The organism is Pseudomonas sp. PA27(2017) (genome assembly GCF_001945445.1).
Taxonomy (GTDB): domain Bacteria; phylum Pseudomonadota; class Gammaproteobacteria; order Pseudomonadales; family Pseudomonadaceae; genus Aquipseudomonas.
This window is the reverse complement of the sequence record NZ_MSXW01000046.1, coordinates 57517-112615: the sequence shown is the minus strand read 5'-3', so window position 1 is coordinate 112615 and position 55099 is coordinate 57517. Positions and strand designations below refer to the sequence as shown.

The window sequence follows — 55099 nt, the reverse complement described above, 5'->3', positions numbered from 1 at the left end:
GGAGCGGAAGATGAAAAGTGTTGCAGGGCGTGCGCGGGGGCGGCCTGCCGACTCGGTCGTTTCTATACTTCGCGAAGCCGCACCATACGGCGCACCCGCGAAGCAGTGCGCCTAGTGTCGCAAATGGGGACTGTCCGCTGACGCTTCCGAGCCTGCCTTACGTCTTGGCGTTTCCGAGCCCGGTCACGTGCAGAGTCGCGTATGGAAATGCCCGCTGCCCGGCTTGAAGCGCGCGGTCATGATCATCAATAGCAGTGTGGCTGCGGCCATCATCAGCCAGCTCAGGCGCAGGTCGTTGGTGTACTGGCGCAGCAGGCCGGCGAGCAGTGGTGAGGTGGCGGCGATCAGGTAACCGCCGCCTTGTACGAAGGCCAGCAGGTCGCCGGTCTGGCGTGGGTCGTCGAGATGGTCCTGGGCGACTACCAGTGACAGCGGAAACAGCGCGCCGATACCAATGCCTATCAGCACGCAGATCACCGCCACCAGCGCCAAGGGTGCGACCACCAGGGCGATAAGCCCGAGCAGCAGGCACGTCAGCACGAAACCCAGCAGCACCCGGCGATCGGGGCAGCGTGCCAGCAGGCTCGAGGCCAACAGGCCGGCCGCCACTTCGCAGAGCGTCAGGGCGGCCAGCAGCAGGCCGCTGGATTCGGCGCTCCAGCCCAGCGAGGTGTAGTAGGGCGGTAGCCACGCGAGCACCAGCGTATAACCCGCGGTGCCGACCCCGAAAAACGTCATCAGCAGCCAGGCGCGCGGCGAGCGCCAGGGGTTGAGTGGTGCCCCCGAACTGTTCGCGTTTGGCTCGTCGGCCGGCGCGACGCGCTTCCACACAGCGCAGGCGACGATGGCCGGTGCTGCCCAGGCCGCCAGTGCCCAGGCCCAGCCCAGCCACTGCGCGAGCCAGGGCGTCAGCGCAGCACCGAAGGCCGCGCCGCCCATGATCGCGCAACTGTAGAAACCGATCAGTCGACCGGCATCATGACTGAAGCGCGCCTTGATCAAGCCTGGCAGCAACGCCTGTACGAAGGCGATGCCGGCGCCGGCCAGCAGCGCGCTGACCAACAGCGGCGTGGCGTTCGGCAGCAGGCCGCGGGCCAGGCAGGCGAGGGCGATCAGCAGGGTGCCGAGCAGAATGCCGCGTCGCTCGCCGAGCCATCCACGCAGAAAGGTCGCAGCCAGGGCGCCGAGGCCCATGATCACGATCGGCAGGCTGGTCAGCAGGCTGGCGCCCACATGCCCCAGGTGCGTGTCCAGCTGGATGCGGTCGAGCAGAGGGCCCACGGCCGCGAGTACCGGTCGCAGGTTCAGGCCCAGCAGAATGATCGCCAGGAGCAACAGGGGCTGCTTTTTCATTGTGCGGTCTCCTGAGCAGCACGCCAGGCCACCAGCAGTACGCCGACCACAATGCACAGCGCCGCCAGCGCGAGGCTCAGGCTGCCCTGCTCGCCGAGCAGGCCGATGGCCATGGCCGCGCCCGTGATTGCCGCCACCGAGCCGATCTGGCTGAGAAACACCGTACCCGCCAGCTTCTGCAGGATGAAGAACAGCGCATAGACCGCTGCGAACAACAGCATCTGCACCAGCATCAGGCCGACGGCCAAGGGGCTGTTCAGGTTGGGCGAGAAGTCCACGCCAAACAGCGCCGTAAGCCCCAACAGCAGCGCGCCGCCCAGCAGCATGCCGGGCGCCAGCGACAGCGGCGTGGCGCCGCTGGGCCAGTATCGGGCTCGGTAGATATTGCCCAGCGCCAGGAATACCGGCACGCACAGCGCCGCCACCACCCACAAAGCCGGGCTGTCGCCGCCGCGCAGTTTGCCCAGGGCCAGCAGCAGGCTGCCGGACAAGCCGATGCAGATGCCCAGCAAGCGGATGCGGCTGAGCGCTTCCATGCGCAGCGCCAGGGCCAGCAGGTAAGTGAACAGGGGCGGGAAGGCCAGGCACATCGAGGCGAAACCGGCGCCGACATGGCCGATGGAGCTGAACAGCAGGCCGTTCGGTACAGCGATGCTGAGCAGGCCCGAGGCCAGGTAGTAGCGTTGTTGCGACAGGCTCATGCCAGGTCGCTCGCCCCGCCACCAGGCGAACAGCAACAGCAGCAGGCCACCGCCCAGCAGGCCCCACAGCAGATAGGCCATCGGCTGCCAGCCAGCGCTGCCGGCCAGTTTGACCAGAATGCTGGTGAGCCCCATCAGCGTGCCGACGGTGAACAGCAGGGCCAGGGCTATAAAGGGTCGATGCTGCGTGCCTGCCATGCAGGTGCCTCCTTGGGCTGGATACGCTAGGATGCAAACATTCTTTTTGAAAAGTATCTTGATGGCAAGATAAATCGAGGGCGATATGCAGGATCGAGCACAACTGGCTGCCGAGCAGTGGCGTGAACAACGCCCGGATCTGGACGGCTTCGCCATGGCAGTGATGGGCAGGTTGGGCGAACTGACCCAGGTGCTTAGCCGCGATCACCTGCTGCCGTTTTTCGCCAGCCATGGCCTGCAGGCCGGCGAGTTCGACGTGCTGGCCACCCTGCGCCGCTCTGGTGAGCCCTATGCGCTGATGCCCACGGTGTTGTACGAAAGCGCGATGATTTCTTCCGGTGGCATGACCAGCCGCATCGACCGCCTTGAGAAAGCCGGGCTGATCGAGCGGCACAAGCACCCCACCGATCGCCGCGGCATACTGGTAGCGCTGACGCCCGCGGGCTTTGAACTGATCGACAACATGCTCACCGCCCATGTTGCTAACCTGCAACACCTACTCGCAGCCCTCAGTGACGAGGAAAAACAGCAGCTGCATGCGCTCACCGGCAAGTTGCTGGCCAACCTGCAACCGGGTGAATGAAAGGAATCGAACCCATGTCCCTCACGACATTGATCATTGGCGTATTCGCCCAACTGTTCTTCGCCGGCCTGCAAGGCCTGATCGTGGTCTTCTCGGGCGCCGCCATTGCCAACAACAGCGAGCTGACACCTTTCCAGGATCGCCTGCTGGCGACCCTGATGCTGCTGCTCCCCAGCATCTCGCTGGCCACCGCCGGCCTGCTGGTGGTCGGCTACCTGAGCTCGGCGCCCTGGCTGTCCAATCTCTGGCATCTGGTGCCAGTCGTGGGGTTCGGGCTTTATTTGCTGTTCGTGCTGTGCCTGAATCGGTGAGTGGGCAGGGCATCATGGATGAGGTTGTGAACTACCTTGGCGGATTAGTCGAGCGCGGCTTCCGGCTATTCGGATTATGGATATTGAAGCTACTGACAGGTGGTCGTTACAAGGACACCAACAGCTACCTGTATTTCCTGCCGACTTTCATCGGCTTCGTGATCTTCACTGTCCTGTCGATCACCATCCTTTGCATCTTTTTGCTCGCCTAGCATCTAGGGTAAGCAGCGTTTGACCCATCGACCACTGCGAAACCGCAACGGCGAACAAGCAGCGCATTGTCTGCCGCACGACAGTCACCTACAGCTGGTGATGCTCGATCAGAAAATCCACGAACAGCCGCACCCGCGCCGGCATGGTCGGGCCGCCGACGAACACGGCGTGGATCGGTTCCCGTTCGCCGGGGTTGTACGTTTCGAGCAGCGGTATCAGGTCGCCGCGGCCGATGTCCTCGTTGACCGTGAAGGCGCCGATGCGGGCGATGCCGGCGCCGACCCGGGCCAGTTGTGCCAGGGCCTCACCGCTGCTGCATTCGATGTTGCCGCACACCTTCAGGGAGAACACCTCGGCTTCACGCACGAAGGGCCAGTTGGGTTCGGCGCGGCGGAAGTTGAAGCGCAGGCAGTTGTGCTGCAGTAAATCTTCCGGCACCTGGGGCGTGCCGTGGCGTGCCAGGTAATCGGGCGAGGCCACCACCACCTGGCCGGTGTCGCCGATCTTGCGGGCGGTCAACGGGCTGTCCGGCAGCGGGCCGAAGCGCACCGCCACATCAGCCACGCCGCCGAGAATATCCACCACTTCGTCACCCAGGGTCAGGTCCACCACGATGTTCGAGTAGCGCGCGCTGAACGCTGCCACCAGCGGCACGATGGCCAGCCGGCCATGACCGAGCGCAGCGCTGACGCGGATGCGCCCCTTGGGCACGCTCTGGTCGGCGATGGCGTCCTCGACCTCCGCCAGGTCGGCGAGGATGCGCCGGGCGCCACGCAGGTAAGCCTCGCCTTCGGCCGTGAAAGTGATCGCCCGGGTGGTGCGCAGCAACAGGCGGGTGCCCAGGCGTTGTTCGGTGCGGGCGATGATGCGGCTGACCGCCGAAGGCGTCAGGCCCAGTGTGCGCGCCGCCGCCGACAGGCTGCCTTCCTGCGCCACGCGCACCAGCACCTCCATTTCGCCTGATCGGCCGCCTACGTCCACTTGTGCCTCCAAGGCAAAGGTGTTTGCCAGAAATGCGGCCTACCGCCATTGAGAGCGGGATCGTAGCATTTGCGGCATAGATAAGGAGCCTCTCATGCGTATCAATCCACCCCTCGTCGCGCTCGCCATCGGTGCTTTCGGCATCGGCGTTACCGAGTTCGCCCCCATGGGCATGTTGCCCGGCATCGCCAGCGATCTGGGCGTGTCGATTCCCGCTGCCGGCCTGCTGGTCAGCGCCTACGCCATCGGCGTACTGATCGGCGCGCCGCTGATGACCCTTACCACCGGCAAGATTCCCCGGCGCTACCTGCTGATCGGGCTGATGGCGATCTTCACCCTTGGCAACCTGATGTCCGCCCTGGCCACCGACTACACCAGCCTGCTGATCGCCCGGGTGGTCACCTCGCTCAACCACGGCGCCTTCTTCGGCGTCGGCTCGGTAGTCGCCGCCAGCCTGGTCGCACCGGACAAACGGGCTGGCGCAGTCGCTGCGATGTTCATGGGCCTGACCCTGGCGACCATCGGCGGTGTGCCGCTGGCTGCCTGGTTCGGCGAGCTGCTCGGCTGGCGCACGGCGTTCTGGGGCATTGCCGGCCTAGGCCTGATCACCATGCTCGCGCTGTGGTTCGCCCTGCCCAACGTCGAGCTGCCGAAGAGCGATGGCGTGCTCGCCGAAATCCGCGTGCTGGGTCGTGGCCCGGTACTCGCCGCACTGGCCCTGACCGTGGTCGGATCCAGTGCGATGTTCACCGTATTTACCTACATCGCGCCGATCCTCAGCACCCAGACCCATGCCTCCACCAGCTTCATCACCGCCATGCTGGTGCTCTACGGCGTGGGCCTGACGCTGGGCAACATGTGGGGCGGCAAGGCGGCCGATCGCTCCATCGACCGCACCCTGATCGCCTCGTTGGGCGCGCTTATCCTGGTGCTGCTGGCCTTCACGGTGCTGATGCGCTGGCCGCTTCCGGCCGCCGTCGCCATCCTCATCTGGGGTATCGCCAGTTTCGCCATCGTGCCGCCGCTGCAGATGCGCGTGATGGAAGCCGCCAAGGACGCCCCCAACCTGGCTTCGGCCGTGAACATCGGCGCCTTCAACCTCGGCAACGCCGTTGGTGCGGCCCTGGGTGGCGCGGTGATCAGCGCGGGTCTCGGTTACCCGGCAATTTCCCTGGCCGGCGCGGCGATGGCGGCGCTCGGGCTGCTGATGGTGTTGGGGTTTGCCTGGCGATCCAGGGCGGTGGCTGCGGCGATATGCCGTTGATTGGGGGCAGGGCGGCTAGAGCGTAGGGGCTAAGCAGTACGTCTTTTGCCTTGGCAGGCAGACCGTCCGCTGGCGCTCCTGAGTTCGCGCTGTTTTGGCTTGTGAGCCTAGTGTTCGGGAAACAACCGCCTGGCAACGCTATCCCGCGTTAAAAGCCTCGCCGCGTCGTGGCCTACGCCAGCCACGGTTATCTGCGGATGATGGATGGCGACGCCCCACTTTTGCGAGAGATACGCCTCGTAGCGCAGGTAATTGCGCTGGCGCTCCAGCCGATTGGGGCCTTGGAGCGCGGCGGCGCAGGAGCGATCCAGCACGCGGTGTTCGGGGTTGTCGTCACGCTCGCCGACCATGAAGGTCACATCGCGGGCAGCGTAGCGGCGAACCAACTGCTCGACACCCAGATGTTGGCGCGCCAGGTACGGCGGTGCTGCCTCCAGGCCATAGCGGTAGCGGTTGTAATCCGGGCAGTCGGCGACGGAAACGGGCCCGATATTGCCCGCCTGCATCCGGTCGCCGTCGAGATATAGGTACGACGAAGGGCTGGAAATCACATAGCGCACCGCAATGCCCTGGCGCCCCAGGCGTCCATCGCCTTCGCCAAGCACGGCGTAGCGCTGCATCAGCTGGCCGCCGGCCGAATGGCCGATCAGCACCACTTCCTTCAGCGCAGGGAAGCGCTTGCGATCCGCCAGGTACGCCAGCACGTCATCGAGCACCGCAAATGCCTCGATTCCCGGCCGACCTTGCTCCGACGCCGTGCCGTGCATCCATTTGTCCCGCGCCCACAGAGGCATGTCGTTACCTGCGCGGCGATCCTCGGCGGTCAGGAAGTTGAGCGACAGTAGAAGGTTGTCGCTGGCATCGAGGCCTGCGTTATTCAGCAGTTTGAGGCCCGTTTCGAAATAGTCGTCGGCGTTGCGCCGCACCCCGTGCACCAGCACCACGGCCCGTGAAGCGCGGCTGGCGCTCGTCACATCTGCATTGGCGTAAGTGAGAAAATCATAGGGCGCGTTCTGGCCCAGGCGCATTACATAGGGGGCAGCACTGCTGAGCCCGGCGTAAAGGGCCGTCGCCAGCAGCGTGAGGGTGAGTAACATCCGTTTGCAGCGGCCTGGCCAACGGCCGAGATTATTACGCGGCATATTTATCTCGGTTATGGCTAGCGCGTATGTACGGTGCGACAACGCGAAATACCAGATTCATGGGCTCTGACTCGTACCTTAATGCTGATCTGCACAATTCGCTACACAGCACAGCGCATCACTCATAAATCTTCCCGCAGTACAGAAAGACCGCGAACTGTTGCCACGGATTGGATGACGCTAGCCCTTGTTTCAAACCAAAGTCGCTGTCCTCGGCCCAGGCAATAGCGCTCTCAAGAAAGTCTTCTATCGAGATGTTCTGCCAGTCACCGTTATCGGCCCCTTTGTCTTTTACAAGGGCTTGCGCGAATTCCAGGAAGGTTACCGAGTCCCTGACTTCATCCAAGCGCTCATGAAGCTCCATTTTGTTTGCCATTCTCAAGTCTCTTTTTGCAGAAGCTAAGTGGTGTCGGCGCGCAAGCTGGCGCCGCCAACGACGCAAGCCTCCTACCAGGCGACGCAGATGATGCTTACATGATCGGCAAGCGTTGCCGCTTGAATCGAAAGATGGCCGGTTTTCTGCAAATCGGCCAGCTACACCCAGGCTGCGACGCCGACGACGATGGAGTATGGTGTCGACCACAGACGCCCGGATGCTCAACGCAGATGCCCCATGATCTTTTCATCGTCGCCGACGATCACCCGCTTTTTCGTGATGGGCTGGTGCGGTTGCTCGCGCAGGCGCGACCGGAGGCCATGATCAGGGAAGCGGCGACGCTGGACGAGGCTTTGCAACTGGCGCGAGCGCAGGCTCCGGCGGGCATCCTGCTGGATCTGATGTATTCGAGCGATAACGCGTGGGCATCCATTGCCGACTGGCGCCTGGAGTTTCCCGCCTCGTTGCTGGTGGTGGTATCGATGCGCGAAGACCCGCTGGTGGTCGAGCGCGTGATGAACCAGGGGGCCAGCGCCTTTATCGGCAAGTCGCTTCCCCCGAGCGAAGTCGCGGAGGCGCTTGCGGCCGCGCTGAATGGCGAGCCTGTGGTGCGCTGTGCGTCCCAGGGCAGTTTTACCGCGTACGAGCCGCCGGCTGCCGCCGATTGTTTCTCGTCGCTCACGGCGCGGCAATTCGAGGTGCTGCAGCTGATCACCGATGGCCTGAGCAACAAGGAGATCGCGCAGATTCTGCGCATCTCGCCCTTTACCGTGCGTATTCACGTGTCGGCGCTGCTCAGCGTTCTCAAACTGAGTTCGCGTTCGGCAGCCGCGGCGCTAGGCGCCCGACATGGGCTGGGCGCTGCAAGTCGCACTGCTCAGGTCAGTGAAGGGGAGCGCTGACCCGGCGCCCAGCCAATTCGGCGATGACCCGTTGCAGTTCGGCTGAGCGAACAGGTTTGGAGAGCAGCGGTATGCGTGGATCCGGTAGCGCCGAGCGGATTTTCTGCGGGTCGTGGCCCGTGAGAATCACGGCCGGTAACGGGCGGCCATGCCACTTCTCCAGTTGTGCCAGGCACTCGATGCCGGTGGCCTCGTGGCCCAGATCGAAATCCGTCACCACCACATCGCAAGGCAACGCTGCATTGGGTGGGCCGTCGATGGCGGTCACCTGGCAGCCCCAGGCGCGCAGTAGCTTGGCCATCGCCTCCAGCACGCTGCGGTCATCCTCGATGAGCAGCACGTGAATGCCTTGCAGATCGGCGACAGGCTCGGCTGACGGTAGTGCCTGGGCGGTCCGTTGGGGCGTGACTGCGGGCAGGCCTGCCAGGGTGATCGAGGTGCCGCGGCCGACTTTCGACGCGACACTGATCTGCAGGTCGAGCAGGGTGGCGATGCGCCGAACGATGCTCAGCCCCAGCCCGATGCCTTCCACGTCGCGGTCACGTTCCTGGCGTACGCGATAGAACTCTTCGAACAGGTGCGGCAGGTGCTCCTCGGCAATGCCCGGGCCGCGATCATGCAGTTGTACGGTGAGGGTCGAACCACGCCGGCGACAGGCGATGAGCAACGGTCTGCCTGGCGCGTACTTGATGGCGTTGGATATCAGATTCTGCAGCAGGGTGCCGAGCAGCGCGGGGTCGCTGTAGGTCAGGGTGGCGGCGCCGCGTAGGCGGATATCCACCCCGGCCCAGCGCGCGGCCTCGCCGTTCTGCTTCTTCAGGTCGACCAGCAGCCGATGCAGGTCCACCGTCTGTTTGCGCGGCATCACCTGCTGCTGGTCGAGCGTGTAGATGTCGAGCAGCGAGCGGAAGAGCTGCTCGACGCTGAGCAGGGAGCGGTCGACGCTGTCGATCAGCTGATGCTGCTCGGCATTGAGCGGAGTGCCGCGAAGGCAGGTGGTGAACAAGCCGATGGCGTGGATGGGTTGGCGCAGGTCGTGGCTGGCCTGCGCCAGAAAGCGCGACTTGTCCTGGTCAGCGCGCTTGGCAGCTGCCATGGCCTCCTGCAAACGCCCCAGCAGAAAATAGCTGAAGGTGGGCAGCACCAGCATGCTCAGCACCATCATCACCAGAACCGCCGGATGCTCCTGCAGGAAGGGCACGAAGAGCGCGATGAGGGTGAGGGACGCAAGGCCAAAGGTGGTGGCCAGAATCAGATAGGGCCGGCCGAAGCGTACGCCATTGCCGACCGTCATGCTCAAAAGCACGCAGAACGTGGGCAGCAGCGCCTCCTGGCCGAGGATCATCACCGCGCAGGCGCCCAGGTTGTCCAGCAGCATGGCGGCAACCCGTCGCCACACCATGGGCTGCGGCAGGAACCAGAGATGGGCGAGCAGCAGCACCGACAGCAGCGTGAATAGCGTGCCGGTAACCAGAACGGCCTTGAGCAGCTCGGCGTCGAGCAGCCCCAGTGGATACATGATCACGGCATAGAGCGATACGACGAAAACCACCACCAGGCGCAGTTGCGCCTGGCTGAACTCCAAATCCTCTAAGCGAAACAGCGACTTCATGAAGGGGCTTCCGAAACCTGATCGAGCGGACGACCTTAGCGGAATTCATTGCCGAGAGGGGCCACAGGTGGATTGGCAAGGCTGAAAACAGGGTTCTTGCGGGTGTTCCGCGAACCCTTCGAGCGCTCGCTTTGGCAGGTGCCCAACGGCGAAGCCAACAGTAAATGCCCCTGTGGGCTGCCCTGAAGGGCTGCATGGGATAAGCTTGCGCCTTTAATCAACCACCAAGCTGTGAACTGAACGATGGGTTTTGAGCAACTAGCTGATCTACGCGACCGCCTGCGAGCTGAAAAGAAAGAGCAGGTGAAGACCGAGAGTACCAAGCAGCGCAAGCGCCAGCCTGCCGCGCCACGCAAGCCTCAGGACCAGGATCCTGCCTTGGAGGCGATCTGGCGGTTGCAGAAGCACTTCCCGCTGGCCTTCCCGGTCAACCCTGCGCCGAAGGTGCCGCTCAAGGAAGGCATTCTCAAGGATGCCGAGCAGCATCTGGAGAAGCTGGGCATCACCCAGGAGCAGCTCAAGCTCGGCCTGGCATCCTGGTGCAGGGGCGGTCGCTACTGGGCCAGCATGGTCGAAGATGCTCCGCGCCTGGATCTGAACGGCCAGCCGGCTGGTACCGTGACCGCGGCCCAGGCGCTGCATGCCAAGCAGCAGGCCAGGCGGCAGCGCAGCCAGATGCGCCGCGCTCAGCAAAAGCCGAAAGAGTCGGCTGCAACCGCTGAGAGCGATGCCTGACAGCGCGGCCACCGCGCGCTCAGCTTTACCGCGTCAGCGAAACCCTGCGAACCGCTGCCAGGGCGAACGGCGTCAGCCTTTCGTTCAGGGCAGCGCCATGCCTTGCGAGGAGCCATCCTTCATGCTGCGTAAACTAGGCCTGTGTTTCGGCGCCTTGCTCCTGTCGCTGCTCACTGCATGCACCGGCAAGCCGGTGGAGCGCAAGGTGGTCTACGAGAACTCGGTGTATCACTGGCGCATCGAGCATGTGATCGTGCGTAACTTCCCGGCGAGCAGCCACCAGTACTTCGAAGTGTTCCTCGGGGATCGGCCGCTGGTATTGCCGGCGGCGGCCTTCAACGATGAGCGCGATATCGGGCAGTTCATCGCCGCCGGTGGCTTCGATGTCGGGCACTGGCGCAACAAGTCGATCGTGGTGGCGTTCGAAAACATTCAGAAGCGCGAAGGGCAAGAGGTGAGGCTGATCCGCTCGGTGATGATCACCCCGGATTTCAGCGACGGCGACGTGGTGCTGACGGACATGTACACCCAGCAGGAAGTGGTGGTGCAGCGGGTCGAACCAGGCGACCGCAGCGCCGTTGACTAGGCTTCGCGTTGCAGCAGCACGTTGGCCTCGCGGGCAATGGCCAGGATGTTGGCCTTGGATTGCCTGCACAGGTGCGCTTCGATGGCACGAATGATTTCGTCGGTGATGGTCGAGTTCTGTGCAGCCACCAGGGCTTCCAGGCGCGGAGCCATGCCCATGGGCAAACATTTGAGGATGTCGGCGGAAAGATCCTGGACGGGGTGTTCGCTCAGATTCATTGTTTTGTCTTCCGTGAAAGTGGCTGCAGGCACAGAAAGTGTGAACGCGATCTAAATCCGAGATGGGCTGTTGCAAATGGTTCCGGTTTTATTTTGCATATCGCCAGAACATGAACCACTCTGCAATAACGCCGCGAAACAGTGGCGGCCTTGCCTTCTTGTGTGCCTGTCGAAATCCATGGAAAGGGTTATCTATGAGCGCCAAACCTACCAATCGCCAACTCGCCGATTATCTGGGCCTCTCGGAAGAGGACGTCGGCAGCTACCGACTCGACTCCATTCGTGAGGGCAGCCACTGGCGCATCGCCTTCGCCGTGGAAATGCCCGCGCGCCTGCGCGGCAAACTACCCGCCTGCCTGATGGTGGTGGTGCCGGGCAGCAGCCAGCCGAGCATCTCGCTTCACCCTCGCTGATCGCCTAGCTGCAGGTCGCTGTGGCTAGCCGCGCTGCGCTTGCAGGAACAGGGCGAACAGCTCCGACTGCGATTTGATTCCCAGCTTGCTGTACAGGTGCTTGCGGTGCACCTTCACGGTCTCCGAGGAGATGGCCAGCTTGCGGGCGACCTCCTTGCTGGAATGGCCGGCGAGCATCAGGCGCACCACTTCCAGCTCGCGGCCGGTCAGCACCGTTTCCACCTGATGTGCCATCTGCTCCAGGCGCTCCTGCCAGGGTGGTGCGGCGGTGGGCTCGCTGGGTTCGGGCTCGAAGCCCAGACGCTGGCGCATCAGCGCTGCCACCCAGGGTTGCAGCAGGGAGAGCAGGGCGATCTGCTCCGGCTGGAAGCGTTGCCGTGAGCCCAGGGACAGGCACAGGGTACGTGCATCGGGCAAGGCAACGTTGAACTGCACCTCGTCGGCGACCACGTTGAGGCTGAAGTAACGCTGGTAGTAGTCCGTCTGATCGAAGCATTCCGGCGCGACCTCGCTCAGGTGCACCAGGCCTTCACGCGTGCTCTCGCGGCTGGCGATGTAGAAGGGGTCGAGCAGGTAGAGACCGTGCAGGTAGTCCTGGAACAGCAGATCCGGCGCGCCGTCGTTGCCGGGGCTCTCGGCCAGTACCTGGGGGCGACCTTCGCTGAAGATCAGCGCCACCCAGCTGTCGTGGTGCACGTATTGCGCCAGGGTGCGGGCCAGGGTGCGCCAGAATGGCGGGCTGTGCAGCGCCTCGATGAGCTCGGCCACGCTGCGGTGGAAGGCGATGTCGTGCAAGGTCATGGTCATCTGTCTACCCCTGTGGGGTTACCCCGCGTGCGTGATTTCGCCTGGGTGGCTCAGCCTCCATACTCGAACCCCGGCGGATGGGTGTCGGCATTCTGTGTGCGCCCCCCGCGTGATGCAACAACAAGAACGGAGCCCCGTCATGCAAGTCGAACTCGCTCAGCTCACCGGACGTGACGGTGATACGGCCCACAACCTCGCCCAGGCCCTGGAGGCCATCGCCTCGTGCCAGGCGGGTACGCGCCTGCTGGTGTTCCCGGAAACCTACCTGACCGGTTTCCCGACCGCAGACAACATCGCCGCGCTGGCCGAGCCGCTGGATGGCCCCAGCCTGACCGCCATCGGCCAGGCCGCCGCCGCACGCGGGCTAGCAGTGGCCATCGGCTTCGCCGAGAACGACGGTGGCACCTTCTACAACACCACGGTGCTGCTGGACGGGCAGAACCTGCTGCTCAGCTACCGCAAGACCCATCTGTGGGCGTCCGACCGTGGCGTGTTCACCCCGGGCGATCGCTACGCCACGGCGTTGCTCGACGGCGTGCGGGTCGGCCTGCTGGTGTGCTTCGACATCGAGTTCCCGGAAAGCGCCCGTGCCCTGGGCGAGCTGGGCGCCGAACTGCTGATCGTCACCAACGGCAACATGGATCCGTACGGGCCGACGCACCGCACCGCGATCATGGCGCGGGCCATGGAGAACCAGGCCTACGCGGTGATGAGCAACCGTGTGGGCGAGGGCGACGGCGGCCTGGTGTTCGCCGGCGGCAGCGCGGTGGTCGACCCCAATGGCAGCCTGCTGCTGGAAGCCGGCCGCGAGCCGTGCCGACAGAGCATCACCCTGGACTTCCAGCGCCTGGCCGAAGCCCGCCGCGATTACCGCTACCTGGAAGAGCGGCGCATGGCGCTGCCGGGCACGCGTGTCGACCACGCCAACGGCCTGCGTGAGCTACTGATTCCCTGATTGACCTGCCGGGCGCCATAGAAGCGCCCGCTGCGGCCCGGCCGCGCGCTTTTGCCGACTTCGGCTCTGCCATAACAACGTATAAAACTGGAGTAGCAAGTAATGGCTCGTCTGCAACGATCCCTTTCCCTGGGCGCGGTGGTGCTGTTCGGCATCGCCTACATGACGCCGATCATCGTGCTCGGCACCTTCGGCATTCTCGCCGAGATCACTCGCGGCGCCGTGCCGGCTGCTTACGTGGCTGCCTCGGTGGCGATGTTCTTCACCGCGCTCAGCTATGCCCGCATGGCCCGGTTGTTCCCGGTTGCCGGGTCGGCTTACAGCTACGTGCGCCGCAGCATCAGCGATCACCTGGGCTTCATCGCCGGCTGGGCGGTGCTGCTCGACTACCTGTTCCTGCCCATGGCCATCTGGCTGATCGGCGCGGCCTACCTGCACTCGGCGTTCCCGCAGTTGCCCCAGGCGCTGTGGGTACTGACCTTCATCGTGGTCACCAGCGTGATCAACGTGGTGGGGCTGCGCCTGGCCAAAGGCATCAACGGTGTGCTGATGCTGGTGCAGTTCCTGGTGCTGCTGGCCTTCGTGGCGCTGTGCGTGCACTACGTGCTGGGCGATTCCAGCAAACCCTTGTGGTCGCTGCAGCCATTTTTCGGTGAGGGCATGAACCTGTCTTTGGTGATGGCCGGGGCGGCGGTGGCCTGCTACTCGTTTCTGGGTTTCGATGCGGTCAGCACCCTGACCGAGGAAACCCACGACCCCGAGCGCACCATCCCGCGGGCGATCCTGCTGATCACCCTGATCGGCGGGTTGATCTTCGTGGCCACCGCCTACTTCGTGCAACTGGCTCATCCTTCGGTGGTGTTCCAGAGCAGCGACTCGGCAGCCTACGAAATCGCCCGCAATATCGGCGGCGATGTGTTCGTGTCGGTGTTCCTGATCGGCCTGATCGTCGGCCAGTTCACCTCCGGGCTGTCGGCCCAAGCCAGTGCCTCGCGGCTGATGTTCGCCATGGGCCGCGACGGCGTGCTGCCTCGCGCGCTGCTCGGCACCCTGAGCCCGCGTTTCGGCACGCCGGTGGGCGCTATCCTAGTGTGCGCCGTGGTGGCGCTGCTGGCCCTCAAACTGGACGTGACCACCTCGACCTCGTTCATCAACTTCGGCGCCTTCCTGGCGTTCAGCCTGGTCAACCTCTCGGTGATCGTCCACTTCACCCGCCAACCCCAGGCGCGCGGCCCGCTGCAACTATTGCTCTATGTGCTTTGCCCACTGATCGGCCTGCTGGCCACGCTGTGGCTGATGGCCAGCCTCGACCGACTGGCGATCATGCTCGGCTGCGCCTGGCTGGTACTCGGCGGCCTCTACCTGCTCTGGCTGACCGGCGGCTTGCGCCGCCAGCCACCGCAGCTGCAGTTCGAAGCCGAGTAGAAACCAGGTGGTGCGAGCCGCCCTGGCAGGCGGCTCGTAGAGCGTGCACAACCAGCGTCGGGCAAATCGCGCTTTCCGGACATCTGCGGGACCCTCCCGGCTGCCAGGGCAATAGCCAGGTGGTAGAGCAGGATCAATTCGCTCAGCAGCGTACTGGCGCTATTGGTCAGCTCCGACTCTGGCATTCGCCGCAACAGCTTGGCCAGCGACACCGCCCGACACTCGACTGCTGCTTGCAACGAGCACTTGTCGGCCACATTGCAGGGTGAGGGGAGAGGGCAAGGCGTGGAAGTGGCTGCTATCGGCCCAAATCTGACTTATTGGTGTATGGGGACATCTGCCTCTTCCTTGCTCCGTGCTTGAAGAAAATGAGCCTTTTCATCCAGGCTCATACTCATGAAACGTTCTGTGAACTACATACTTCTTCGGCATCGCAGGGGTTAAATTGTCACCATCAAAGAACACGAAATTTTTCCCACCTCCGAATGAACTATTGAAAATAATTCCATCGAACTTTGCTTCGCTCTTGATAAATTCGCAAAGGAACTGAGTAGGAATATAGTCTAAATTTCCATTTTCCGGCCGAATAGGCTTGGATAGTTCTTCGGAGAACAGCTCAAGAAGTCCAAGAAATCCTAATGCAGCGTATAATTGCTCTTCCCCAAAAGCAGAGGCGGAACACAGTTTTCGTGGCGAGGTTAGATCTAAAACAGAGAGCTCCCGGACTGGAGTGATCTCAGAGACATATACACAGCTTGAGTTGCTAGGCCTTACCTCGCTAATGCAGGTTAGTAGATCATCCGCAACATAAAGGTAAGGAATTCCAAGTGGGTTCGCCCTGCCTCCTGTAACTCGCTCGCGAGGGGGGCAGCCCATTTGGTTAGCATCCAGCGGGACTTCCGATATTCTTGCTCTAAAGAAGCTCTCCCTCTCATTTACAGGGGTTTTTAGCTGCTCCAGAAGTTGAAATAGAACGGCTTCTGTGCCGTCGGTAGTTGACCTGCTGAACAGGGATGAGTGAATGGTTGCCTTTGGAAAGAAGCGATTTTTATGTTTAAGCTCAAGCTTGAACTCTTCCCACTGATCCATGTATGTGGCGATATTGAATTCAAACTGAAATCGCCGATCGGCGGCACCTTCTCCAAATATATCGACGATTAACTCTAATGGTTTTCGGACTTGCGCGCTAAAAAGTCCGTAAAGTTCCAGGATTTCAGGAAATGGATGGCCATCTTTATCTGCATATAAGCCGTAAGTAAACAGCTCAAGCTTATCGGTTAAGGCTCTCGGATCTATACAGGAAACCTGATTGGTTCCGCAATAACTACAGCGACTAATCTCTCCTTCAGAAATGATCTTTGCTACAATTACGGAGTCTTGAAAGCATCGAACGCAGCATCTAGGCATCATTCACCTCCGAACAAATTCGCAGGTGGTTTCAATGTGATGCTTCATTGAGTATTTCTTCACTTGCCCTAATCCGGGAAATGGATTTCCATGAAGATTTAATAGCTCATTGAGTCCTGTTGTTCTAACGAAAATCCCTGGATTTTTATTTATGTATTCATGGACTTTATCAAGCGCCGACTTAAATTTCCCCCCTGGGTTTGCAGGCGAATCGTCATTGAAAGACGAAAAGTGCCGAACGTACATTGCATCAAATTCATCACCATCAACATAGCTTAGGTGGATGGTGACCACATAAGCCGGACCACCGGCCTCGCTGTACTCTTCACTCAGGATGGTATAGTCGCCAAATCCTATAGCATTTTTATAAGTCCTCCATTCAGTGTGAAGGGAAGAATAAAAGGATTTTTCTTTATAGTCGGCATTTCGGATCTTCTTTTCAAAGAAATCACCAAAAAGCACAACATTATTTAAGCGTGATATTGCACCTGAGTGAACTTTGTCCTTGTTCACGAGGATACAGCTTGCCTCTTGCAATCGGTCAACTAGCGCCTTGTCTATTCCACCCTCTATAAAGATTGCGCTATTAGACAAGGAAAGTTCAAGCTTAGCTAGTAATGATAAGTCATCAGTGCCTCTTACTTTTATGCAGGGAGTGAAATTGGCGGTGATTTTAGTAAGCTCAGACAACCCATCAGAACTCTTGGCAAAATCACCTATGGCCGGGTTCATTATCACCAAAGGAACTATCCCCGATTCGGATAGTGCTTCTAACGTCTTGATTATTGGGGCCAGGTTGCCTCTCACAGGCTCAATCACAGGGCGAATAACGTCAGGCTGAATGTGCCCAGCCAGCTCTCTGAGAGCAATTAGTTCAAATTGCTTACCTCGTAAAATTGGGTAGTACATAGAGCATCCTTACTGAATGTTTTGTTTAGGTTTTCTACAAGGTCGCGCTTTTGATTAGCTCGCAGCTTGAATCCTATTCCTGCCATTAATAACGAGCGAGGAAGTGAAAGCACATACGCCCCCTCGACTTTTCTGCTCTTTTTTAAAGTAGAGCAAAATGCTTTTCGAACATCCTCGGGTGGGGAGTTTTTAAGTATTTCTTCACAGGCAGAAAAAATTTCAGTGTTAGAGTAGTCGATGTTCGATTTGGAAACGGTGGAGGCAATTTCCTTGTACTCACTTACCCGTAAAGATCGCATTAGAATTGAGATGTCAACTGGGTCTTTGGAGACCTCTGCTTCTCGAGTTATGCGCAGGCTTTTCTTAGGGGTAAGCTCGATAATGCCAATGTCATTACGGCAAAGCCCTTGCACCTTGTTTAAATGGGCTTTGCCTACGACAACATATGTTTTGTCAAAAATCTTGCGATAAAATGAAAGTTGCTCTGGTAATCTGTCCAAGTTATCGAAGTCTGACTTTATTTCGTAACAAGTAGAAGTGCCGTTCAATATCACGCAATCAGCCTTGCTACGTCCAACTCTGAACTCCGGTAGAACTGTGGCAGTGTTAACTGAATGTCGTCCAAGCAACAGTCTTTCAGCGACTGTGTTTTTGTAAAAATACTCGCCCCTATAGTTTCTTGAAAGTTCGGAGTATGCGTGATCAATAACTTCGGCTGCTGTGAAGTTTTCTTCAAGCGAATTTTGATAGAGTGCCGCAATGTCCAATAGATAAGAAAAATCTCCAGATGCAATCTCAGCAATGCGCTTGCTTGAGAATAGTCTTGCTGCATCCCTTGTGGTTAACAATCTATTAGCCTCACGTACTGTTATTTCTGCAGTCTACGACCATTTTCATCGTCTCCGAGTCCGCTCTATATCCGTTTAAGTCGAGTCGGAGACAAAGCAAATCAGGACGCCAGCCGCTAAGCGCGCTGCATCTCTGATGCAGGCAGCTTTCCCTGAAACGGAATATACCAGCCGTTGCACCATGATGGGCAGGAGCGCGGTATCTGAAGTGATACCCGGCAAAGAGTACCCAGCTCTTGCTTAAACGTCACAAAATCAGTCAGCCTAAATGTCCGCTTCTGGCTGAAATCTGTCTCCCCCCTTCACGCCCTCCGCTGCGGCATAGCCTGCCCGCCCTACACTGTAATCTGCGACAATCCCGCCTTTGCCCTGATTGCCTCGATCCAGATGACTGACCTCGCCGCCCTGCAGAAGAACCTCGACCACGCCATGATCGCCGACCGCCATCGTTTGCGTCGGCAGTTGCACGAGCTGCAGAAAAAGCCCGACGAGGCCAAGCAGGCGCAGTGGTTGGAGCGTTTTCAGGCGTCGTGCGCCAAGGTCGAAGCGCGGCGGCTGAGCGTGCCGGTGATGCGTTATGACGATGCCTTGCCGATTGCCGCGAAGCGCGACGAGATCAAGGCGGCATTGGAAAAGAGCCAGGTGGTGGTGATCGCCGGTGAGACCGGTTCGGGCAAGACCACTCAGTTGCCGAAGATCTGCCTGGAGATCGGCCGCGGCCAGCACGGTCTCATCGGCCACACCCAACCACGGCGTTTGGCGGCGCGCAGCGTGGCCACGCGGGTGGCCGAGGAGGTCGGTACGCCGCTCGGCGAGCTGGTCGGCTATCAGGTGCGCTTCGAGGATCAGAGCAAGGACAGCACGCTGATCAAGCTGATGACCGACGGCATCCTGCTCGCCGAAACCCAGCACGACCGCTTTCTGGAAAAGTACGACACCATCATCGTCGACGAGGCCCACGAACGCAGCCTCAACATCGACTTCCTGCTCGGCTATCTGAAAACCCTGCTGCCGCGCCGACCCGACCTCAAGGTGATCATCACCTCGGCGACCATCGATCTGGACCGCTTCTCCAAGCACTTCGGTGGTGATGGGCGGCCGGATGCGCCCATCGTCGAAGTCTCCGGGCGCACCTACCCGGTGGAAACCTGGTATCGCCCGCTGGCCGCGGAAGTGGACGAGGAGGGCGAAAGCCTGCTCGACGACCTGACCGTCGATCAGGGCATTCTCGCCGCGCTGGACGAGATCGCCGCCCATGAGAAAAGCGTCGGTCAGCGCCCCGGCGACGTGCTGATCTTCCTGCCCGGCGAGCGTGAGATCCGCGACGCTGCCGAGGTGCTGCGCAAGGCCAACCTGCGCTTTACCGAAGTGCTGCCGCTGTATGCGCGGCTTACGCCCGCCGAGCAGCAGAAGATTTTCGCGCCCATGGCCGGGCGCAAGATCGTGCTGGCCACCAACGTGGCGGAAACCTCGCTGACGGTGCCGGGCATTCGCTACGTGATCGACAGCGGCACGGCGCGCATCAGCCGCTACAGCTACCGCGCCAAAGTGCAGCGTTTGCCCATCGAGGCGATTTCCCAGGCCAGCGCCAACCAGCGCAAGGGTCGTTGCGGGCGAGTCGAGCCGGGCATCTGCGTGCGGCTGTACAGCGAGGAGGATTTCCTCGGCCGGCCGACCTTCACCGATCCGGAAATCCTGCGCACCAACCTGGCGGCGGTAATCCTGCAGATGCTGCATCTGCGCCTGGGCAGCATCGAGGATTTCCCCTTTATCGAGCCGCCGGATGGCAAGGCCATCAGCGACGGTTTCAACCTCTTGCAGGAACTCTCGGCGGTCAACCGCGAGAGCCAGTTGACGCCCCTGGGCCGCCAGCTGGCGCGCCTGCCCATCGACCCGCGCCTGGGCCGCATGGTGCTCGAAGCGGCCAAGCTCGGCAGCCTGCAGGAGTTGCTGATCGTCGCCAGTGCGCTGTCCGTGCAGGATCCGCGTGAGCGGCCGATGGATCGCCAGCAGGCCGCCGACCAGGCCCACGCGCAGTGGAAGGACGTGGATTCGGATTTCGCCGCGCTGATCAACCTGTGGCGCGGCTTCGAGGAAAAACGCCAGGAACTGGGCAGTAATCCGCTGCGCACCTGGTGCAAGAAGAACTTCCTCAACTACATGCGCTTGCGCGAATGGCGCGATGCTCACCGCCAACTGGTGCTGCTCGCCAAGGATCTGCAGCTGGCGCCCGCCAGGGCCGCGGCGCAAACTGCCGAGGGCGGCAAGAGCGCGGCGAAGCCGGTGCAGGCGACCACCGATACCAAGGTCAACGTGATCCTGCGCGAGCAGGCCGAGGCCAGCGAGGCGGCGCAGCGCGCCAAGAGCTATGCCGCAGTGCACAAGGCGATCCTCAGCGGCCTGCTCAGCCAGATCGGCCAGAAGACCGAGGAGGGCGATTACCAGGGGGCGCGGCAGCGGCGTTTCTGGGTGCATCCGTCGTCGGTGATCGGTCGCAAGAAACCCAACTGGATCATGGCCGCCGAACTGGTCGAGACTACCAAGCTGTTCGCCCGCCAGGTCGCCAAGATCGAGCCGGACTGGATCGAGCCCCTGGCCGGGCACCTGATCAAGAAGAACCACTTCGAGCCCCACTGGGAGAAGAAGCGCGGCCAGGTGGTGGCTTACGAGCAGGTCACCCTGTACGGCTTGATCGTGGTGGGGCGCCGCCCGGTGCATTACGGGCCCATCGATCCGCAGGCTTCGCGCGAACTGTTCATCCGCGAAGGCCTGGTACGCGGTGAAATCAACAGCCGCGCCAAGTGCCTGAACGCCAACCGCCAACTGCTGGAAAAGCTCGACGAACTGGAAGCCAAGGCGCGGCGCCGCGACATTCTCGCCGACGAGGAAACCCTGTTCGCCTACTACGAGGCGCGGATTCCAGAGGACATCTATCAGGCCGCCACCTTCGAGAGCTGGTACAAGTGCGAGAGCGCCAAGGACCCGCAACTGCTGATGATGCGCGAGGAGGACGTGCTGGCCCGCGAGGCCCTGGAAGTCACCGCCGCGCAGTATCCGGACAACCTGCATATCGGCGAGCTGCAATTGCCGCTCACCTATCATTTCGAGCCCAACCACCCCCGTGACGGCGTCACCCTGCGTGTGCCGGCGCCGCTGTTGCCGCAACTGCCGGGCGAGCGTCTGGAATGGCTGGTGCCGGGGCTGATCGAAGCCAAGGCCATCGATCTGGTGCGAGGCCTACCCAAGGCGCTGCGCAAGAACTTCGTGCCGGTGCCGGATTTCGTTGGCGCCGCCCTGAGCAAGCTCACCTTCGGCCAGGGCAGCCTGCCGGAAAGCCTGGCCCGAGAGCTGCAGCGCATGACTGGCGCGCGGATCGACGGCGAGGCATGGACCGAGGCTACCCGCCAGCTCGAAGACCACCTGAAGATGAACATCGAAGTGGTCGACACCCATGGCAAGCAGCTCGGCGAAGGCCGCGACCTGGCCGAGCTGACCGCCCGCTTCGCCGAGGCCAGTCAGGCCGCGCTGGCCATCCCGCAAGCTGACAAGGTGCAGAAGCCGGTGGAAGCCAAGGGCTTTGCCCAGGTTGCCGAGAAGACCCAGCAGAAGGTGGCCGGGCTATCCATGACCGTGTTCCCAGCGCTGGTCGAGGACGGTGGCGTGGTCAAGGAAGGGCGTTTCCCGACCCAGGCCGAGGCCGAGTTCCAGCATCGTCGTGCCTTGCAGCGCCTGCTGCTGCAACAGCTGGCCGAGCCGGCCAAATTCCTGCGTGGCAAGTTGCCGGGGCTGACCGAGCTGGGCCTGCTGCACCGCGAGCTGGGCCGCGTCGAGGCGCTCGTCGAGGACATCCTCCTGGCCAGCCTCGACAGCTGCATCCTCGAAGGCGAGCCGTCGCTGCCCCGTGACGGCGCAGCCCTGGCCGCCCTGGCCGAGAAGAGGCGTGGCGTCTGGGCCGAGCACGCCGAGAAGCTGGCTCGCCTGACTCTGGAGATTCTCAAGCTGTGGCACGGCCTGCAGAAGCGCTTCAAGGGCAAGATCGACCTGGCCCAGGCCGTGGCGCTCAACGACATCAAGGCGCAGCTGGGCAATCTCGTGTATCCCGGCTTCGTACGCGAAACCCCGGCCGAATGGCTCAAGGAACTGCCGCGCTACCTCAAGGCCATCGAACAACGCTTCGACAAGATCGCCGCGCAACTGCAGCGCGACCGCGTGTGGAGCGGCGAGCTGGCCGGCTACTGGGAGCAATACCTGGCGCGCCTGGGCAAGCACCTGCAGGAAGGCAAGCGCGACCCCAACCTGACCCTGTATCGCTGGATGCTCGAGGAGTACCGCGTATCCCTCTGGGCCCAGCAGCTGGGCACCAAGATGGCCGTGTCGGACAAGCGCCTGAGCAAGCAGTGGAGTCAGGTGGAGGGGTGATCGCCTGGCGCTCTGGTAGCCCGGGTCGAGCGTAGCGACACCCGGGAGATCGATGCCCTGGGTATCGCTGCGCTCGACCCAGGCTACGAAGCGGGAGATGCTCTTGCCTGTGTGGGAGCGCGGCATGGGCGTAGACCAGCCCGTAGGGCGGATGTCGCTTTTTACATCCGCGATGGTGGATCGGTGAAGCGTGATCCACCCTACGGGGTTACATCGAACCAAAAGACAATAGGCCGTCTTTCAGGGCGGCGGAGAGCCCGATGACTGGTTTTTCAAACGCACTGGTTGTAAACGCCCAGCTCTCTGCCTCGGAATCTTCCGAGCCGCTCGTACCTTGGTGGAGCTTCACCAAAACCGTGCTGGCGGCGACCGTGCTGACCCTGGTGCGCGATGGGGTGGTGTCGCTCGACGAGGTCATGCCTGCCAGGCCCTTCACGCTGCGGCAACTGCTGAGACACGAAGCTGGCTTGGCCGACTACGGTGAGCTTGCTGACTATCACGCTGCCGTTGCCCGCGGCGATCAGCCTTGGCCTGCGGATGAAATGCTTGAGCGCCTCGACGCTACGCGCCTGCGTTACCAGCCGGGACTGGGCTGGGGTTATTCCAATGTCGGCTATCTGTATATCGCTCGGCTGATCGAGACGCTCACCGGCACTACGCTGGAGCGAGCCATTGAGCAGCGGGTCGTGCAGTCGCTCGGTTTGCCAGGTGTTCGTCTGGCCAAGACGCCGGCAGATTTGCACGACGTCGATAAGGGCAGCGCCGCTGCTTATCACCCCGGCTGGGTTTATCACGGCCTGTTGGTTGGCCGTGTGTCCGATGCAGCGCTGCTGCTGGACCGGCTGCTAGGTACAGACCTGCTACCGCAGGTGCTGCGAGACGAGATGCAGACACGCCGCGTATTGGGAGGTCCACTTGCAGGCCGGCCCTGGGTCGTAGCGGGTTATGCCCTGGGCTTGATGCATGGCGATGTGGAAGGTGGTCTAACCCTATGCGGTCATACCGGCTGCGGTCCGGGTAGTGTGATTGCGGTCTACCGTTGCGTCACCGACGCCGGCACGGTGACCTGCGCGGTATTCGGGAAGCATGTTAGCGAGGGCGAAGTGGAGGCTGCGATGGTTGCATCGATCCGTCATGCACTTGCGTCTGTTCAGCATGCAGTTATGTGATGGGCTTTCGTAGCCCGGGTCGAGCGTAGCGATACCCGGTAGATCGATGCCTGGGTATCTGCGCTCGACCCAGGCTACAGGGTGGCGCACCGTAGGGCGGTGGATCGGAGAAGCGTGATCCACCCTACCGGCCTAGTCGAGCACGGTTAGGCCGGGCCATTTCTTGAGCCAATTTTTGTTCTGCAGCCGCTCGACGAACAGATGCCGCTTCTCCCCCTGAAACGCTCCGGCTGGGCGCAGGACAAGATTGAAGAGATCATCCAAACCAAAGGGCGCGGCGATCTCCAATTCGTTATCTGCAGCCAGCCTTACGGCGACTGCCGTTGCGGTTTCGGGCCAGTGAGTCATCGCATCCGTTGCTGATGCATAAGGTTCATCGCCGTTGCGCAGGTGCATGCGTGCCTGGTTCTTCACCGACCAGTTGAGCCGGTTATCGACCTGCAGCAGTTGGGCTTCGAGCTCGGCGTCTTGCTCCGGCAAAGCACTGTCGGGATCGAACCAGATCACATCGATATCGGGCGGCAGAGAGCATGCAATGCGGCCATGCAGGTGATCCCAGATGGCACTGCGTACGAAGCCTGCGGCCACCCAGCAATCAGGCAGATGCAGCGCTCGCACGTGCTGCAGTACCTGCCAGCGCAGCGAGTCGGTTCTTAACAGTGCCCGCAGGCTTTCGAAATGCCTCACGCCATATCACCCCGCCCAAACTCTTCCGCCAGAAAGTCGATCAGTGTGCGCACCTCGGGCCTTTTCTCGCAGCCTAAACTGACTGCGACGCGACCGCACCGAGCCTAGAGTAGGCTCTCAAGCTCTGGCCGACATCGCCAAGTTCTTCAATCTGCCGACCATCCTCACCACCCGCTTCGAAACCAGCCCCAACGGCCCGCTGGTTCTAGAGCTGAAGGAGCTGTTCCCGGACGCGCAGTACATCGATCTGCTCGGATCACATCCCGGACTACCGCAACCTGATGACCAGCTACGCGGCGCTGACCGCCAACAAGTAAGCCCGGCTCATCCGCAAAGGCACCTCATGCAGGTGCCTTCGCGCGTTGCCAGAATCCCGTCGGTGCGCCGTTTCGCTTGTTCGACATATGCCCTCACTAATCGCATGTCCGCCAGCCTGGCCTTTAGCCGAACCTTTCGCGAGATGGCTTCGTCGTACCAGAACGAGCCACGCGTGGGAGAGGGATATGTTGACTGATCCAAAAACTCGATTTCGACCCTATACAAACGCCGCCGGGGGCTGGGGGTCGGCCAAGTCGGTGACGGGTATCTTGCTGCGTGAACGAGCGGTGGCAAAGATCGGCGTTGCGCTGCTCAAGCAGAACAAGCCCGAAGGTTTCGCGTGCGTGAGTTGCGCCTGGGCCAAACCTGGCGATACCCACCTGGTGGAGTTCTGTGAGAATGGCGCCAAAGCCACGGCATGGGAGCTGACGGCCAAGCGCAGCAGCCCGCAGTTCTTCGCCGAGCACAGCGTCAGCGAATTGCGCGGCTGGTCGGCCCATGCTCTGGAAAAGCACGGCCGCCTGACCCATCCGATGCGCTACAACCCGGGCACCGACCGCTATGAGGAAACCAGCTGGGAGGCCGCCTACCAGGAAATTGGTGCGGGCCTGCGTGCGCTGCAGCCGGACGAGGTGGTGTTCTACGCTTCCGGCCGCGCCTCGCTGGAGGCCTCGTTCATGTACCAGTTGCTGGCTCGCGCCTATGGCACCAACAACCTGCCGGACAGTTCCAACATGTGCCACGAGAGCACGTCGGTGGGCCTGCAGGAGAGCATAGGCGTGCCGGTCGGCACCGTGACCCTGAACGATTTCGAGCACGCCGACTGCCTGCTGTTCTTCGGCCAGAACGTCGGCAGCAACGCCCCGCGCATGCTTCACCAATTGCAGGAGGCGCGACAGCGTGACGTGCCGATCATCACCTTCAACCCGCTCAAGGAGCGGGGCCTGCAGGAATTCGTCAACCCGCAGTCGCCAATCGAGATGCTCGGGCCTAATTCCACGCAGATCAGCACCCAGTATCACCAGGTCGCCATCGGTGGCGATACCGCAGCCATCGTTGGTGTCAGCAAGGCACTGCTCGATCTGCACGATGCCGCCCGTCAGCGTGGCGAGCCCGGCGTGCTGGACATGGCGTTCATCGCCAAGCACACCAGCGGCGCCGACGATTTCATCGCCTATGTACGGGGCCAGGAGTGGGCGCAGATCGAGGCCATCACCGGCCTCAAGCGTGCGGCCATGGAGGCGACGGCGCTGGTCTATGCGCAATCGCAGCGGGTGATGATCGTCTATGGCATGGGCATGACCCAGCATCGCCTGGGCGTGCAAAACGTGCAGATGCTGGTGAACCTGCTGTTGCTGCGCGGCAATATCGGCAAGCCGGGCGCCGGCATTTGCCCGGTGCGCGGCCACTCCAACGTGCAGGGCCAGCGTACCGTGGGCATTACCGAGGATCCCGCCAAGGTGCCGGGCGAGTTGATCGAGCGGCACTTCAAGTTCAAGGTGCCCGAGCGCATGGGGCTGAACACCGTCGATGCCTGCACCGCCATGCTCGATGGCCGGGTGCGCGGCTTCGTCAGCCTGGGTGGCAACTTCTTGCGCGCGGTTCCGGATACCGGGCAGATCGAGCCGGCCTGGCAGCGCCTGGCGCTCAACGTGCAGGTGGCCACCAAGCTCAATCACTCGCACCTGCTGCCCGGTGAGCAGGCCTGGCTGTTGCCCTGCCTGGGGCGTATCGAGATTGACCGTCAGGACGGCGTCGAGCAGAGCCACAGCGTCGAGGACAGCACTGGCTACATACGTGGTTGGCGCGGCAGGAGCGAGCCGGCGAGTGAGCATTTACGGTCGGAGCCAGCAATCATCGCTGGGCTGGCGCGTGCCACGCTACCAGACGAGGTCAATATCGACTGGGAAGCGTGGCGACGAGATTACGGACGCATTCGTAAGGCCATCACGGCCATTTATCCGGAGATCTTCCACGACTTCGAGCAGCGTATGTGGCAGGTGGACGGTTTTCGACGACCGGTGGCCGCGGCGCAGCGCGAGTGGGCGACCGAAAGCGGCAAGGCGCAGTTCGCGGTGCCGCAGCCGCTCCTCGCCGATAATGGCGTGAGCGCCGCCTATGAGCGGCGCGATGTGCTGCAACTGATGACGATCCGCAGTAACGACCAATTCAACACCACCATCTACGGCTACGAAGATCGCTTTCGCGGTGTGCATGGCACCCGTTCGGTGATCTTCATGAACGCCGACGATATCGTGCGCCTTGGTCTGGCCGGCGGCGATTGGGTGGACGTGACCACCGCCGTGGAGCCGGAGGTCGAGCGCCAAGTCGGGCCGCTGCAGATTCTCGCTTACGACATCCCCCAGGGCTGCTGCGCGGCGTACTACCCCGAGTGCAATCCGCTGGTGCCGCTCTGGCACCACGCCGAACGCAGCAAGGTGCCGGCCGCCAAATCCATCCCTGTGACACTCAGCCCGAGTACTGCGGTGGCGCCTGGCGATGCACGACCGACGCTGATCGCCACTCAGCGCTGATTAGCACACCGTTTCGTCGTAGGAACAAGCGAAGCGGCCGTGCTAGAGCGGCTCATGCCCGCTGCTCGGGAGGGTGGAACTTCAAGCGGCGGGCTTTTCTCCCAATCTGGAACGCAGGTGATTTCGCCTGCAGCGATTGCGCTTCAGACGTGGCGGCAACCGTGCATTCACCCAAATGGCAGGAGAGTCCGATGACCCGCAACACTTCCAACCAATTTGCCATGCAGAACCCGCTGACCCAGTACCCGCAGCCGGAATTTCCGGCGCAGCATCAGTCCGAGCCGGGCCTGGATCTGGAAATGACTCCCGAGCCCGATCACGGCGAAGAAAGCTATATCGGTTTCGGCCGCCTGGCCGGACGCAAGGCGCTGATCACTGGCGCCGATTCCGGGATCGGCCGTGCGGCAGCCATCGCCTACGCCCGTGAAGGCGCGGACATCGTGCTCAACTACCTGCCCGAGGAAGAGCCAGACGCCCAGGAAGTCATCAAACTGATCGAGGCCGAGGGCCGTCGTGCAGTGTCCATTCCCGGCGACCTCAAGGACGAGGCCTTCTGCGTGTCGCTGGTGCGCGATGCGGTCGGCGCCCTCGGCGGCCTGGACATTCTGGTCAATGTGGCCGGCAAGCAGATCACCCAGAAGCATATTGCCGAGATCACCACCGAGCAGTTCGACCACACCTTCAAAACCAACGTCTACGCCATGTTCTGGCTGTGCAAGGCGGCGGTTGCGCAGATGCCGCCGGGTGCGGCGATCATCAACACGGCGTCGATCCAGTCCTACGACCCATCCGGCACGTTGCTCGACTACGCCTCCACCAAGGCGGCCATCGTCGCGTTCACCAAGGCACTGTCGAGCCAGGTGATCGGGCAGGGCATCCGTGTCAACGCGGTCGCACCGGGTCCGATCTGGACCGTGCTGCAACCCAGCGACGGCCAACCCCAGGAGAAAATTCCCACCTTCGGCTCCCAGGTGCCGATGAAGCGCCCAGGCCAGCCGGCCGAGTGCGCGCCGCTGTACGTGCTGTTGGCTTCCCAGGAGTCGAGCTACATCACCGGTGAAACCTTTGGGGTGACCGGCGGCAATCCGCTGCCGTAAGGCCCGGGGCCCGCAGTACGCCCGCTGCGGGCCCGTTTCCGAAATAGTATCGTTGCCTGCGCCATTCGCCGCGGGTCGCGTCTCCCACAGTTATCGCAAGCAGCCCACCGTCCGTGTAGGAGCGCCGACCCGGCGCGATGGCGATAGTGGCCTTGCTGCAGGACCGGCGTCTTGACCACCATTCACCGCGGGTCGCGTCTCCCACAGTTATCGCAGGCAGCCCACCGTCCGTGTAGGAGCGCCGACCCGGCGCGAACCGATAGCGGCCTTGCTGCGGTAACGGCGCCGTAACCACCATTCGCCGCGGGTCGCGTCTCCCACAGTTATCGCAGGCAGCCCACCGTCCGTGTAGGAGCGCCGACCCGGCGCGAACCGATAGCGGCCTTGCTGCGGTAACGGCGCCGTAACCACCATTCGCCGCGGGTCGCGTCTCCCACAGTTATCGCAAGCAGCCCACCGTCCGTGTAGGAGCGCCGACCCGGCGCGAACCGATAGCGGCCTTGCTGCGGTAACGGCGCCGTAACCACCATTCGCCGGGGGGGCTCGGCTCTCACGATGATCGAAGGCTGCCCTGGGCTTATTCCTCGAGCTTGCGACGCGCTTCTTCAGACGCTTGTTTGATCTTTTCCGCCTCCTGCTCCTTGGTCTTGATGGTGGTCGGGGTAATGGCCCGATCCACTGTCTCGGTCTTCTCTCCAGGACGCTGGTTTTCCTTTTTCACCACGTTGACGTTGTCGCCTTCCACGTCCTTGGCAGGGCTGTTCGGCGGAGTCGGGTCGATTGGCGTCTGGCTCATGGGTACTTCCTCCTGGTTGATGATCGAAGGGCTGGTCAGGCAGCCCCTGATAGTTACGAGGCCTCGACTGCACTTTGAGTTCGGACAATCGACGTATGTATCCGGATGCTTCAAGCACGCTGATTTCGCAGCCTCCGGGCGGCAGAAAACCTGAATCCCTGGGCGTCGACCGAATCGAATCTGAGGACAGTCGACAATCAATCGATGGGAGAACGACATGGGCGAATTCAGGATTTATCTCGACGAGGAACTGCAATGCGCGACCACCTCGCCGGCACTGGCGCAGGCTGCCTGGAACCGTGCCTCACGGGATGCGCGCATCGCCGAAAAGGGTGGTTCGGTGCGCGCCTACGAAGGTGAAGTGACCGTGGCGGAAATGCATCCCGAACCGCGAGTAGGCCACCCATGGCCCGATGGCCGTGATCATCAGCTGGACCTGCGTGACGTGTGGGACAGCCTGATGCGCCTGCTCGAACAACAAGGGTTGGATGACCAGGCGATGAGTGACGCACTGAGCCGCTTCGGGCTCGCTACCAAGAGTGTGCGCGCTTCGGTGCAGGATGAGTTGGGCGGGCGTACCATACCCACGGCAGCCGAGCTGGTGGTCTTGCTCGATGCCATTTACCAGGATCGCCAGCGCGAGCCTCAGGCTTGAGTCTCAGGGCAGACGCATCTTGTTCACGCAATGGCGGTTGAACAGCTCGGGCTTTTCACGGCGGATGCGTTCCTCGATCTGCTCGATGATAGCGAAAACCTCCGTTGGAGTGAGCGATGTCCTGCAAGGGATATCGCGCACTTCGAGGGAGGTCGTCGAATCCATTTCCGAAAGCCGCACGACCATACTCGTTGGCGACTCCAATGACACGTGTACAATAAGTGGCTGGAAATAGTTGTACAGCAACGTAGCAGCGTCCAGAAATTTCATCTTTGCCACAATTATTGCTCTCGGCATTGCTCCTTTATTAAGGCAATAATGCAGGGCGGTTCGTTATTGTCAATCGAGATTACTTACTTTGCTCCGGTGAAGTGGGGGGCTTTGGCATGCCGCGCGGGCCGGCATAGCCCCAGATGATCAAACCAATTACTGGCAGCAACACGATAATGAGTGCCCACATAAGTCGCGTATTGAAGCTCTTTTCACTGCGCCACAGATTCATGACAGTGACAAGATCAACGAAACCGATTACGACGAATGCGCCGAGCCAGAAAAGCACAGAAGGATCGCCCATGGTGGATCTCCTTTCGTTACAGCGAAGGCCCGTGAAGTCGGGGTGTTCGCGGGTTGGGACAGTACGTCGCAAGCGCCTTGCCGAGATGTTCTCCATTGCTTGATCGAACGTTGCGGCGTGTGGCGGGGCTATAGCCCTGTTCAATTACGAAATGCCTTTAGTTGATTAAGTTCGCCTGAAAAGATGCTCGGCCATGATGGCCTTTTAAAACCGCTTTTTAATGGCGTTTGCTGGAGCATGCATGATGCCCGTGCAATAAAACCGATTCATGCAAAGTGCAAGAGCGCGGCACAAGCGTAAGCGGCTCGATGATCAATGAAATCAGCGAACTCCTTGAGCGATAAAGTTGGCATATGTGATGCACCTGTCTGTTGGTACTTGTAAGCAGTCGCCTGCCACCACTGAAGGGTCATCCAAATGAATACTGCCGTTATCGAACAACTTTGCACTGCACTGCCCGATCACGATATTTCCATCAAACCGCGCCCGGATGGCATGTACCTGCTGAGCATCAGCAAGGGAGGCGAAGCTGTATTCCTCAAGGCCGTCGACAAGCTGGCCGTGGACAGCGAGGACGGCGCCCGTGCCCTCGAGCGCGAGATTGTGCGTGATCGCAAATTGCTCAGCGGCGAGGTGAACTGGAAGGGCATCGGGGCGCAGTGGGTGTCGCGCAAGCTGCCGACCTTCACCGGTGCGCCGGTCAACCCGACCGCAGCCAAGACGATGTGGTCGCGGCGCAACCTGGATTCCCTGCATTGAGCGCATCATGCGCCCATGAAAAAGCCCCGATGATTCGGGGCTTTCTTTGGCCCGGGTTAGGGCCGATCAACTCGCGCACATCAGGATTTGCCCAGCAGACGTGAGGCGTCGAAGCCCATGCGCATGTTGCCCCAGTGGCGGCCTTCGAAGAAGAACGGCACGTCGATCTCGGTCATGATCTCGCCGGTGTCGCGCAGGTAGGTCTGTAGCAGGAAGCGCTGGGTGTTGCTCGCCGCGCGCAGGCCCACCGGGTCGGAGAACATGCGCTTGTTGCGGCATACCGGCAGGTCGACTGCACGGTTGCCGGTCGGCGCTTTGGATACCCAGCTGTTGTTCACCGGGCAATAGCCCTTGGTGTCGACGATGAAGGTGACGATGCCGCCAGGCGTGCCCTTGGTGAGGCGGTCGATCTCTTGCTGGCAGATCTGCGCGAAGCGCTCGGTGTAGCCGGTCATGTACTGCTTGGGATCGGTATTGGCGATCAGCTTGTAGTTCTGGTCGAACAGGTTCACGCCTTCGCGCTGCAAAGTCGCCAGGCGAGTCTGCAGGGCATCGCGGCACCCGGTGGCGCGGGTGATGGCGGCATCGAGTTCGCCCTCGCCGAGCACGAAGCGGCCGAGCAATTCCTGCACCCGCTCGGCAACGGCGGACAGGTCCCGGGTGGCAGTGGCCGAACGCTGCATACGCTGGTCGATGGCTTGGCTGTCGGCATGGATCTGGGTCACGCGATCATTGATGCCGGTATTGGCATCTGCCACCTGCTGGATGTGCTCGGCGATTTCCGCCAGCTTGCCGTTGGTGGATTCGAAATCGCTGATCATGACCTCGAAGTGGCCAGTGGCGCGCTCGACCACCACCTGGGTTTCCCGGGCGCTCTGGCTGATGCGTGCGGTCTGCTCGTGGGTGGTGCTGACTTCCTTGAGCATGGCGTCGATGTTCTGCGAGATGTCGCCGGTCGCTTGGCTGACGTTTTGCGCCAAGGTGCGCACCTCATCGGCAACCACTGCGAAACCTCGGCCGCTTTCGCCGGCGCGGGCCGCCTCGATGGCCGCGTTGAGGGCCAGCAGGTTGGTCTGCGAGGAGATCTGCTGGATCAGGCCGACCACCGACTTGATGTTCGACGAACGCTCGTTTAGCGCCGAGACCAGGGTGCTGAACTCGTTGAGGCTGTTGGAAATGGCGCTGATGTTGCCGGTCACTTCCAGCAGTTCCGCGTAGGAATCCTGGGCCATGCCCAGGTTGTGCGCGGTGGTGGTGGAGATGGCCTGGGTCTGCTGCGAGACCTCTTCGATGCGGCCGACCGCGCTGTTGCTCTCGCTCATCACCTCGTTGGCGAAACGTGCCTGGTGGGTGGCGCTGTCGCTGGAGTCGCTGATGTTCTTCAGTGAGCGGGCCGATTCGACGGCGATCTGCACGGTCAGCGCCTGCACGTTGCTGATGATTTCGCGCTGCTTGGCCAGAAAGCGGTTGCAGGTGCTGGCCAGGGTGCGGATTTCGTCGTGGGTGAGCAGCGGCAGGTCGCGGGACAGGTCGCCCTCACCGCTGGCGATCTCCTCCAAGGCGCGGGTCATGTTGTCCACGGGGCGCACGATCAGGTGGCGGAAATACCAGACCATGAAGCTGACCATGCCCAGGGTGAACAGCGCGCTGAGCGCCAGGGCAGTGCCGAGGGTGTCGAGCTTGCCTTCCACCTGCTTGAGCAGGGCCGGGTCGATTTGCGCGCCGTGCAGCAACTGTACGATGTCGTCACGCAGGCTGAGGGCTACCCAGACCAGCAGGCCGCTGACCAGCACCAACAGGAAGAGGCTGGATAATTTCTTGGTCAAGGTATCGAAAAAGTGCATCTCGATGGAATCGTACAGCGACTTTAACGACTGCATGCCGCAGCTCCTGACAGAGAAAAGATCCTTGGGTTTCCATTACTTCGACCAGAGCCGCGGAACCTTTAATACCAGGCGCTCTGTTCGCCGACGTTCCACGCGATTTATAGGATGTTCCACCGCGAGGGGCGCGAAGTGTAGTACCTCGACGTTTGCTGTTAAAGGGCCATTGCACAAAAAAATGGCGTCAATCGTTTCTTGCGCAAACGACGCTACCGGCACTGGGCCGGTAGCGTTTTCGCGTTGTGGGAAGCTTAGCCGCGCTGGCCGAATTCCGCCTGCTGGGCGGTCCATCCGGCCACCCGCTCACTGAGGGATAGGCCCAGGCCCGGCCGGTTCGGCACCAGCATGCGGCCGTCTCGGGTTTCCAGGCGTTCGTTGAACAGTGGCTCCAGCCACTCGAAATGCTCCACCCAGGGCTCGGTCGGGTAGGTAGCAGCCAGGTGCACGTGCAGCTCCATGGCGAAGTGTGGCGCGAGCATCAGGCCGGCCTGCTCGGCCATGGCGGCGATCTTCAGGAACGGGGTGATACCGCCAACCCGCGGCGCATCGGGCATCAGGTAGTCGGCGCCGCGGGTTTTGATGAACTCGGCATGCTCGGCCACGCTGGTGAGCATCTCACCGGTGGCGATCGGCGTGTCGAACGCAGCGGCCAGGGCGGCGTGGCCTTCGGCGTCGTAGCAGTCGAGCGGCTCCTCGATCCACACCAGGTTGAAGTCTTCGAAGCGTCGGCACATGCGCTGTGCGGTGGGGCGATCCCACTGCTGGTTGGCGTCGACCATCAGCGGAAATTCGTCACCCAGGTGCTTGCGGATGGTACCGACGCGGTGCAGGTCCAGGGCCGAATCGGGCTGGCCGACTTTCAGCTTGATGCCACCGATGCCCTTTTCCCGAGACAGGTCGGTGTTGGTCATCAGTTGCTCCAGCGGCGTGTGCAGGAAACCGCCGGAGGTGTTGTAGCAGCGCACCGAATCGCGCTGAGCGCCGAGCAGGCGGGCCAGGGACAGGTTCGCGCGCTTGGCTTTCATGTCCCACAGGGCTACGTCGAAGGCGCCGATGGCCTGGGTCGACAGACCGCTGCGGCCCACCGAGGCGCCGGCCCAGCACAACTTGGTCCACAGCTTCTGGATATCGCTGGGGTTTTCGCCGAGCAGCGCCGGGGCGATCTCCTGGGCATGGGCGAACTGGCCAGGGCCGCCAGCGCGTTTCGAGTAGCTGAAGCCCAGGCCGAGATGGCCGTCCTTGCTTTCGATTTCCACGAACAGCATGGCGATTTCGGTCATCGGCTTTTGCCGGCCGGTCAGCACCTTGGCATCGCTGATCGGGTTGGCCAGGGGCAGAAAGACCGAGGCGATGCGCACCCAGGCGATCTGGTCCTGGTCTGCGCAGCCATGGGAAAGGGTGTGTTCACTCACGCGGATTACCTCGCTTGACGTTCTTGTTGGGGCCGCCAGGTGGTTGAAAACACTGGCGTGAATCCAGACGTTAAGCTGATTAGGTAATCATTCAAGGGATTGAACAGGGCTGAGGGCTGCTTCAAGGCAGAGGCGACCACTCAAACCAACCTGTGGGAGCCCCGACCTCGGGGCGAAACGATTGCAGCCTGACTGCCTATTTCGGCTGTGCCTGAGCGAATCGTCGCGAGGTCGCGGCTACTACAGTGGATCGAATAACGACCGCTCCCGCCACCAACCGGCCAAACAGCAAAGCCGTGGATTTCGGCGCCTCAGGCGCTCTGCCGCTCGACGATGCTGAAGCCCGTATCGACGCGCACTTTCACCGGTTCCTCATGGGGATGGTCGAGGCGCTGGAGCAGGGCGCGGGCGGCCTGCAGGCCGATCTCGGCGCCGTTGATGCGAACCGTGGACAGCGAAGGCTGCAAGTGCGCAGCGATGTTCAGGTCGCCAAAGCCCATAACCGCCAGATCATCCGGCACGCGGATGCCCCGTTCGGCCGCCTCGACCAGCACGCCGTGGGCCAGGGTATCTGAGCTGCACACCAGTACTTCCGGGCGCTCACCGGCGGCCAGCAAGCGTTGCAGGCCCTCGCGACCGAGGTTGGCCGTTGCCGGAGGTGGCAGTACGACGCGCGGCACGGCGTCGATGCCCAGGCTGGCCAACTCCTCGGCCAGGCTGTCGCAGCGCCGCAGGCCGCGCGGGTCATCCAATGTCGCCACGGCGAAACGCCGATAGCCTTTGGCTGTCAGGTAGCGGGCGATGGCCGCGCCGACCGCTTCATGGGAAAAGCCCACCAGCATGTCCAGCGGCCGCGGCGCCAGGTCCCAGGACTCGACGATGGGGATGCCCGAATGCGACAGGCGCATGCGGCTGGCCTCGGTGTGCAGGGTACCGGTGAGCACGATGCCGTCTGGGCGCCGGCGCAGGATGGTGTCGAGCAGTTGCTCTTCGCGCTCGGCGCTGTAGTTGGTCAGGCCAATCAGGGTTTCGTGGCCGGCTTCGGTCAGGGTATCGATCAGCGCCTGTACGGTGTCCGCGAAGATCGAATTGGCTACCGTCGGCACCAGCAGCGAAATCAGGCGGCTGCGCTGCTCGGCAGCGCCGGCGAGCATGGCCGGTACGTAGCCGGTCTGCTGTACGGCGCGAAAGACTCTCTCGCGCAGTGCCGTGCGCACGATCTCCGGCTGGTTGAGGGTGCGCGATACGGTGATCGGCGAGACCCCGGCAACCTTGGCGACGTCTGCCAGGGTCGGCGCCTTGCCAGCGGGTAGGCTCGCGCGCTTGCGGGGTGGTCGGTCATCACTCATGGGGGGCTCGCGCGGTGGATGCAGCTGGCGATAGTAGCAAGCCGGGCGTCGGCGGCGCGCAATGGCGTGCAGGCCTGGCCGTCACCCGCACCGTCGGCTGTAGTGCCTGACACGGGCAGGGGCCGCTCGCCTGAACCCTTCAAAATGCCGAAAAGCCCCGCCCCACAAGCGTAAGCGGCGGGTGCAGGCCACTCATCCTGGCGGCTGAACTAAAGGATTCGGCGCTTCCTCGGACTTTAGAACAGGCACCCCAAACCCTCGTTCTGGAGAGCAGCATGCGCGCATTGACCTACCACGGCAGCCACGACGTTCGCGTCGACAACGTACCCGACCCCGTCATTCAGGAAGCGGATGACATCATTCTGCGGGTGACCGCCACTGCGATCTGTGGCTCGGATCTGCACCTGTACCGCGGCAAGATTCCTCAGGTGAAGCACGGCGACGTGTTCGGCCATGAGTTCATGGGCATCGTCGAGGAGGTCGGCAGCGCCGTGACGGCGGTCAGCAAGGGCGACCGGGTGATCGTGCCGTTCGTGATCGCCTGCGGCAGTTGCTTCTTCTGCGACATGAACCTGCATGCCGCCTGCGAAACCACCAACGACGGCCGCGGCGCCATCCTCAATAAGAAGCAGATTCCGTCCGGCGCCGCGCTGTTCGGCTACAGCCACCTGTATGGCGGCATGCCCGGCGGCCAGGCGGAATTGGTGCGGGTGCCGAAGGCCAACGCTGGCCCGTTCAAGATTCCCGATGAGCTCGACGATGAGCGCGTGCTGTTTCTCACCGACATCCTGCCGACCGGCTATCAGGCGGTGATCAACGGTGGCGTGAAGGAGGGCAGCAGCGTGGCCATCTATGGCGCCGGCCCGGTAGGGCTGATGGCCGCCGCCTGCGCCCGGATGCTCGGTGCCAGGCAGATCTTCATGGTCGACAACCAGCCGTACCGCCTCGAATATGCCCGGGCGACCTATGGCGTGGTGCCGATCAATTTCGACAAGGTCGATGACCCGGCCGAGGCGATCATCGAGCAGACCGAAGGCTATCGTGGCGTGGACGCCGCTATCGACGCGGTCGGCTTCGAGGCCAAGGGTAGTGCCACGGAAACCCTGCTCACCCAGCTCAAGCTCGAGGGCAGCAGCGGCAAGGCGCTGCGCCAGTGCATCGCCGCGGTTCGGCGGGGCGGTACGGTGAGCGTGCCCGGGGTATATGCGGGCTTCATCCATGGCTTCCTGTTCGGTGACGCCTTCGACAAGGGCCTGACCTTCAAGATGGGCCAGACCCATGTGCACGGCCTGCTGCCGGACCTTCTGGAGCGCATCCAGAACGGCGCGCTGCAGCCGGAGGTCATCATCAGCCACCGAATGAACCTGTCCGATGCCGCAGAAGGCTATCGCCTGTTCGACAAGCAGGAAGACGATTGCCGCAAGGTCATCCTGCGGCCTTGAGTGGTAGTAGCGAGGATCGCCTGAGGGCGGTCTTCGCACCCAATAGATAGTTCTTGTTGCCTATATAAGAAAGCACTTCGTTAATTTCGTAAGCTTTGTAAATTAGCTGGAGATGGTTGGTTATATATGGCGGTAAATCAATTCGGCATAGTTGTATTTTGATGGCATGCAAAATGCGGTGCGTTTGAAGTTGTATCTTGCACTTTGCACTATCGGCTCTGGTGAAAGTTCGGAAAAGTGCCCTGTTTACAGGTGTTCGCTAACGTTGTCGTATTGGCATGCAGTGTGCACTACCGAGTGACGTTAAATCGTCATTCACCAAGGGAGTTTTCCGATGACTGCTGTTGCCATTGAAGTGCTTGCGTCTGCGTTGCCCGATCACGAAATCACTCTGACGCCGCGCCCGGATGGAAAATTTCTGCTGACAGTTGCCAAGGGTGGCGCTACTCAACTTTGCCGTGCCATAGATCGCCGTACCGTGGTCGACCATAGCGAGCTGCATGCCCTGGCGCACGAGCTCGAGCGCGATCAGAAGCTGGTCAGCGGCGAGATTTCGTGGAAGGGCGCTGGCGCCCGCTGGGTGCGCCGCAAGCTGCCTACCTTCACGGGAGCACCGGTGAGCCCGACTGCCGCCAAATTGATGTGGACGCGCCGCAACCTGGATCGTCGCCAGCGCCCAACCGCCTGAGCGATACCGCTGCCGAGCCCCGCACTTCGCGGGGCTTTTTATTTGCGCCAATGAAGTAGCTGGCCGTTATTTTTTATACGGATAATTATATATAAAGCCCTGCTGTATAGGTTTTATGTGAGTTGTATGGTTTTCATATCAAATGAATGATCAGGCTCTGTTGAATGTTGATTCATTCAATAACCGCTCGTCCTTAATTGCGAACGTATCGCTCATGGCCCCGTTCCCACTAATGAATCTTCGAATATCCCAGGAGCGAACGATCATGGCGACCAAGACTGAAAACCTGTTGAGCTGGCTGCGTGATGCCCATGCGATGGAACAGCAGGCCGAACAGATGTTGAAGGCGCAGGCTTCGCGCCTCGAGCATTATCCAAAGCTCAAGACCCGTATCGAACGACACATCGAGGAAACCCAGGGCCAGCGCGAATTGCTGGAAGGCTGCCTGGAGCGTCTCGGCGAGAAGCCGTCGATGCTCAAGGATATCGCCGGCAAGCTGACTGCCTTCGGCCAGGCTGTCGGTGGCTCGGTGATGAGCGATGAAGTGATCAAGGGCGCCATGAGCGGCTACGTGTTCGAAAACCTCGAGATCGCGTCCTACACCGTGCTGATCGCTGCGGCCAAGGCGGCGGGGGATCGGGAGACTCAACGAGTCTGCGAAACCATCCTGCCCCAGGAAGAGGCGATGGCCGAGTGGATCAAGGATCACCTGCCGGAACTTACCGATGCCTTCCTGACCCGCTCGGAAGCGCCGGACACCCAAGCCAAGCGCTAATGCGTGACGGCGCCTGCAGCCCGCTGCAAGCGCCGCGCTCGACCCCGATCACCGCCGTACGAGTAATCTCCAATTGTCCCGAATCATCGTTTCCGCCGACCCCGAACCCCCCGCCGAAAGCAGCGAAGTGTCCGACTCGCTGATGTTCGGTACGCCCAAGGAACGCCTGGATTTCTACCGTCGGGAAATCCAGTACGAAACCAACCTGATGGCCGACCGTACCAACGCCTACCTGGCGGCGCAGTCGTTTCTGGTCATCGCCTATGCCTCTTCGATGGCCAACGCCAATCCCGATTGGGGCGACATGTTCACCCTGGTGGTACCGACCTTGCTGGCGCTGCTGGGCATCGTCAGCTCGCTCAATGCCTGGCCGGGCATTCGTGCCTCGGCGGCGATCATCTCGCACTGGCATTTCAAGCAGGAGCAGTTGCTGCAGAGCGAGCCGAAGTTCGGCCATGCATATGACGAATCGCCGCTGTTCAGCGAGCACGAGTCCAGCAAGGAGCGCTATTTGAAGTCCTTGCGTTTCTCACTGCGCTCTCCCTGGATGTTCACCATCTTCTGGGCCGGGCTGGGTGCGTTCTCGGTCTGGCTGCAACTGTCGTCGTCGGCCAAGGTGTGACGCGCCGGGCGCAGACGCGCGGTTACCTTCAACAGGTTGCACTCTGCCTGGGTGGGCGTGGTCACTACCAGCAGGCAGCCACCTCGCGCTGCCGACCATGACGAGGAGGCCGCCCACGTGAACCGCACCCTGGCCGCCAGCGCAGGCCTGGCGTTGCTACTGCTCGCCGCGTTGCCGCTGTCGTATCAGCTGTGGCCGGCACGCATCCCGGTGGCGGCCGTCGTCGATGCCGGCCAGCGCATCGGCGGGCCGTTCGAGCTGCATGATCAACAGGGGCGCGACGTTACCCAGCGGAGCTTCGAAGGCCGCTGGCTGTTGGTGTTCTTCGGCTTTACGCGCTGCGCCGATATCTGCCCGACCACGTTGTTGCAGATCGCCAGGGTGCTCGATGGCCTTGGCGAGCGAAGTGCGGCCGTCCAGCCGCTGTTCATCAGCTTGGATCCTGAGCGCGACACGCCCGAGGTGCTGGCCGCCTACACGAGCTTTTTCGATCCCCGCATCGTCGGGCTGACCGGCAGCCTGGAGCAGGTCCGGCAGGTGGCGGACGCCTACGGCGTATATTTTCGCAAGGTGCCGATGGGCGATACCTACATGCTCGATCACACCGGCTCGGTTTACCTGATGAGCCCGGACGGGGAGCTGGCCAGCCTGATTTCGCTGCAAATGGCGCCAGCCGATGCGGTCCGGGAAATCACCAGTGCGATGGGGCGTTCAGGCGATGGCTGAGCGACGCGGAAAAGGCACTGCAGGGCGCAACTGGCCGTTGATTCTTGGCTTCGTGGTGCTGGCCACCTGCTGGTTGGGCCCGTTGCCGGCGATGAGTCGCACGGCGTTTTCCGCCCATATGCTGCTGCATTTGGGGGTAATTGCGCTGGCTGCGCCGCTGCTGGCCATCGGCCTGGCCCGAGCCGGGCTGCGGATGGATCGGCTGCGCCACAGCAGTGCGGCGATCTCTCTGATATTCGCCGCCGAAATGGCGGTGGTGTGGGGCTGGCATGCACCGCCCTTGCACGAAGCGGCGGCGCTCAACGTCTGGGCTTTCGTCGCCCAGCAGGCCAGTTTTCTTGCCGTGGGGCTCGGCGTCTGGCTGCTCGGGTTCGCCAGCGATTCGCGCCGTGGCCTGGCGGCGGCCATGTTCGGCTTTTTCCTGACGTTCGTGCACATGACCATGCTGGGTGTGGTGCTGATCATGGCGCCGAAACTGATCTATCCCGCTGAGCTGTGCCTGGGTGCGTTCGGCTTCGAACAACTCGATGACCAGCGCTTCGGCGGCATCCTGATGGCGGCGTGGAGCGCCGTGGCTTACCTGGGCGGGGCAGTGGTGCTGGGCGCGCGCCTGCTGGCGCCGGAGCGCGAGGCGAAGGGATAGCGAAGCACCACCGCCGGCATCGCGCCGGCGGTGGCAACGGGCTCAGAGCTTGAAGTTGCCGACCAGTTCGTCGAGCTGGCGCGACAGGTCTTGCAGGTTGCTGCTGGCGTCGTTCAGTTGGTCGGCGATCTGCGTGGTCTCCTGGGTGAACTGGTTGATCTGCTCGACGTTGCGGTTGATTTCCTCGACCACGGCGGACTGCTCCTCGGTGGCGGTGGCGACCTGGATGTTCTGGTCGCTGATCTGGCCGATATGGCCGTTGATCTGCTCCAGTGCCTCGGAGGCCTTGCCGGCGTATTCGACCACTCGTTCACTCTGCTGGCGGCCCTTGGCCATGGCTTCGACTGCCGAGCGTGACTCGGCCTGCAGGCGGTCGATGACCTTCTGAATCTCTTCGGTGGAAGCGCCCGAGCGGCTGGCAAGCGTGCGTACCTCGTCGGCCACCACGGCGAAACCGCGGCCTTGCTCACCGGCACGGGCCGCTTCGATGGCAGCGTTGAGGGCCAGCAGATTGGTCTGCTCGGAAATGCTACGGATGGTGCCCAGGGTCGCGCTGATCGCCTCGATCTGCCCGGCCAGTTCGCCGACCACCTTGGCGGTCTGCTCCAGCTCGCCACTGAGCGCGTCGATCTGCCGGTTGGCCTGGTCCACCACTTCGCGACCACCATTGGCGTAGCCGGTCGCCTCGCGGGCTACCTGGGCGGCGTTCTCGGCGTTGCCGGCAATTTCGTTGACCGTCGAACCCAACTCGTGGATGGCGGTGGCCACCTGCACGGTGCGGTCACTCTGGGCCACGCAGTTGCTCTGGGTCAGGCGTGCGCGCTCGGCTACATCGCTGGCCATGGCTGAGAGCTGGCGGGAATTGCCGGCCAACTGCTGCATGATGCCGTGCACCCGTTCCAGGAAGCGGTTGAAGCTCTGGGCGATGTCGCTCAGCTCGTCACTGCCGCTGAGCTCGATGCGGGCATTGAGCGCCAGGTTGTCGGCGGCGTTGCCCAGGCTGCTCTGCAGCGTGGAGACGCGACGACGCAGGTTGGCAACGATCAGCCAGGAGGCGACGAACGATACCAGCAGGCCCAGGGCGATGATCGCCAACTGCCGTACACGGCCTTCTTCATAATTGTCGGTGCTGCGCTGGTTCTGCTGTTCGGCCTGTTGCAGCAGGGCGTCGAGCAGCTCGTTGGCGCCGCCGCGCATCACGCCGTAGCTTTTGGCGTACTGATCGCGGTAAATCTGCTGGGCGCGGGCCATGTCGCCGGTGTCGAGCGCCTGCAGCATCGGCGTTAGCTCGCCACTGACCATGTTTTCGAACTGGTCGAGCAAGCGCTGCGCCTGGGCGCGGCGCTCGGGGTTGACCTGGGCCTCGACAGCATTGCGCATGGCTTCGCGCATGCCGGGAATGTCTTCGTTGAGCGCTTCCTGCACACGGGTCTTGACGCCGCGTTCGTCGCGCAGAGCGGTCTCCTGCAGCAGCATCATGTCGATGCCGACACGCATGCGCGGGATGCGCGAGGCGGCTTCGGCCATCGCCCGCATTGGGGCGGAGGTATTGAGGTAGAGCGCGCTGGCCTCTTTCTGCATGTTCGACATGCTGTTGAGGCTGGTCACCGCGACCAGAACCAGGGCGATGCAGGGGATGGCCACTGCGATGATCAGTCGGGTCTTGAGTGTCAGCGTGTCGAGGCGCATGGGTCTAGTTCCATGTCATTGGAGTGGCGCCAGTATACGGTCACTTAAAGATTGCTGCGCCATCATTTCTGACCGCTCGGAAAGTTGTACGGATGCCCGGAAAACAGCACCGCAGAGCAGGCTGTAGAAAATTTTCCAACTACGTTTGAATGAGCCGTCAGAGCGCCGGTCCGCGGCGTTGCGGATGATGTCACTTTAACGGTGTTTTGCGCTTCTGCACGCCACCTGTTTACCCGTACTATTCGCGGCCAAAACCTGCTCCAACTATTGCCACCCCTCACTGTCACTTTCTCACGCCGATCAGAAAAGTCGGCCTGTATCCGTTTAGGAGTTTTGACTCATGGCAGCACTGCAGACCGGCACCGTCCAGGCGATCAAGAACAACCAGGCGCAATTGCTGGATGAGTGGAGCAAGGGCCTGGAGGCCAGTGGCGCGACCCGCAATATCAAGGAGCAGGAGCTGCATCAGCAGACCGCCGAGTTTCTGCAACTGACCCTGGCTGCTCTGGAGGGCGAGGGTGGTTCGAACATCGCCACACCGGACTGGGAGAAGGTACGCCAGTTCCTTGAGCGTCTGTCGGCCAGCCGCGCACTGCTGGGCCATGATTCGCACCAGACCGCCAATTTCATCTTCGTCCTCAAGGGCCCGCTGTTCGCCCTGCTGCAGCGTCATTACCGCGACCGGCCGGAAGAGCAGGCACAGCAACTGCTGGACGTGTCCGAGCTGTTCGACAACCTGGGCATGCACACCATCCGCACCTTTCAGAAATCCCGCGAGGCGGTGATCAAGCGTCAGCAGGAAGAGCTGCTGGAGCTGTCCACCCCGGTGGTCAAGCTGTGGGACGGTATCCTGGCACTGCCGATGATCGGCACCCTGGACTCCCAGCGCACCCAGGTGGTGATGGAGTCGCTGTTGCAACGCATCGTCGACACCGGTTCGGAAATCGCCATCATCGACATTACCGGCGTGCCGACCGTCGACACCCTGGTCGCCCAGCACCTGCTCAAGACCGTGACCGCCATTCGCCTGATGGGCGCCGACTGCATCATCAGCGGCATCCGCCCGCAGATCGCCCAGACCATCGTGCACCTGGGCCTGGACCTGCAGGGTGTGAGCACCAAGGCCAACCTGGCCGATGCCTTGAAGTTGGCGCTGAGCCGCCAGGGCGTCAGCCTCGACAAAATGGTGTAAGCCCATGGAGCGCATTCCGATTTTGCGAATGGGTGAGTTCCTGCTGGTGACCATCCAGGTCGACATGCACGACCAACTGGCCCTGACCCTGCAAGAGGATCTCGCTGAACTGATCAGCAAGACGTCGGCTCGCGGCGTGTTGATCGACATCTCCGCGCTGGACATGGTCGATTCGTTCATCGGCCGGATGATCGGCACCATCTCCGGCCTCTCGCGAATCATGGATGCCGAGACCATGCTGGTCGGCATGCAGCCGGCGGTGGCCATTACCCTGGTGGAACTGGGCATGACCCTGCCGGGCGTCAGCACCGCGCTGGATGTCGAGCGCGGCATGCAGCGCCTGCGTGAGCGGGTGGCGCGGCGATGATCGTACGCAGCAGTGGTACCCAGCCGATCGCCATCGAGCAGGACGTGGTGCTGGCCCGCCAGACCACCCGCAAGCTGGCCACCGAGTGCGGCATGCGGTTGATCGATCTGACCAAGCTGGTCACCGCGGTCAGCGAGCTGGCACGCAACACCATGGTCTATGGCGGCGGTGGCGACATGGACTGGCAGGTGCTCGACGACAGCACCCGCGTCGGCCTGCGCCTGGTCTTTCGCGACGAAGGGCCGGGCATTGCCGACCTCAAGCTGGCGATGACCGACGGCTGGACCTCGGGCAACGGCCTGGGCCTCGGCCTTACCGGCGCCAAGCGCCTGGTCGACGAATTCGAACTGGACACCGAGCCGGGCAAAGGCACCAGGATCACGATTACCCGATGGACATGAACATCAGCGGCAGCGTCACCCAGGTGCTGCCCATCGACGACGACAGCCAGGTCGGCCACGCCCGACGCACCGCGCAGAAGTTGGCCGAGGGGCAGGGCTTCGACGCGTCCGATGCCGGGCGGGTGGCGCTGGTGGCCACGGAGCTGGCCAGCAACCTGCTCAAGCATGCCGGGCGTGGCGAGCTGCATCTGCGCGTATTGCCGCGCAGCAATGGCGCCGGGGTGGAGATCGTCGCCGTGGACCGCGCCGCCGGCTTCGACCTCGATGCCTGCCTGACCGACGGCTATTCCACAGGCGGCACCCAGGGCATCGGCCTCGGCGCGATCAGCCGTCAGGCCGAGGTCTTCGACGCCTACGCCGATGCCCGCGGCGCCGTGCTGCTGGCGCGCTTCTATCCACGTTCGGCCAAGAAGCCCGACCTGCCGTTCGGCGTCAGCCAGCACGCGCTCAACGGCGACCCGGCCTGCGGCGACGGCTGGTACCTGGTGCTCGGCGAAAACGCCGTCAGCGCGCTGGTGGTCGACGGGCTGGGCCATGGTGAAGAAGCGCAGCAGGCGGCAGAGGTCTGTACGCAAACCTTCGCCCAGGGGCCGTTCAATGACCCATTGCTGTTGATCGATGACCTGCACCGCGCCATGCACGGCACCCGCGGCGGCGCCGTGGCCGTCGCCCAGGCCCAGCTCGACAGCGGCCATTTGCGCTTCGTCGGGATCGGCAACATCGCCGCCAACCTTATCAGCGCCGGCAAGTCGCGTGGCCTGGCATCGCATCCTGGCATCGTCGGCGGCCAGTACCGCAAGGCGCAGCCGTTCGACTTCGAGCAGGTGACCGGGCAACTGCTGATTCTGCACAGCGACGGCCTGCAGTCGCGCTGGAATCTGAACGATTACCCGGGCCTGGCCTATCGTCACCCGGCGGTGATCGCCGCCGTGCTGCACCGAGATTTCTGCCGCGGCCGTGACGATGTCACGGTCGTGGTCATCGCGTTGGAGGCCATCCATGGCTGAACCCGAAAACCTCAGCCACACCGAGCAGGCCGCGCTGATCGCCCAGTTGCGCAGCGAAAGCGCCGCACTGCGCGAAGAGCTCGAGGAAACCAACCAGGGCGTGCTAGCCCTGTACGCCGAGCTCGACAACCAGGCCGATGAGCTGCGCCAGGCGTCTGACCTCAAGAGCCGCTTCCTGTCCTACATGAGCCATGAGTTCCGCACCCCGCTGGGCTCGATCCTGAGCATCACCAGCCTGCTCAGCGACGAACTCGATGGCCCGCTGAGCGATGAGCAGCACCGTCAGGTCGCCTTCGTCAGCACGGCGGCACGCGAGCTAAGCGACATGGTCGACGACCTGCTCGACCTGGCCAAGATCGAAGCGGGGCGCATCAGCATTTCGCCGGCCTGGTTCGACATGCTCGACCTGTTCTCGGCGCTGCGCGGTATGTTTCGACCCATAGTCGATGCCCGCGCGGTGGACCTGATCTTCGAAGAACCGGTCGGCCTGCCGCGCCTCTATACCGACGACAAGAAGCTCGCGCAGATCCTGCGCAACTTCATCTCCAATTCGCTGAAGTTCACCACCCGCGGTGAAGTGCGGGTGTCGGCGCGCCTGGAAGGCAATGACCGGATACGGTTCGCGGTCAGCGACACCGGCATCGGCATTGCCCCCGAGTTGCACGACGCCCTGTTCGAGGACTTCTCGCAGATCGACTCGCCGCTGCAGAAGCGCCTGCGCGGCACCGGCCTGGGGCTGTCGCTGTGCAAGCGCTTCGCGGCGCTGCTCGGCGGCGAGGTGGCTGTGCAGAGCGAGCCGGGCGTGGGTTCGGTGTTCTCGGTGACCATCCCGCTGGCCATTGCCGCCGAGGTCGCCGATGAGCAATGACAGCCGTGTCCTGATCGTCGACGACAATGCAGCCACCCGCTATGCCCTGCGTCGGCGCCTGGAGCGTCACGGTTACCAGGTGCTCGAAGCCGGAACCGGCAGCGACGGCCTGGCGCTGATCCGCAGCGAGGCCATCGACGCGCTGATCCTCGACGTCAACCTGCCGGACATGAGCGGCTTCGATATCGTCCGCACTCTACGGGCTGAGCCGCGTACCGCGCTGCTGCCGGTGATCCACGTGTCCGCCGCGTCGATCCAGACCGGCGACATCGTCACCGGCCTCGAAGCGGGAGCCGACGCCTACCTAGTGCACCCGGTCGACCCGGACGTACTGCTGGCCACGCTGCGCACGCTGTTGCGCGTGCGCATCACCGAAGACGCCCTGCGCGCCAGCGAGGCGCGCTTTCGCGAGATATTCGTCAACGTCAGCGCGCCCATCGCCGTGCTGGATGCCGACCTGGCGGTGCACGAGTGCAACCACGCCTTCGCCCAACTGATCGATGGCGAGGAGGGCCTACGCCGGTGCTTCGCCGACGACCAGGCGAGCATGCTCGACGAGCTGCGCGCGCGGCTCGCGGCTGGCGAGCGCTGGAAGGGCTCGCTGACCATGCAGGTACACGGCGAGGCGCGGGAAACCGAGTGGCAGGTGTCGCCCTATCGGGACTCGGCCCTGAGCCTGGTGTTCGTCGAGGACGTCACCGAACATCGCCGCCGTGAGCGCCTGCACAAGGCCCAGCTGGACGATGCCACCAACCAGCTGGCCTACGAAGTGGCCGAGCGCGCGCGTACCGAAGCGCAGCTGTTGCAGATGCAGAAGATGGAAGCCCTGGGCAATCTCACCGGCGGAATCGCCCACGACTTCAACAACATGCTCACCGGCATCATCACCAGCCTGGAGTTGATCCAGAAGCGGGTCGGCGAGCACCGCCTGGATCGCGTGCAGCTGTATACCGATGCGGCACTCAACTCGGCGATGAGTGCGGCGGCGCTGACCCATCGCCTGCTGGCCTTCGCCCGCAAGCAGCCTCTGGATAATCGTGCGGTGGACGTCAACGAGCGTATCCGTTCGCTGGAAGAAATGCTGGTGCGCACCATCGGCGAGCAGATTTCCCTGACTCTGGAGCTCAACGGCAAGCCATCGATCGCTCTGGTCGACCCGAGCCAGTTGGAAAGTGCGGTGCTCAATCTCGTGATCAACGCCCGCGATGCGCTGCCCCAGGGCGGCCACATCTGGGTGGCCACCTACACCGCCCATTTCAGTGGTGATCCCAATCTGGCCGACGGCGCCTATATCGCCCTGTCGGTGCGCGATGACGGTACCGGCATCGAGCACGCGTTGATCGACAAGGTATTCGACCCGTTCTTCACCACCAAACCGGTGGGCCAGGGCACCGGCCTGGGGTTGTCGACCATCTACGGTTTCGCCCGTCAGTCCGGTGGGCACGCGGGCATCCGCAGTGCGCCAGGGCGAGGCACGGAAGTGACCGTTATGCTGCCGGTCAGCAGCGAGCCGCTGCTGGAGCAGGGCAGCGCCGAACAGTCGGATTACCGTGGTGCCGGCGAGCATGTGCTGATCGTCGAGGACGTGCCCTCGGTGCGCGCTTTCGTCGCTGAAGTGCTTGAAGAGGCGGGTTACCGCTGCACTCAGGCCGGTGATGTGGAAACTGCCCTGGTGCACCTGCAGAGCGCTGCGCAGATCGACCTGTTGCTCACTGATGTGGGCCTGCCGCGCATGAACGGCCGCGAACTGGCCGAGCGGGCGCGCGCCCTGCACAAGGGCTTGCCGATCCTGTTCATGACCGGTTATGCCGAAAAGGCCATCAACCGCGAGGTGTTTCTGAGCAGCGGTATGGAACTGCTGGCCAAGCCGTTCAAGATGAACGAGCTGCTGGAGAAGGTGCGGGCCTCGCTTCCCGAGCACTGATCGACGCTCGCTGCCTGGCGAGCGCGGGGCCGTCGTCGATGGCTCCGGGTGTCTACCACGCTGGCCGGCGTCGCCCGGTTCGCCGCGCCACTGCTTTGCTGCAATCCGTCGCCAGGCGGATACAGCGCGCGATTCCCTGTCCCGGAGCACCTTTGTGCTGGCCCTGGAAGCCGCTGGAGCCGTGTGCTCTGGTTATGGATGGTTACAAAACTTACAGTTTCATATCTGCCCGCCGATAGTGTTGGACATGCCGCAGGAAAACCGCCGCCTCCGCACGGCCGGCTTCCACTGCGCTTGCTGCATGCGCCGGAGGGCGCGTGACCAAAGGGCTTTGGCCTTATCGCAATATCCAGGGAGTCTGCATATGTCCTTCTCTAACTTGCTGCTCGACATGAGCGTCAGAAAGAAGCTGTTCGTCGGTTTTGGTCTGATTCTGGCCATTACTCTGGTCATCGTCTGGGTGGGGCAGTCGGCCTTGCAGACCACCTTGCGGCGTTTCGACGTGCTGTTGGGGGTCAGCAGCATCGATGCCAAGCTGACCCAGGCGCGTCAGCAGGAGAAGAACTTCATCCTGCGTGACGACGACAAGTACATGCAGCAGGCACTTGCCATGACCGACGAGATCCAGCAACAGGCCAAAGCCAGCGAAGACCAGATGCAGCGCCCGCAGAACAAGGAGCTGATGCGCAAGATTCAGGGCGATGTGCAGGGCTACCGAGATGAGCTGCTGAGCCTCAAACAGGCCACCGCGAACAGTCATTCGGCGCAGGCGGCCATGGAAAACGCGGCGCGGGCCGCCCTTGAGAAGTTCTCATCCCTGGAAGAGCGTCTGCGCAAGGCGGCCGTCGAGCAAATTCGTCTGACGGGGGATCAGGCCAGTATCGATGTGCTCGATCAAGCCAACCAGGCCAATGCACTGGCCGTGGAGCTGCTCGAGGCACGCCGTCGGGAAAAAGACTTTCTGCTGCGCAAGGACGAGCAATACGCCACGTTGCTGCAGCAGCATTTCGCGTCGCTGCAGCAAAAGGGCCTGATCCTCACTCGCTCGCTAGGCAACCCCGATGACCAGGCGGATGTCGAAGCCGCGCTGGTCCAGTTGCAGCAGTACAACGAACAGTTCGGCAACATGCGCAAGGCAGTTGCCGATTACGCCACCACCGAAAACGACATGACCCAGCGCGCCCGTCAGGTTGCGGACTCCTCGAACCAGGCCCTGGCGCTTCAGTTCGGTTTGCTCAACAGCGACGCCAGCAATGCCAAGACACTGCTATTCAGTGCCGCCGCCATCGCCTTCGTCCTTGGTGTGCTGTGCGCGCTGTTGATCACCCGCCTGATCGTCGGCCCGCTGCAGCGTGTGGTCGGTGTGGCCAAGCAGGTGGCCAATGGCGACTTGTCCGCCGATATCGTGCCGGATCGCCACGACGAACTGGGCCAACTGATGCAGGCCATGCAGGACATGACCCAGAGCCTGCGCGATCTACTGGGGCGCCTGGGCAACGGCGTTGCGCAATTGGCCACGGCGGCCGAGGAGTTGTCTGCGGTGACGGAACAGACCAGCGCCGGGGTGGCTCAGCAACGCATGGAAACCGAGCAGGTGGCCACCGCCATGAACGAGATGACCGCTACCGTGCTGGACGTGGCGCGCAACGCCGAATCGGCCGCCGAATACGCCCGCAACGCCGACGAGCAGACCCAGGAAGGCCAGCAGACCGTGCAGCAGGCGGTGGCGCGTATCGAGAAACTGGCCGTGTCCATCGAGGATTCGGCCCACGCCATCGAGTCGCTCAAACATGACAGCGGCAACATTGGCACCGTGCTCGACGTGATCAAGGGTATCGCCGAACAGACCAACCTGCTGGCCCTCAACGCGGCCATCGAGGCAGCGCGGGCTGGTGAGTCGGGTCGCGGTTTCGCCGTGGTGGCCGATGAGGTTCGCGCCCTGGCGCGGCGTACCCAGGAGTCCACCGAGCAGATCGAGGGCTTGATCAGCAATCTGCAGAGCGGCGCTGAGAAAGCCGTGGCCATGATGGGGCAGAGCTGCGCCCAGGCGGAAACCACCGTGCACGCGGCCAAGCAGGCCAACGGCGCCCTGAGCGCGATCAATGCGGCAGTCTCGGAAATCCAGCAGATGAACCAGCAGATCGCCACTGCCGCCGAGCAGCAGAGTTCGGTGGCCGAGGAGATCAATCGCAGCGTGTCGAGCATCCGCGACGTGGCCGAGCAGTCGTCGGCGGCTACCGAGGAAACTTCGGCTGCCAGCATCGATCTGGCGCGCCTGGGCGCCGACCTGCAAGCCCAGGTCAACCGCTTCAAACTGGCGTGAAACACCACCGCTGAGCGGGCATTGGCGCGCGGGCAACCGCGCGTCACCCCAGCCACGGAGCACTGCGGCCAGCTGTGAATTTAAATGGCGGGCCGGTAGCAAAAAACCACCAGACAGGCTTCAATGGCGCCTCGCTCCGCCTCCTTTCTCTGCCAGCTTGGGATCTATCGTGATATCTGATGACGCCGAAGCGCTTCGGCAGCGGTTGCAGACGCTCGAGGCAGAGAATGCCGATCTCAAGGCCCGTCTGGCTGCTGCTGGCACCGGCCTGGGCACGGCTGGCGTAGAACACTTCGGGCAGATCTTCGAGCAGGCGCCGGCCGCCATGGCCGTGTTGCGCGGCGCCGACTTGCGGTTCGAGTCCATCAACCCGGCTTACCAGCGTCTGCTGGGCCTCGGCGAGGTGATCGGTCAACCGGCGCGGGAGGTGCTGGGTGGGCGTATGGCGCGGCGATTCATCGATCTGCTCGAAGAGGCCTATCGGCGCGGCCGTGCGGTGCGTGCCCGCAATTTCGAGGTGCCGGGCCGGCCTGGGCAGCAGCTGGATTTCAGCTACCAGCCGCAGTTCGATGCCCAGGGGCGGGTCGAAGGCCTGTTCATTCAGGAAATCGACGTCGCCGAGCAGCGCCGCGTCGAGCATGCCTTCGCCCAGGAACGTGAGCGCTACGAATTCCTGTTCAACACCATGGATGAAGGGTTCTGCGTCATCGAATTCTTCGATGGCCCTCACGGCCCGCTCAGCGATTACGTGCATATCGAAGCCAATCCGGCTTACGCCGAGCACGCCGGCATCCGTAACGTGGTCGGGCAGAAACTGCGCGAGATGGTCGGCGAGGAAGCCGACAGCTGGGTCGAACGCTATGCCCATGTGCTGCACACCGGCGAGTCGATTCGCTTCGAGCAGGAACTGGTCGCCACCGGCCGGCACCTGGAAATCAGTGCCTTTCGCGTCGGCCCCGCCAGCCGTAAGCAGGTAGCGGTGCTGTTTCAGGACATCACCCAGCGCAAGCAGGCCGAGGAGTCGCTGCGCCAGCTCAACGAAACCCTGGAAGCGCGGGTACGCGATGCCAACGAGGCGCGTCGCGTGCTGGCCGGCGTGGTGGACAGTGCCGACGCGCTGATCTTCATCATGGGCTTCGACTACCGCTGGATCGCCATCAATGGCTCGGGCATGCGCGAATACGAGCGGGTGTTCGGCGCCCGCCCGCAGATCGGCGAGAACTTTCAGGAGGCCCTCAAGGATCAGCCCGAACACCTCGAAGCCGTGCTCGGCCCCTGGCAACGTGCGCTGGCCGGTGAAGAGTTCGAGGTGGTGGTGCCGTTGGACAACGAGCAGGGAACCCGCCATTTCGAGATGCATTTCAGCCGCTTGAACGATACCGAAGGCCGGCAGATCGGCGCCTACCAGTTCGTCTACGACATCACCGAGCGGCTGCAGGAGCAGGAGCGCCTGCGGGTGGTCGAGGACGCCCTGCGTCAGTCGCAGAAAATGGAAGCGGTAGGCCAGCTGACCGGTGGCATCGCTCACGACTTCAACAACCTGTTGACCAGCATCAGTGGTTCGCTGGAGCTGCTGCAGATGCGCCTCGGCCAGGGGCGCCTGGGCGATCTCGATCGCTATGTCAGTGCGGCGCAGAGCGCGGCGCGGCGTGCCGCATCGCTGACCCATCGACTATTGGCGTTCTCGCGCCGGCAGACCCTGGACCCCAAGCCGACCAACGTCAATCGCCTGGTCACCGGCATGGAAGAGCTGGTGCGCCGCAGCGTCGGCCCGCACATCACCACTGAAGTGGTGTTGGCTGCGGGGCTATGGTCGAGCTTCATCGACGGCCCGCAGCTGGAAAACGCCTTGCTCAATCTGTGCCTCAACGCTCGCGATGCCATGCCTCAGGGCGGTCGGCTGACCATCGAGACCGCCAACAAGTGGATCGACGACTACGCGGCGCGCGGCCGCAACGTGCCGCCGGGCCAGTACGTGTCGCTGTGCGTGACGGACACCGGCACCGGCATGAGCGAGGAAGTGATCGAGCACGCCTTCGAGCCGTTCTTCACCACCAAGCCGATAGGCGAGGGCACCGGCCTGGGGCTGTCGATGGTCTACGGCTTCGTACGCCAGTCCGGGGGCCAGGTGTGCATCTATTCCGAGGTGGGCCAGGGCACCACCATGTGCCTGTACCTGCCGCGCCTCTACGGCAGTGACGAGGTGGACGCCGAGCCCGCCGAGCCGGAAGCCGACGAGCAGAGTGCCGGCCGTGAAACGGTGATGGTCGTCGACGATGAGCCGGCCATTCGCATGCTGGTCATGGAAGTGCTCGAGGGCTTGGGTTACACCACCCTGGAAGCCGGTGACGGTGCGTCAGGTTTGCGAATTCTGCAGTCGGATGCCCGCATCGATCTGCTGGTCACCGACGTCGGCCTGCCCGGCGGCATGAACGGCCGGCAACTGGCCGATCTGGCTCGTCTGGAGCGGCCGGATCTGAAGGTGCTGTTCATCACCGGCTATGCGGAGAACTCGGTGATCGGCAACGGCCATCTGGAGCCGGGTATGCGCCTGTTGACCAAGCCCTTCACCATGCAGGCGATCGCCAACCGCATTCACGAGATGATCGAGGGTGACCGCCAGGTCTGAGCCCGGGGTTGCAATCGATCAGGCCGGTTCGCTGGAGTTGGCGGGGAAGTAGAGTTCCAGCAGCTTGCGTGCGGATTTCTTGATCGCCTTGTCCAGGTCGACGGTCGAGAACCAGCGGCAATCGGCGATTTCGTTCAGCGGCCGCGCGGCCAGGGTTTCTGGTACCGACACGCGAAAGACGTGATGGGGGCGGCTGTCGAACTCGTGCAGGGCGAGAAACTCCAGCGCCTGGCTGTCCAGCCCGGTTTCCTCGCTCAGCTCGCGCAGCGCAGCCTCGGCCGGCCCTTCATGGGCTTCGATCTTGCCGCCGGGCAGTGTCCACTTCGCGTCGGCCTTGCGCACCAACAGGACTTTGCCCTGCTGGTGGCAGATGACGGTGGCGCGGTGTTTGGCGGATTTGAGCATGGTGTTCCCGGACGTCGTTTGCAGTGTTCATACAGGGTGTTGGAGCGGTAAAAAGTTCGGACTGTTTTTTCTGATTCAGCCGCCACTTTCATACCCCGATAATCGCACTGTAGACGCTTGCGCCAGGGATTTCAGTCACCGCGCCGGCCGTGTGTCGAATCGATCACGGCTTTGGCCCGTCAATTTACTGTTTGGTGCACGGGTGCCGACCGCAAAGGGTCGCTTTTCAGCCGTCGACATCAGCGCGAAGCACCTCATTGCCACGACAGCCGTTTGCCGAGGGAGAACCTGCCGGGCCCTGCGATCAGCAGCGTGGTGAAGATAATTGCCAGCAGCCAGGCGAATTGCCCTTCACCCAGGCTCCACTCGGGATGGACGAACACCAGGGACACCAGCATCACCGCCAGTACCGGCAGCGTGGCCAGCCGGGCGAACGGGCCGGTGATGATCAGCAGCGGGCACAGTACCTCGGCGAATATCGCCAGGCTCAGTGTCAGGTGCGGGCCGAGGCCGAACGGATCCTCGATCAGACCCAGCTCGGCCTGGAAGTTGATCACCTTGGGCACGCCATGCACGAGCATCAGCACCAGGCTGCCGGTCACGCGCAGGAACAGCAACGCCCAATCGTTGGTAGGGGCGGGAAGTGCGGTTGCGGTATTCATGGAGCCTCCTGTGGGGGGCTTCACTGTGCGCAAGTGGCAGAGCGCCGTCTTGCATGGCTGTGCTCGATGATCAGCCAGGCCAATAACCCGCTGCGCCGCGACGCATGGCGATAACTGAGTGGCGGGTTATGCAACAAAAGGAAGGATTTGGATTACTGTTTTTTCATCGCCGAAGTTCTACGGCGAGCGCGCCTGCTCATACGACAGAAAAATGCAGTTTATTATAAAGCTGTACATTTATGATGGCTGTACAGGGTGGTTAATTGATTAGCGTTGTGCAATGGCGGGTAGCTGGTTTATTTGGGTTCGGAAAAACATGCGTGCCATTTAACTCGATAATTATGCAATGTTCTCTTTTGTATAAGTTCTCGAGTGGGACGACTCGATAATCATCTCCAACCACAACACTGGTAAATGCCAGGCCCGCTATCAAGCCTGGCGGTTCTCACTCAAGACGATTTTTTTCCGCCACCGCCATGGCTGTTCTGGCCGCCCTTGCGGCCTGCCTCGGCAGCTTTCTCTCGGTCGTTGGCAAAGTTGCCACCGCTTTTCTTTCCGCCCTTGCGGCCAGCTTCCGCCGCTTTGGTTGGATCGTTTGCAAAGTTACCTGGATTGCGGTGAGCCATTTTCGTCTCCTTGTTTTTCGGGAATAACGCAAACCTCAGGAAATACGAATTAGCGGCGAAGGTTTTTGTTCGAAGTTAATAATTGAATAAAGGACGAGTGGCACATTTTGCTATTGAAGTGCTTGCATGGCTACGCGCAATGGCGATGGGCGAGCATGCAAAATGCCGGGTTCTAAGAGCCGTTAATTGCATTGTGCATGACGATTATTTCGAACACCCTTGTTTCCGTTGGGAAAACTTTCTGGCATCACCAATGCATGGTTGTTGTCGATCCGAACCGTGCTATTGCACGCTTGCGCGACCAATCTGCCACTCAGTCTCCAAAGGTGATCTGTGATGATGTCAATTCTCGAACAACGGCAGATCATCGAATCTGCCTTTCTGCCGCTCAACTGCCGCTGCCTTGTCGAGGCCGACGACACCTTGACCGTACAAATCCGCGCTGTCGGTGGCGATCAGATGTTGCTTGGCGTCAAGGGCATTCAGCGCAGCGAACTGTCCAGCTCTCGTTCCATATCG

General features: G+C 62.3%; 52 protein-coding genes and 4 pseudogenes (1 of these 56 cut by a window edge). 33 read left to right on the top strand and 23 right to left on the bottom strand.

From position 1 onward, the window contains the following. Positions 1 to 183: 183 nt before the first annotated feature. Positions 184 to 1353 carry a cyanate transporter gene (locus BVH06_RS18830; RefSeq protein WP_075935094.1) on the bottom strand — a complete coding sequence of 390 codons (1170 nt, stop codon included), beginning with the start codon at positions 1351 to 1353 and terminating at the stop codon, positions 184 to 186. Beyond that, entirely contained in the window at positions 1350 to 2252 is a 903-nt protein-coding gene (locus BVH06_RS18825; protein WP_075935093.1) for a DMT family transporter, read from the bottom strand. Before BVH06_RS18825 ends, BVH06_RS18830 begins: the two co-directional genes overlap by 4 nt. 85 nt (positions 2253 to 2337) lie before the next feature. Here BVH06_RS18825 and BVH06_RS18820 point away from each other — a divergent pair, with 85 nt between their 5' ends. The 3 genes from BVH06_RS18820 (at position 2338) to BVH06_RS26075 (ending at position 3358) form a co-directional block, all read left to right on the top strand. Further along, the gene (locus BVH06_RS18820; protein ID WP_075935092.1) at positions 2338 to 2835 is read left to right on the top strand and encodes a MarR family winged helix-turn-helix transcriptional regulator; all 498 of its coding nucleotides are present in this window, start codon (positions 2338 to 2340) and stop codon (positions 2833 to 2835) included. A 14-nt stretch (positions 2836 to 2849) separates the two neighbouring features. Then, on the top strand, positions 2850 to 3146 hold the full coding sequence (locus BVH06_RS18815) for a hypothetical protein (RefSeq protein WP_075932064.1): 297 nt from the start codon (positions 2850 to 2852) through the stop codon (positions 3144 to 3146). Between the two features lie 83 nt (positions 3147 to 3229). Continuing rightward, on the top strand, positions 3230 to 3358 hold the full coding sequence (locus tag BVH06_RS26075; RefSeq protein WP_256562812.1) for a hypothetical protein: 129 nt from the start codon (positions 3230 to 3232) through the stop codon (positions 3356 to 3358). An 88-nt stretch (positions 3359 to 3446) separates the two neighbouring features. Here the strand turns inward: BVH06_RS26075 and BVH06_RS18805 are convergent, their stop codons facing one another. Beyond that, positions 3447 to 4340, bottom strand: coding sequence for a LysR family transcriptional regulator (locus BVH06_RS18805; protein ID WP_075935091.1), 894 nt, complete (start codon positions 4338 to 4340; stop codon positions 3447 to 3449). Between the two features lie 94 nt (positions 4341 to 4434). Here BVH06_RS18805 and BVH06_RS18800 point away from each other — a divergent pair, with 94 nt between their 5' ends. Beyond that, entirely contained in the window at positions 4435 to 5604 is a 1170-nt protein-coding gene (locus BVH06_RS18800; RefSeq protein ID WP_075935090.1) for an MFS transporter, read from the top strand. 107 nt (positions 5605 to 5711) lie between these two features. Here the strand turns inward: BVH06_RS18800 and BVH06_RS18795 are convergent, their stop codons facing one another. Together BVH06_RS18795 and BVH06_RS18790 are read right to left on the bottom strand one after the other, a co-directional pair. Then, a complete protein-coding gene (locus BVH06_RS18795) occupies positions 5712 to 6701 on the bottom strand; it encodes an alpha/beta fold hydrolase (protein ID WP_075935106.1) in 990 nt (329 codons plus the stop codon). A gap of 163 nt (positions 6702 to 6864) precedes the next feature. After that, positions 6865 to 7122: a hypothetical protein gene (locus BVH06_RS18790; protein WP_177345401.1), complete on the bottom strand. Its 258-nt coding sequence runs from the start codon at positions 7120 to 7122 to the stop codon at positions 6865 to 6867. Positions 7123 to 7220: 98 nt separating this feature from the next. Between BVH06_RS18790 and BVH06_RS18785 the strand changes: the two genes are divergently transcribed. Next, positions 7221 to 8024 (top strand): response regulator transcription factor, encoded by an 804-nt coding sequence (locus tag BVH06_RS18785; RefSeq protein WP_256575201.1) that lies wholly within the window; start codon positions 7221 to 7223, stop codon positions 8022 to 8024. Here the strand turns inward: BVH06_RS18785 and BVH06_RS18780 are convergent. Then, on the bottom strand, positions 8005 to 9636 hold the full coding sequence (locus BVH06_RS18780) for a hybrid sensor histidine kinase/response regulator (RefSeq protein ID WP_075935088.1): 1632 nt from the start codon (positions 9634 to 9636) through the stop codon (positions 8005 to 8007). The two genes, BVH06_RS18785 and BVH06_RS18780, sit on opposite strands and share 20 nt — an antisense overlap. Before the next feature lie 243 nt (positions 9637 to 9879). Here BVH06_RS18780 and BVH06_RS18775 point away from each other — a divergent pair, with 243 nt between their 5' ends. Beyond that, a complete protein-coding gene (locus tag BVH06_RS18775) occupies positions 9880 to 10371 on the top strand; it encodes a ProQ/FinO family protein (protein ID WP_075935087.1) in 492 nt (163 codons plus the stop codon). Between the two features lie 121 nt (positions 10372 to 10492). Then, on the top strand, positions 10493 to 10957 hold the full coding sequence (locus BVH06_RS18770; RefSeq protein ID WP_075935086.1) for a hypothetical protein: 465 nt from the start codon (positions 10493 to 10495) through the stop codon (positions 10955 to 10957). On the opposite strand, the gene BVH06_RS18765 is transcribed toward BVH06_RS18770, so the two are convergent. Further along, the gene (locus tag BVH06_RS18765; protein ID WP_075932051.1) at positions 10954 to 11175 is read right to left on the bottom strand and encodes a hypothetical protein; all 222 of its coding nucleotides are present in this window, start codon (positions 11173 to 11175) and stop codon (positions 10954 to 10956) included. The two genes, BVH06_RS18770 and BVH06_RS18765, sit on opposite strands and share 4 nt — an antisense overlap. A 194-nt stretch (positions 11176 to 11369) precedes the next feature. Here BVH06_RS18765 and BVH06_RS18760 point away from each other — a divergent pair, with 194 nt between their 5' ends. Beyond that, entirely contained in the window at positions 11370 to 11588 is a 219-nt protein-coding gene (locus tag BVH06_RS18760) for a hypothetical protein (protein ID WP_075935085.1), read from the top strand. A gap of 24 nt (positions 11589 to 11612) precedes the next feature. Here BVH06_RS18760 and BVH06_RS18755 read toward each other — a convergent pair whose 3' ends face one another. Continuing rightward, the gene (locus tag BVH06_RS18755; protein ID WP_075935084.1) at positions 11613 to 12395 is read right to left on the bottom strand and encodes a LuxR C-terminal-related transcriptional regulator; all 783 of its coding nucleotides are present in this window, start codon (positions 12393 to 12395) and stop codon (positions 11613 to 11615) included. A gap of 139 nt (positions 12396 to 12534) precedes the next feature. Here BVH06_RS18755 and BVH06_RS18750 point away from each other — a divergent pair, with 139 nt between their 5' ends. Further along, positions 12535 to 13350 carry a carbon-nitrogen hydrolase family protein gene (locus BVH06_RS18750; protein ID WP_075935083.1) on the top strand — a complete coding sequence of 272 codons (816 nt, stop codon included), beginning with the start codon at positions 12535 to 12537 and terminating at the stop codon, positions 13348 to 13350. Between the two features lie 102 nt (positions 13351 to 13452). After that, positions 13453 to 14775, top strand: a complete 1323-nt coding sequence (locus BVH06_RS18745; protein ID WP_075935082.1) for an APC family permease — start codon at positions 13453 to 13455, stop codon at positions 14773 to 14775. Positions 14776 to 15153: 378 nt separating this feature from the next. On the opposite strand, the gene BVH06_RS18740 is transcribed toward BVH06_RS18745, so the two are convergent. From BVH06_RS18740 to BVH06_RS25520, 3 genes are read right to left on the bottom strand one after another with little or no spacing between them, the layout of a single operon-like run. Beyond that, on the bottom strand, positions 15154 to 16182 hold the full coding sequence (locus BVH06_RS18740; protein ID WP_167363122.1) for an RES domain-containing protein: 1029 nt from the start codon (positions 16180 to 16182) through the stop codon (positions 15154 to 15156). A gap of 3 nt (positions 16183 to 16185) precedes the next feature. Beyond that, positions 16186 to 17091 (bottom strand): sce7725 family protein, encoded by a 906-nt coding sequence (locus tag BVH06_RS25525; RefSeq protein WP_075935080.1) that lies wholly within the window; start codon positions 17089 to 17091, stop codon positions 16186 to 16188. Further along, positions 17052 to 17939 (bottom strand): sce7726 family protein, encoded by an 888-nt coding sequence (locus tag BVH06_RS25520; RefSeq protein ID WP_075935079.1) that lies wholly within the window; start codon positions 17937 to 17939, stop codon positions 17052 to 17054. Before BVH06_RS25520 ends, BVH06_RS25525 begins: the two co-directional genes overlap by 40 nt. A 387-nt stretch (positions 17940 to 18326) precedes the next feature. Here BVH06_RS25520 and hrpA point away from each other — a divergent pair, with 387 nt between their 5' ends. Together hrpA and BVH06_RS18720 are read left to right on the top strand one after the other, a co-directional pair. Then, a complete protein-coding gene (gene hrpA, locus BVH06_RS18725; RefSeq protein WP_075935078.1) occupies positions 18327 to 22358 on the top strand; it encodes an ATP-dependent RNA helicase HrpA in 4032 nt (1343 codons plus the stop codon). A 260-nt stretch (positions 22359 to 22618) separates the two neighbouring features. After that, entirely contained in the window at positions 22619 to 23527 is a 909-nt protein-coding gene (locus BVH06_RS18720; protein WP_075935077.1) for a serine hydrolase, read from the top strand. A 132-nt stretch (positions 23528 to 23659) separates the two neighbouring features. On the opposite strand, the gene BVH06_RS18715 is transcribed toward BVH06_RS18720, so the two are convergent. Further along, positions 23660 to 24214 carry a nucleotidyltransferase family protein gene (locus BVH06_RS18715; RefSeq protein WP_075935076.1) on the bottom strand — a complete coding sequence of 185 codons (555 nt, stop codon included), beginning with the start codon at positions 24212 to 24214 and terminating at the stop codon, positions 23660 to 23662. A 121-nt stretch (positions 24215 to 24335) separates the two neighbouring features. Between BVH06_RS18715 and BVH06_RS25515 the strand changes: the two are divergent. From BVH06_RS25515 to BVH06_RS18700, 3 genes and pseudogenes are all read left to right on the top strand, one after another. After that, positions 24336 to 24458 (top strand): annotated as a pseudogene (locus BVH06_RS25515) (hydrolase); the annotation flags it as partial. A gap of 259 nt (positions 24459 to 24717) precedes the next feature. After that, on the top strand, positions 24718 to 27066 hold the full coding sequence (locus tag BVH06_RS18705; protein WP_075935075.1) for an FdhF/YdeP family oxidoreductase: 2349 nt from the start codon (positions 24718 to 24720) through the stop codon (positions 27064 to 27066). Positions 27067 to 27257: 191 nt separating this feature from the next. Beyond that, entirely contained in the window at positions 27258 to 28163 is a 906-nt protein-coding gene (locus tag BVH06_RS18700) for an SDR family oxidoreductase (protein ID WP_075935074.1), read from the top strand. Positions 28164 to 28740: 577 nt separating this feature from the next. Here BVH06_RS18700 and BVH06_RS18695 read toward each other — a convergent pair. After that, a complete protein-coding gene (locus tag BVH06_RS18695) occupies positions 28741 to 28959 on the bottom strand; it encodes a hypothetical protein (RefSeq protein ID WP_075932039.1) in 219 nt (72 codons plus the stop codon). A 217-nt stretch (positions 28960 to 29176) separates the two neighbouring features. On the opposite strand from BVH06_RS18695, the gene BVH06_RS18690 reads away from it, so the two are divergent. Continuing rightward, a complete protein-coding gene (locus tag BVH06_RS18690; RefSeq protein WP_075935073.1) occupies positions 29177 to 29614 on the top strand; it encodes a hypothetical protein in 438 nt (145 codons plus the stop codon). A 3-nt stretch (positions 29615 to 29617) separates the two neighbouring features. Here BVH06_RS18690 and BVH06_RS18685 read toward each other — a convergent pair whose 3' ends face one another. Together BVH06_RS18685 and BVH06_RS18680 are read right to left on the bottom strand one after the other, a co-directional pair. Beyond that, positions 29618 to 29884: a DUF1652 domain-containing protein gene (locus BVH06_RS18685; RefSeq protein ID WP_168172932.1), complete on the bottom strand. Its 267-nt coding sequence runs from the start codon at positions 29882 to 29884 to the stop codon at positions 29618 to 29620. Positions 29885 to 29963: 79 nt separating this feature from the next. Further along, positions 29964 to 30188 carry a PLD nuclease N-terminal domain-containing protein gene (locus BVH06_RS18680; protein WP_075932036.1) on the bottom strand — a complete coding sequence of 75 codons (225 nt, stop codon included), beginning with the start codon at positions 30186 to 30188 and terminating at the stop codon, positions 29964 to 29966. A 417-nt stretch (positions 30189 to 30605) separates the two neighbouring features. On the opposite strand from BVH06_RS18680, the gene BVH06_RS18675 reads away from it, so the two are divergent. After that, positions 30606 to 30947 carry a hypothetical protein gene (locus BVH06_RS18675; protein ID WP_075935071.1) on the top strand — a complete coding sequence of 114 codons (342 nt, stop codon included), beginning with the start codon at positions 30606 to 30608 and terminating at the stop codon, positions 30945 to 30947. A gap of 80 nt (positions 30948 to 31027) precedes the next feature. Here the strand turns inward: BVH06_RS18675 and BVH06_RS18670 are convergent, their stop codons facing one another. From BVH06_RS18670 to BVH06_RS18660, 3 genes are all read right to left on the bottom strand, one after another. Then, on the bottom strand, positions 31028 to 32827 hold the full coding sequence (locus BVH06_RS18670; protein WP_075935070.1) for a methyl-accepting chemotaxis protein: 1800 nt from the start codon (positions 32825 to 32827) through the stop codon (positions 31028 to 31030). A gap of 254 nt (positions 32828 to 33081) precedes the next feature. Beyond that, the gene (locus BVH06_RS18665; RefSeq protein WP_075935069.1) at positions 33082 to 34242 is read right to left on the bottom strand and encodes a mandelate racemase/muconate lactonizing enzyme family protein; all 1161 of its coding nucleotides are present in this window, start codon (positions 34240 to 34242) and stop codon (positions 33082 to 33084) included. A 311-nt stretch (positions 34243 to 34553) separates the two neighbouring features. Beyond that, positions 34554 to 35591 carry a LacI family DNA-binding transcriptional regulator gene (locus BVH06_RS18660; protein WP_075935068.1) on the bottom strand — a complete coding sequence of 346 codons (1038 nt, stop codon included), beginning with the start codon at positions 35589 to 35591 and terminating at the stop codon, positions 34554 to 34556. Positions 35592 to 35866: 275 nt separating this feature from the next. Here BVH06_RS18660 and BVH06_RS18655 point away from each other — a divergent pair, with 275 nt between their 5' ends. From BVH06_RS18655 to BVH06_RS18630, 6 genes are all read left to right on the top strand, one after another. Next, the gene (locus tag BVH06_RS18655; RefSeq protein WP_075935067.1) at positions 35867 to 37033 is read left to right on the top strand and encodes a zinc-dependent alcohol dehydrogenase; all 1167 of its coding nucleotides are present in this window, start codon (positions 35867 to 35869) and stop codon (positions 37031 to 37033) included. A gap of 334 nt (positions 37034 to 37367) precedes the next feature. Further along, positions 37368 to 37721, top strand: coding sequence for a DUF3509 domain-containing protein (locus tag BVH06_RS18650; protein WP_075935066.1), 354 nt, complete (start codon positions 37368 to 37370; stop codon positions 37719 to 37721). Positions 37722 to 37986: 265 nt separating this feature from the next. Next, on the top strand, positions 37987 to 38496 hold the full coding sequence (locus BVH06_RS18645) for a ferritin-like domain-containing protein (RefSeq protein ID WP_075932028.1): 510 nt from the start codon (positions 37987 to 37989) through the stop codon (positions 38494 to 38496). Positions 38497 to 38569: 73 nt separating this feature from the next. Continuing rightward, positions 38570 to 39118, top strand: a complete 549-nt coding sequence (locus BVH06_RS18640) for a hypothetical protein (protein WP_075935065.1) — start codon at positions 38570 to 38572, stop codon at positions 39116 to 39118. Between the two features lie 117 nt (positions 39119 to 39235). Next, complete coding sequence (locus BVH06_RS18635) at positions 39236 to 39844, top strand: SCO family protein (RefSeq protein ID WP_075935064.1); 609 nt, start codon at positions 39236 to 39238, stop codon at positions 39842 to 39844. Next, positions 39837 to 40487, top strand: a complete 651-nt coding sequence (locus BVH06_RS18630) for a cytochrome c oxidase assembly protein (RefSeq protein WP_075935063.1) — start codon at positions 39837 to 39839, stop codon at positions 40485 to 40487. Before BVH06_RS18635 ends, BVH06_RS18630 begins: the two co-directional genes overlap by 8 nt. A gap of 42 nt (positions 40488 to 40529) precedes the next feature. On the opposite strand, the gene BVH06_RS26385 is transcribed toward BVH06_RS18630, so the two are convergent. Both BVH06_RS26385 and BVH06_RS26380 read right to left on the bottom strand, forming a co-directional pair. Beyond that, positions 40530 to 41330: a methyl-accepting chemotaxis protein gene (locus BVH06_RS26385; RefSeq protein WP_371915305.1), complete on the bottom strand. Its 801-nt coding sequence runs from the start codon at positions 41328 to 41330 to the stop codon at positions 40530 to 40532. 57 nt (positions 41331 to 41387) lie between these two features. Then, positions 41388 to 42176 (bottom strand): annotated as a pseudogene (locus tag BVH06_RS26380) (MCP four helix bundle domain-containing protein); the annotation flags it as partial. A gap of 340 nt (positions 42177 to 42516) precedes the next feature. Between BVH06_RS26380 and BVH06_RS18620 the strand changes: the two are divergent. From BVH06_RS18620 to BVH06_RS18585, 9 genes and pseudogenes are all read left to right on the top strand, one after another. Next, positions 42517 to 43368 (top strand): STAS domain-containing protein, encoded by an 852-nt coding sequence (locus BVH06_RS18620; protein WP_075935061.1) that lies wholly within the window; start codon positions 42517 to 42519, stop codon positions 43366 to 43368. A 4-nt stretch (positions 43369 to 43372) separates the two neighbouring features. After that, entirely contained in the window at positions 43373 to 43735 is a 363-nt protein-coding gene (locus BVH06_RS18615; RefSeq protein WP_013790737.1) for an STAS domain-containing protein, read from the top strand. Further along, the gene (locus tag BVH06_RS18610) at positions 43732 to 44136 is read left to right on the top strand and encodes an anti-sigma regulatory factor (protein WP_013790738.1); all 405 of its coding nucleotides are present in this window, start codon (positions 43732 to 43734) and stop codon (positions 44134 to 44136) included. The genes BVH06_RS18615 and BVH06_RS18610 overlap by 4 nt, the downstream gene beginning before the upstream one ends. Continuing rightward, a complete protein-coding gene (locus tag BVH06_RS18605; RefSeq protein WP_075935104.1) occupies positions 44133 to 45143 on the top strand; it encodes an ATP-binding protein in 1011 nt (336 codons plus the stop codon). Before BVH06_RS18610 ends, BVH06_RS18605 begins: the two co-directional genes overlap by 4 nt. Further along, positions 45136 to 46011, top strand: a complete 876-nt coding sequence (locus BVH06_RS18600; protein ID WP_075935060.1) for a sensor histidine kinase KdpD — start codon at positions 45136 to 45138, stop codon at positions 46009 to 46011. Before BVH06_RS18605 ends, BVH06_RS18600 begins: the two co-directional genes overlap by 8 nt. Continuing rightward, the gene (locus tag BVH06_RS18595) at positions 46001 to 47935 is read left to right on the top strand and encodes a response regulator (protein WP_075935059.1); all 1935 of its coding nucleotides are present in this window, start codon (positions 46001 to 46003) and stop codon (positions 47933 to 47935) included. Before BVH06_RS18600 ends, BVH06_RS18595 begins: the two co-directional genes overlap by 11 nt. A 247-nt stretch (positions 47936 to 48182) precedes the next feature. Then, positions 48183 to 49400, top strand: a pseudogene (locus tag BVH06_RS26375) (HAMP domain-containing protein); the annotation flags it as partial. Beyond that, the gene (locus tag BVH06_RS26370; protein ID WP_371915304.1) at positions 49374 to 50258 is read left to right on the top strand and encodes a methyl-accepting chemotaxis protein; all 885 of its coding nucleotides are present in this window, start codon (positions 49374 to 49376) and stop codon (positions 50256 to 50258) included. The pseudogene BVH06_RS26375 and the gene BVH06_RS26370, both read left to right, overlap by 27 nt. A 169-nt stretch (positions 50259 to 50427) precedes the next feature. Next, complete coding sequence (locus tag BVH06_RS18585; RefSeq protein WP_075935057.1) at positions 50428 to 52887, top strand: PAS domain-containing protein; 2460 nt, start codon at positions 50428 to 50430, stop codon at positions 52885 to 52887. An 18-nt stretch (positions 52888 to 52905) separates the two neighbouring features. On the opposite strand, the gene BVH06_RS18580 is transcribed toward BVH06_RS18585, so the two are convergent. From BVH06_RS18580 to BVH06_RS18570, 3 genes and pseudogenes are all read right to left on the bottom strand, one after another. Beyond that, complete coding sequence (locus BVH06_RS18580) at positions 52906 to 53292, bottom strand: NUDIX hydrolase (RefSeq protein ID WP_075932013.1); 387 nt, start codon at positions 53290 to 53292, stop codon at positions 52906 to 52908. 254 nt (positions 53293 to 53546) lie between these two features. Continuing rightward, on the bottom strand, positions 53547 to 53954 hold the full coding sequence (locus tag BVH06_RS18575; RefSeq protein ID WP_075935056.1) for a DoxX family protein: 408 nt from the start codon (positions 53952 to 53954) through the stop codon (positions 53547 to 53549). 449 nt (positions 53955 to 54403) lie between these two features. Next, positions 54404 to 54565 (bottom strand): annotated as a pseudogene (locus tag BVH06_RS18570) (general stress protein); the annotation flags it as partial. Between the two features lie 351 nt (positions 54566 to 54916). On the opposite strand from BVH06_RS18570, the gene BVH06_RS18565 reads away from it, so the two are divergent. Then, positions 54917 to 55099: the 5' portion of a DUF1652 domain-containing protein gene (locus tag BVH06_RS18565; protein WP_075932009.1), read on the top strand. It continues 99 nt past the right edge of the window; only the first 183 of its 282 coding nucleotides appear in the window; its start codon is at positions 54917 to 54919; its stop codon lies beyond the right edge, outside the window.

Bases quoted from the DNA above. Each gene is read 5' to 3' on its own strand.
- BVH06_RS18830 (WP_075935094.1), bottom strand. From the start codon at position 1,353: ATGAAAAAGCAGCCCCTGTTGCTCCTGGCGATCATTCTGCTGGGCCTG.
- BVH06_RS18825 (WP_075935093.1), bottom strand. From the start codon at position 2,252: ATGGCAGGCACGCAGCATCGACCCTTTATAGCCCTGGCCCTGCTGTTC.
- BVH06_RS18820 (WP_075935092.1), top strand. From the start codon at position 2,338: ATGCAGGATCGAGCACAACTGGCTGCCGAGCAGTGGCGTGAACAACGC.
- BVH06_RS18815 (WP_075932064.1), top strand. From the start codon at position 2,850: ATGTCCCTCACGACATTGATCATTGGCGTATTCGCCCAACTGTTCTTC.
- BVH06_RS18800 (WP_075935090.1), top strand. From the start codon at position 4,435: ATGCGTATCAATCCACCCCTCGTCGCGCTCGCCATCGGTGCTTTCGGC.
- BVH06_RS18795 (WP_075935106.1), bottom strand. From the start codon at position 6,701: ATGTTACTCACCCTCACGCTGCTGGCGACGGCCCTTTACGCCGGGCTC.
- BVH06_RS18790 (WP_177345401.1), bottom strand. From the start codon at position 7,122: ATGGCAAACAAAATGGAGCTTCATGAGCGCTTGGATGAAGTCAGGGAC.
- BVH06_RS18785 (WP_256575201.1), top strand. From the start codon at position 7,221: ATGATCGGCAAGCGTTGCCGCTTGAATCGAAAGATGGCCGGTTTTCTG.
- BVH06_RS18780 (WP_075935088.1), bottom strand. From the start codon at position 9,636: ATGAAGTCGCTGTTTCGCTTAGAGGATTTGGAGTTCAGCCAGGCGCAA.
- BVH06_RS18775 (WP_075935087.1), top strand. From the start codon at position 9,880: ATGGGTTTTGAGCAACTAGCTGATCTACGCGACCGCCTGCGAGCTGAA.
- BVH06_RS18770 (WP_075935086.1), top strand. From the start codon at position 10,493: ATGCTGCGTAAACTAGGCCTGTGTTTCGGCGCCTTGCTCCTGTCGCTG.
- BVH06_RS18765 (WP_075932051.1), bottom strand. From the start codon at position 11,175: ATGAATCTGAGCGAACACCCCGTCCAGGATCTTTCCGCCGACATCCTC.
- BVH06_RS18760 (WP_075935085.1), top strand. From the start codon at position 11,370: ATGAGCGCCAAACCTACCAATCGCCAACTCGCCGATTATCTGGGCCTC.
- BVH06_RS18755 (WP_075935084.1), bottom strand. From the start codon at position 12,395: ATGACCATGACCTTGCACGACATCGCCTTCCACCGCAGCGTGGCCGAG.
- BVH06_RS18750 (WP_075935083.1), top strand. From the start codon at position 12,535: ATGCAAGTCGAACTCGCTCAGCTCACCGGACGTGACGGTGATACGGCC.
- BVH06_RS18745 (WP_075935082.1), top strand. From the start codon at position 13,453: ATGGCTCGTCTGCAACGATCCCTTTCCCTGGGCGCGGTGGTGCTGTTC.
- BVH06_RS18740 (WP_167363122.1), bottom strand. From the start codon at position 16,182: ATGCCTAGATGCTGCGTTCGATGCTTTCAAGACTCCGTAATTGTAGCA.
- BVH06_RS25525 (WP_075935080.1), bottom strand. From the start codon at position 17,091: ATGTACTACCCAATTTTACGAGGTAAGCAATTTGAACTAATTGCTCTC.
- hrpA (WP_075935078.1), top strand. From the start codon at position 18,327: ATGACTGACCTCGCCGCCCTGCAGAAGAACCTCGACCACGCCATGATC.
- BVH06_RS18720 (WP_075935077.1), top strand. From the start codon at position 22,619: ATGACTGGTTTTTCAAACGCACTGGTTGTAAACGCCCAGCTCTCTGCC.
- BVH06_RS18705 (WP_075935075.1), top strand. From the start codon at position 24,718: ATGTTGACTGATCCAAAAACTCGATTTCGACCCTATACAAACGCCGCC.
- BVH06_RS18700 (WP_075935074.1), top strand. From the start codon at position 27,258: ATGACCCGCAACACTTCCAACCAATTTGCCATGCAGAACCCGCTGACC.
- BVH06_RS18695 (WP_075932039.1), bottom strand. From the start codon at position 28,959: ATGAGCCAGACGCCAATCGACCCGACTCCGCCGAACAGCCCTGCCAAG.
- BVH06_RS18690 (WP_075935073.1), top strand. From the start codon at position 29,177: ATGGGCGAATTCAGGATTTATCTCGACGAGGAACTGCAATGCGCGACC.
- BVH06_RS18685 (WP_168172932.1), bottom strand. From the start codon at position 29,884: ATGAAATTTCTGGACGCTGCTACGTTGCTGTACAACTATTTCCAGCCA.
- BVH06_RS18680 (WP_075932036.1), bottom strand. From the start codon at position 30,188: ATGGGCGATCCTTCTGTGCTTTTCTGGCTCGGCGCATTCGTCGTAATC.
- BVH06_RS18675 (WP_075935071.1), top strand. From the start codon at position 30,606: ATGAATACTGCCGTTATCGAACAACTTTGCACTGCACTGCCCGATCAC.
- BVH06_RS18670 (WP_075935070.1), bottom strand. From the start codon at position 32,827: ATGCAGTCGTTAAAGTCGCTGTACGATTCCATCGAGATGCACTTTTTC.
- BVH06_RS18660 (WP_075935068.1), bottom strand. From the start codon at position 35,591: ATGAGTGATGACCGACCACCCCGCAAGCGCGCGAGCCTACCCGCTGGC.
- BVH06_RS18655 (WP_075935067.1), top strand. From the start codon at position 35,867: ATGCGCGCATTGACCTACCACGGCAGCCACGACGTTCGCGTCGACAAC.
- BVH06_RS18650 (WP_075935066.1), top strand. From the start codon at position 37,368: ATGACTGCTGTTGCCATTGAAGTGCTTGCGTCTGCGTTGCCCGATCAC.
- BVH06_RS18645 (WP_075932028.1), top strand. From the start codon at position 37,987: ATGGCGACCAAGACTGAAAACCTGTTGAGCTGGCTGCGTGATGCCCAT.
- BVH06_RS18630 (WP_075935063.1), top strand. From the start codon at position 39,837: ATGGCTGAGCGACGCGGAAAAGGCACTGCAGGGCGCAACTGGCCGTTG.
- BVH06_RS26385 (WP_371915305.1), bottom strand. From the start codon at position 41,330: ATGGCCAGCGATGTAGCCGAGCGCGCACGCCTGACCCAGAGCAACTGC.
- BVH06_RS18620 (WP_075935061.1), top strand. From the start codon at position 42,517: ATGGCAGCACTGCAGACCGGCACCGTCCAGGCGATCAAGAACAACCAG.
- BVH06_RS18615 (WP_013790737.1), top strand. From the start codon at position 43,373: ATGGAGCGCATTCCGATTTTGCGAATGGGTGAGTTCCTGCTGGTGACC.
- BVH06_RS18610 (WP_013790738.1), top strand. From the start codon at position 43,732: ATGATCGTACGCAGCAGTGGTACCCAGCCGATCGCCATCGAGCAGGAC.
- BVH06_RS18605 (WP_075935104.1), top strand. From the start codon at position 44,133: ATGAACATCAGCGGCAGCGTCACCCAGGTGCTGCCCATCGACGACGAC.
- BVH06_RS18600 (WP_075935060.1), top strand. From the start codon at position 45,136: ATGGCTGAACCCGAAAACCTCAGCCACACCGAGCAGGCCGCGCTGATC.
- BVH06_RS18595 (WP_075935059.1), top strand. From the start codon at position 46,001: ATGAGCAATGACAGCCGTGTCCTGATCGTCGACGACAATGCAGCCACC.
- BVH06_RS26370 (WP_371915304.1), top strand. From the start codon at position 49,374: ATGCAGGCCATGCAGGACATGACCCAGAGCCTGCGCGATCTACTGGGG.
- BVH06_RS18580 (WP_075932013.1), bottom strand. From the start codon at position 53,292: ATGCTCAAATCCGCCAAACACCGCGCCACCGTCATCTGCCACCAGCAG.
- BVH06_RS18575 (WP_075935056.1), bottom strand. From the start codon at position 53,954: ATGAATACCGCAACCGCACTTCCCGCCCCTACCAACGATTGGGCGTTG.